Below are 50,809 nucleotides of genomic sequence, written 5' to 3' on the forward strand. Positions count from 1 at the left end.
AAATAAAAGTATATACAGAAAAACCAAATTTAGTTCTTGCAGTAGATAATTCGAGCTCTACCAAATATTTAAAGCAAGACGATAAGGTAATGGAGTTGCTGGAAGTAATTAAAAACAACAGTGCATTAAATGCTAAATTTAATGTTAATATGTTTTCTTTTGGGGAAACGTTAAAAGCCACAGAAGCTTTAACGTTTAATGAAAAGCAAACGAATATGGATAAAGCATTTAGCGCATTATCTCAAGTATATAAAAATACAATAGCTCCAACAATACTCATTACAGATGGAAACCAAACCTATGGTAATGATTATGAGTTTTCTGCTAAAAAATATAAGCAAGAAATATATCCTGTAATCCTAGGGGATACCATACAGTACACAGATATAAAGCTTCAGCAACTTAATGTTAATAAATATGCTTATTTAAAAAATAAATTTCCAATTGAAGCTATATTGGTATCGAATGGAAATAAAACAATAAATACACGATTTATTGTTACTTCTGGGAAGTCTACTTTATATTCAAAACCGGTTACTTTTACAAAAAATAATAACTCCAAAATCATTAACTTCACTTTACCAGCAAATCATGTTGGAGTAAACACATATAAAGCAACAGTAGTTTCAATTGAGTCTGAAAAAAATAAAATAAATAACACTAAAAACTTTGCAGTAGAGGTAATCGATCAGAAGATGAAAGTCGCTATTGTTAGTTCTTTTTTGCATCCTGATTTAGGCGCTATTAAAAAAAGTATCACGCATAACGAACAGCGTGAAGTTACATTGCTTACACCTAAAGAATTTGAGGTAGAAAAAGATGATTTTCAACTAGTTATATTGTATCAACCGAATAATAGCTTTAAAAAAGTGTTTGAGGTTTTAAAAACAGAAAATAAAAATAAATTTATTATTTCTGGATCAAAAACAGATTGGAGGTTCTTAAATTCGCAAACGTCAAATTATAATAAAAGTATTACCTCTCAAAAGGAAGCATACCAAGGGTACTTAAATCTTAATTATAAGTCATTTATAATAGAAGGTTTAAGTTTTGAATCCTTTCCACCGTTAGTATCTTCATTTGGAGAAACAGATTTTAGAGTCCCGATTGAAACACTCTTATATAAAAAACTAGGTAATATAGATACAGAATCCCCATTATTAGCAACTTTTGAAGCTAATGGAAGGCGAGAAGCCATTCTTTTTGGCGAAAACATATGGAAATGGAGAGCGCAAAGTTTTTTAAATACAGAGACATTTAATGGTTTTGATAATTTTATTGGAAAGCTGGTACAATATTTAGCATCAAATAAACGAAAGAATAGATTAAACCTAGACTATGAGTCCTTCTATCAAGGGAATACAAATGTTGTTGTTAAAGCGCAGTTTTTTAATAAAAACTATGAGTTTGATGCCACAGAACACTTGAATATTAATATAACAGACGCAAAAACAAAAAAAACAAACACCTTTCCGTTTATTTTAAAAAGCAATAACTATCAAGTAGATTTAAGTAGTTTGCCTGCATCTGAATATACTTTTACTGTATCAGCATCCCGAGAGTCTATTTCAAAAGCAGGGCAATTTAAAGTGTTGAATTATAGTGTGGAACAACAATTTTTAAATGCAAACGTAACAAAGTTACAACAGTTAGCGACTAATAGTAAAGGCGCTAGTTATTTTATTGCAGATTATCAGGAATTATTTACTAAGTTATTAAATGATAAACGGTATTTACCTGTACAAAAAAGCAATAAAAATAGTGTCCCTTTAATAGATTGGAAATACCTGTTGCTTTTAATAGTTTTAGCCTTAGCAACAGAGTGGTTTATACGAAAATACAACGGATTAATATAAATTTATAATAATGGAAAAATTACCAAAAATAGCTTTACCTGTAATAATTGCGGGGATCGCATTGTTAATATTAGTATCAAAATCTGCCGTAACTATTGGACCGGGTGAAGGAGGTGTTATATTCGAGCGTTTCGGAGATGGAATTAATACAGAAAAGACCTATGGAGAAGGGTTTCATATTGTTGCGCCATGGAACACAATGATTATTCGTAAAGTGAGACAACAGTCAATTTCCGATGAAATGAATGTGTTATCTGTTAATGGATTAGAAGTTAAAGTTAATGGAACCATTTGGTATGAACCTGAATTTTCAAACCTTGGAAAATTAATAAAAACAAAAGGACAAAATTATGAAGTCGAATTATTAGATCCGGCCATTAATGCAGCTGCACGAAGTGTTGTTGGACGTTATACTCCAGAGCAATTGTATTCTAGTAAGCGGGATGTTATAGAACAAGAAATTCTAGAAGAAGTAACAACACTTTTAAAAGATCAATACCTGAGTGTTAAAAAAGTACTAGTTGAAGATGTGAAATTACCACCAACAATTAAAGAAGCTATAGAACGTAAATTAAAACAGGAACAAGAATCTTTAGAGTACGAATTTAGACTCGTAACTGCAGATAAAGAAGCTCAAAAACAACGTATAGAAGCGCAAGGTAAAGCCGATGCAAATAAAATTTTAAGCGCATCTTTAACAGATAAAATTCTTCAAGATAAAGGAATCGAAGCAACCATTAAATTATCTGAATCACCAAACAGTAAAGTTATCGTTATTGGCTCTGGAGACAGTGGAATGCCAATAATATTGGGCAATCAGTAATATAAGAGTTCAATTTTTATGTAAAATGCGTCATTTAAAAATGGCGCATTTTTTTATGTTTTAATATTGCGTTTTTATAAGCGTAAAAATATTTTTAAACTTAAAAGTTTGGAACTTTAATATAATTTTTAAATATTTGCCAAGAATAAAAAAGCAAAAATGAATTTTACTCAATTACATCATCATCATTTTCATCCTAGCAATCAGGCGAGCTGAAAATGTATTGAGTAAAACCAAAATATTAAAAAACCCGTTTGAGCTAATCATACGGGTTTTTTGTTTCTACTCGAAATGGATTGGTTCATACCTATAAAAATTAGAATAATGAACAAATTAAGAATTGCAGTTCAAAAATCAGGGCGGTTAAATATAGATTCAATGAAAATTCTAACCGACTCAGGGATTTCTATAGACAATGGAAAAGACCAACTAAAAGCATTGTCGCAAAACTTCCCGCTAGAAGTATTTTACCTTAGAAATGGAGATATTCCACAATATTTACGCGACGGAGTTATAGACATCGCCATAATAGGAGAAAACATACTTATAGAAAAAGGACGTGATTTAGTAATAGCCGAGCGTTTAGGATTTTCAAAATGTAAAGTATCTATAGCGGTACCTAAGAATTCATCAGCAAATACGTTAAAAGATTTGAAAGGAAAGCGTATTGCAACGTCTTATCCTAATACAGTTAATGAATTTTTAACAAAAAATAACATTAAAGCTAATTTGCATATCATTAATGGTTCTGTTGAAATAGCACCAAATATAGGCTTAGCAGATGGTATTTGTGATATTGTATCTAGTGGAAGTACACTATTTAAAAATGGATTGAAAGAAGTGGAGGTTTTGTTGCACTCTGAAGCAGTATTAGCTGTTTCTCCAAGAATTTCAGAAAAAAATAAAATTCTTATGGAGAAATTAAGATTTAGAATACAGTCCGTTTTAAAAGGACGTCACTCAAAATATGTACTAATGAATGTTCCAAATGATAAGCTTGAAGAGATTGTGAAAATATTACCAGGAATGAAGAGTCCTACTGTGTTGCCCTTGGCTAAAAAAGGATGGAGTTCTGTTCATTCTGTAATACATAAAAATGTCTTTTGGGAAGTTATAGACAAACTTAAACAAAAAGGAGCACAAGGCATTTTAATTTGTCCCATTGAAAAAATGGTGGTCTAATTCGGTGCTTTTATTTGCCAAGAAAAAGATGTAATTAATAATAAAACACTTTAAAAACGAATAAGTGTTAAATCAATAAAATGATATGAAAATAGTTTTTAATCCCAAACAAAGTGAATGGAAAAGCCTTTTAAAACGTCCTGTTTTTGCCTTGGAGGATATTGAAATTAAAGTAAATCAGATTTTTGATGATGTAAAAATAGATGGAGACGAAGCTATTGCGAGATATACGCGATTGTTTGATGATGTAGTTTTAAAATCTAATATCGTTTCTAGTGCAGAGATTGATAAAGCAGTCGCCTCAATACCTTTAAAGCTAAAGGAGGCCATTAAAAAAGCAAAAGCAAATATAGAAGCTTTTCATAATGCACAAAAAACAGAAAAAGTTTATTTAGAAACGGAAAAAGGGGTTATCTGCTGGCAAGAAAAAAAGCCTATAGAAAAAATAGGCTTATATATTCCCGGAGGCACAGCTCCTTTATTTTCAACCGTTTTAATGCTAGCTATACCTGCAAAAATAGCTGGATGTAAAGAGCTAATTTTATGTTCTCCCCCATATTGTAAAAAAGGAAAGATTGCTAATGAGATCTTATATGCAGCACAATTGTGCGGTGTTACAAGAATAGTAAAAGTAGGTGGGATTCAAGCTATTGCAGGATTAACTTTTGGAACACAAACCATTCCCGCAGTTTATAAAATTTTTGGACCAGGAAACCAATTCGTAACGGCTGCAAAACAGCTAGCTACCAAATTTGGAGTTGCTATAGATATGCCCGCTGGGCCTAGTGAATTACTTGTTGTTGCAGATCATACAGCCAATGCTGCTTATATCGCTTCAGATTTACTAAGTCAAGCAGAGCATGGTACAGATAGTCAGGTCGTTTTAATTTCAACATCTAAAAAAATATTAGAAGCAGTCATTACTGAGATAGAAAAACAAATCCCCATTTTGCCACGTAAATCTATTGTAAATCAATCGATTAAAAACGCTAAAATCATTTGTGTTGAAAATGACGATATTGCGATAAAGTTAATTAATGAATATGCTCCAGAGCATTTAATAATTTGTTCAGAAAAAGAAGATTTATATATTGATAATATTCTAAATGCAGGTTCCGTTTTTATTGGTAATTATACTCCTGAAAGTGCAGGAGATTATGCTTCGGGAACAAATCATACACTACCAACAAATGGAGCTTCTAAGGCTTATTCGGGAGTTAACTTAGACAGTTTTATGAAGAGTATTACATTTCAAAAAATTACAAAAGAAGGCTTGTTAAACCTTGGGCCTACAATAGAGCTAATGGCTGAAGCCGAAGGTTTGCGAGCACATAAAAATGCAGTAACCATTCGATTAAAAGATATACAAACCCCTTTAAAATGAAACAACATACAAAACTAAAAAAAGCGCCTTAAACTAATAAATTATATATTATGAACATTCAAGATTTAGTAAGAGAAAACATTAAACTGTTAAAGCCCTATTCTTCAGCAAGAGATGAATTTCAAGACGTAAAGTATAATATGATTTTTCTTGATGCAAATGAAAACCCTTTTAACAATGGAATTAACCGTTACCCCGATCCGCAACAAAAAATTGTTAGAGAATTATTATCTGAAATAAAAGGCGTACCAACACATAATATCCTCCTAGGAAATGGAAGTGATGAAATTTTAGATATGATTATTAGAATCTTTTGTAACCCAAAAGTAGACCAGGTCATTACATTGCCTCCTAGTTATGGAATGTATGAAGTGTTGGCAGGTATAAATGGTATAGAAGCGATCAATATCTCACTAGACTCAGATTTTCAACCTAAAGTAGATGATATTCTGCGAGCTGTAAAAACAAATACTAAATTATTGTTTTTATGCTCTCCAAATAACCCGACAGGTAATAGTTTTGATAAAGCTAAAATAGAAAGGTTATTATTAGAGTTTAATGGTATTGTGGTTATAGATGAAGCTTATATTGATTTTTCAGAGGAAGAAAGTTGGTTGAGTAAATTAGCAACATATCCTAACTTGATTATTATTCAAACACTTTCAAAAGCTTATGGAATGGCAGGAATAAGATTAGGCGTTTGTTATGCCTCAGACTATATAATAGCTATGTTAAATAAAGTAAAACCGCCCTATAATATAAATGAGTTAACCCAGCAAAGGGCTTCTAAAATATTATTATATAAAGAAGGTTTAAAAAAAGAAATAAAAGTCATATTGGAAGGACGCGCTAGACTAATATCTCAATTAGCAGACCTATCTTTTGTAGAGAAAGTCTATCCAACAGATTCAAACTTTTTACTTGTAAAAGTTGATGATGCGCATAAGCGATATCGTGAATTAATTAAGCATGGAATTGTAGTTAGGGATAAATCAGATCAACCATTATGCGATAACTGTTTAAGAATAACTATAGGAACTTCTAATGAAAATAGAAAGCTTATTTATACTATGAAAAAGCTTTAGGATAAAAAAGAATAAACCCTAGGAGAAAATTATGAAAAAATGAAAAAAGTATTATTTATAGATAGGGATGGCACACTTATAAAAGAGACTTTAGATGCGCAAATAGATGCTTTTGAAAAATTAGTTTTTTATCCCAAAGTCTTTCAGTTTTTAGGCAAAATAGCAAAAGAATTGGAATACGAAATAGTAATGATTACTAATCAAGATGGATTAGGGACAGTGAGTTTTCCAGAGGAGACTTTTTGGCCTGTTCATCAATTCATTATTCAAACATTTGAATCTGAAGGAGTTGTTTTTAGTGAGCAATTTATAGATACTACATTTGCAAAAGACAATGCCGCAACACGTAAGCCTAACACAGGATTGTTAACACAGTATTTTTCTAAAACTTACGATTTGGCTAATTCATTTGTAATAGGAGATCGTTTAACAGATGTAGAATTAGCAAAAAACTTAGGAGCTAAAGCTATTTATATTAATAACAAGACTCCTTTAGGAATAAATGAGATTACTATAAAAAGCAGTGAGTTAAAAGCTTATATAGCACTGGAAACAAATGACTGGGAAGCCATATATACCTTTTTAAAACGAAAAGGACGAAGCGCGAACATCGTTAGGCATACGAATGAAACATCTGTTAATATTGAGCTAAATCTAGACGGAACAGGGCAAAGTTTAATACACACAGGCATTGCTTTTTTTGATCACATGTTAGACCAAATAGCGAAACACGGACAATTAGATTTAAAACTAGAAGTAGAGGGTGATTTAGAGATAGATGAGCATCATACAATAGAGGATACAGCAATAGCTTTAGGAGCGGTATTTGCCGATGCATTAGGCCCTAAAATAGGAATAGAACGTTATGGATTCAGTTTACCTATGGATGATTGTCTTTCGCAGGTAGTTATAGATTTTGGTGGGCGCAGTTGGCTTGTTTGGAAAGCGGAATTTAATCGCGAAATGATAGGGAAAATGCCAACAGAAATGTTTATTCATTTCTTTAAATCATTTAGCGATGGGGCTAAATGTAATTTAAATATAAAAGCAGAAGGCGTTAATGAGCACCATAAGATAGAAGCTATTTTTAAAGCTTTTGGAAAAGCCATAAAAATGGCAGTGAAACAAGATCTAGAAAAAATGATTTTACCATCAACTAAAGGGGTGATTTAGTTTTTTCTATACATAAAGTTCTATCAAATAATTAAAATTAAAAAAATTGAAGTTAGTCATCATCGATTATGGAGCAGGAAACATAAAAAGTATTCAATTCGCTTTTAAACGTTTGGGGGTTACGTCTGTATTGTCTAAAGATATTGAAACGATTAAAACGGCGGATAAAATAATTTTTCCAGGTGTAGGAGAAGCTCATGCAGCAATGAAAAAACTTAAGGAAAGTGGATTAGATGAAATCATTACCGAACTTAAACAACCTGTTTTAGGTATTTGTCTAGGAATGCAATTACTATGTAATCATACTGAAGAAAGTAATACCCGAGGATTAGGTGTTTTTAATGCGAATGTAAAAGAATTCTCTAAAAATGTAAAAGTTCCGCAAATGGGATGGAATACAATAAATAATCTAAAATCAGAATTATTTAAAGGTGTAAATGAAGGCGCATTTATGTATTTAGTACATAGCTATTATGTTGCGCATTGTAGTGAATCTATAGCAACAACATATTACGATACGCATTATGCAGCGGCATTGCAAAAAAATAATTTTTATGGAGTCCAATTTCATCCAGAAAAGAGTAGTGCTATTGGTCAGCAAATATTAAGCAACTTTTTAAGTTTATAAATGTGATTTTAAAAACAATGTTATGAGAATAATCCCTGCAATAGATATTATAGACGGTAAATGCGTACGTTTAACCAAAGGCGATTATAAAACAAAAAAAATATATAATGAATCACCTTTAGAAGTCGCAAAACAATTTGAAAGTAACGGAATAGAATACTTACATCTTGTAGACTTAGATGGTGCTAAGGCACACCATGTGATTAATTATAAAATAATAGATCAAATAGCTTCAAGAACAAGGCTAAAAATAGATTTTGGTGGAGGAGTAAAATCAGATGAAGATATTAAAATAGCGTTTAACTCAGGAGCAAATCAAGTAACAGGTGGAAGTATTGCTGTCAGTAATTCAAGTATTTTCACACAATGGATTACTAAATATGGACAAAGTAAGATTATTTTAGGAGCCGATTTTTATCCCAATACAACAGGTGCTAAAATTGCTACCAATGGTTGGCAAGAAGAAAGTAAAGAAGATTTAATTCCATTTATAAACGGGTATTTAAAAAAGGGAATTCAATATGTCGTTTGTACAGATATTTCAAAAGACGGCATGTTAAAAGGGCCGTCTTATAAAAGCTATAAATCGATTTTACAGGCAATACCACATTATAAGGAAACCCGTACACAACACATAAAACTAATAGCTTCAGGGGGAGTTTCCAATATAGATGAACTGCCAAGATTGGCGAAAATAGGCTGTGAAGGTGTTATTATAGGAAAAGCAATCTATGAAAATAAAATTAGTTTAAAACAATTGGAACAATTTATACTAACCAAACACTAATAATCATGCTAACCAAACGCATAATACCGTGCTTAGATATTAAAAACGGAAGAGCAGTAAAAGGGGTTCATTTTAAAAACCTACGCGATGCAGGTGATCCAGTAATACTGGCAAAACAATATGCTAACCAAGGTGCAGATGAATTAGTTTTTTTGGATATTTCAGCAACATTAGAAGCACGAAATACAACCTTAGAAATGGTTTTAAGAGTGGCAGAACAAATAGATATTCCCTTTACCGTTGGTGGTGGAATATCATCAATAAGTGATGTAGATAGGCTTTTAAAATCGGGAGCAGATAAGATTTCTATTAATTCCTCTGCAATTAAACGACCAGAATTAATAACTGAATTAGCGCGTAATTTTGGAAGTCAATGTATCACCGTTGCTATCGATGCAAAACTCGTAAACAATGACTGGGTAGTGTATTTGGCTGGTGGAACTATAGCAACAGACCTTAATTTATTTACTTGGGCAAAAGCCGTTGAAAATAGAGGTGCTGGAGAAATTTTATTTACCGCAATGAATAATGATGGCAAAAAAAAAGGGTTTGCAAATAAAGCACTAGCACGTTTAACGCAAATTGTAAATATCCCAATAATAGCGTCTGGTGGAGCAGGAACTATTTCACATTTTATCGATGCTTTTAAAATCGGGAAAGCCGATGGTGTTTTGGCAGCAAGCGTGTTTCATTTTGGAGAAATTCCAATTAGAAAATTAAAAAAAACTTTAAAAGAAAAGGACTTGCCTGTACGTATTTAATAACTTTAAGAATGCCTTTTTTTGCACTTGTTGTGAGTAATAGCAAGGAAGGGAAGAAAATAATAAATGTAAAACAAAATAATGATTACAGATTTTACTAAAAATAATGATGGATTGATTCCTGCTATTATACAAGATGTTAATACAAAAAATGTGTTAATGCTAGGTTATATGAATGAAGCAGCCTTAGAGAAAACAAAACAAACTCAAAAGGTAACTTTTTATAGTAGAAGTAAACAACGTCTATGGACTAAAGGTGAGGAGAGCGGGCATTTTTTAAATTTAGTAAACATAAAAAACGATTGTGATAATGATGCGCTATTAATACAAGTTATTCCTTCTGGACCTACTTGCCATAAGGGAACGAGTACATGTTGGAATACGGAAAACTCAGAAACTTACGGGTTTATTTCAGAGTTAGAGAAGATTATAAAAAACAGAAGATTAAGTGGAGTGGAAACAGAATCATACATTGCTTCTCTCTTCGAAAAAGGAATCAATAAAATCGCTCAAAAAGTTGGAGAAGAAGCTATTGAAGTTATTATCGAGGCAAAAGACGATAATGAAACCTTATTCTTAAATGAAAGTGCTGATTTGTTATTTCATTTTTTAATACTACTACAAGCAAAAGGGGTTCAATTAGAAAACGTCATTTCGGTATTGAAAGCAAGAGAAAAAAGGTAATCTTATATTTCTCTTCTTAAAATCGATAATCTGTAATAAAAATAGCAGAAAAGTCAAATTTTATAGGTTGTCCTTTTCTGCTATTTTAATATGTCTGTATATAGACATCGGTATTAACTTTAGAAAGTAAATACGCCGCCTACATTAAAGCTACTTCCTGCGTTTAATTGGGAAACATCATCAGAATCCAAAATATTTGAGACTCCAAACAATCCTTGTCCATCTATTAAGATACTGAAACGATCTGAAACTTCAATTTTATAACCTATTCCATATGAAATGGCTAATTGAAATGATTTATAAGCATCTTTTACATCTTGTCCATCAACATCGGCGTTAAGCAAAAAACCAGGAGTAACCCCAAAATTTAGGTTCCAGCTTCTTGTACCTCCAAAATGCCAATTTGCATTTAAAGGGATATTCAAATAATTAAGTTGTAATTCAGAATTAGATACTGATGTTCCCATAGTCTCGTATGAAAGCCCAGACCTAACACTCCATCTATCACTAAGGTAATAGTCTCCAGTGACTCCGTAGTGTACTGAATTTCTAGAGTCTAAATTATCAACATTATCTCCATTTAAAAATGAATTAGCATAACCTATGTATGGTGTTAATTCTATAGTTCCAGAATCTCTTTCTTGCGCGGTTAATGAGATTGAAGCTAAAATTAATCCAGTTAAAAGTAAAAATTGTTTTTTCATTTGTTTTAAGGTATTTGTAAATATTAATTAGGGTTTTAATTATTACTAACTTATAAAGTTAAAATGCTTTCAATATGTTTTGTATTTAATTGTATTCCTCATGTTTATATAAAAAATATGCGCAAACTTAATAAAAGTTTGCTTCATAAAAAATACGTAAGACTACGTATTTTTTAAATTTGCTTTATGTCATAAAGCTCTTTATGAATCAGGTGCGAATGTTGTAGCTTACATCAAAATTAATATTGTGAATTTTTTATAATATCCGTTAAGAATTAAGGCTTCACTAAATCAGTTTTTCTTTTGTGAGCTGTTATTGTTTATGGTTTTTTATTAATGAAATCCCAAGATAGCAGATTAAAAAGCTCTATCTAGTTTAAATTTCTTTTAAAATAGGGGTTACTTAATAGAGCTGTTTTATAGAATTTACCTTTAGTTAACCTTTTTAGCTTTTAGATTATAATCTAGTAAAACTGTATTAATACTAATATAACATTTGGGTTGTTAATTTGAGGTATTCAAAAACAACTCAAAACAAATGAAAAACTATTTACGATTAAGTCTTATTATTTTAGCATTGGTGATTTTTAATGGTTGTAACGACGACGACGACGATAGTGCTGTTTCAGAATCATTTAACCCTGTGGATTTAAAAGCACACTCTGTTTCTCCGATTTTTTTAAAAACAACTTCAGAATTTTCAAATATAAATGTATATCCTTTAATATCTTCTGAAGATACACTATTAGAATCACCTGCATTTGTATATGGATCAATGGCAGATGGAGCAGGATTAATAAAAAATGCAGATGAGAGTTATACATTAATAAATAATATTGAAGCGGATTACGCTATTGCTAGAATAACCTTAGATAAAACATTTAAGCCCATAAAGGGAGAGTATATTTTAAATGCAACGGCAACAGCGAACACAGCACAATGCTCAGGATCCTTAATTACACCAGAAGAACATGGGTTTGGACCTGCTTATCTTTCAGGAGGTGAGTGGGGTGGTGCATCAAAAGGGGTCTTTATTACAGATCCATTTCGAGAAGCTAACGCCGCTTCATTTGCTCAAATGTTACCTGCTTTTGGACAATGGTCTACAGAAAATGCTGTCGCCATAGGGCAAAAGGCATACCCAGAAAAAACAGTAGTATTTATTGGGGATGATCATTCCGATAATGAAGTCCCTTCAGGACAATTAGGAATGTATGTTGGTCCAAAAGGAGATCTGTTTGGAGGGCAATTGTTTGCTTTAAGAGTAACAGATAGCAGCATAGACTATGAAGTTGATATGCAGGAAGGTCAAGTTTATCCTATTGATTTTGTAGCCTTAGAAGAAACTCAAATAGACCTGTTAGATACTGAAGCAAAAACAAAAGGAGCAATGGGTTTCTCTAGGTTAGAAGATATTGACTGGAGACGCGGGTCGGCTGCTAATAATAGAGAAATTTATTTTAATGTTACTGGGCGAAAAAAACCAGGACTGCAAGGTAAAGGAACTGTTTATGGGAGGGTATATAAGGTGACTTTAAATGAAAACGATCCTTCAGCATCAGGAACTATTACCTGCATTTTAGATGGAGATAAGGCTAATGGTATCGCAAAATCTTTTCATAGTCCAGACAATATCGTAGTTACCGAAAATTTCGCCTATATTCAAGAGGATCCAAATGGATATTTTGATACCCCAGATAAAATGCATTATGCAAGAATGTATCAATATAATTTAAATACAGGAGCCTTAAAAACGGTACTAGAGTGCGATCAAGAAACTGCCGAAACCAAAGGTTATGGAACAATAAATACAGCTTGGGAAATCACAGGGATGATTGATGTTTCTGATATCATTGGAGTAGATGAAACCTTTTTAGTGATTACACAAAACCACGGATGGGAGGGTGGATTTACAGATCCTCAAGCCAATGGAACGCCTGCTACAGGCGAGGGGAGCACTATGTATATTATAAATGGTTTAGAACGTTAAATGAGAGCCTATAGAATGATTATAAAGGGAAGTAGGGCTTTTTTTTTGTATCTGTTATATCTGCTTTGTTTTAGTTGTAATGAAGCTCACAGAGCTTACGAAAATAAACATCCTAATAAGGTTATACAATCTAAATTTAAATCAACGATAGTTGAAACACTAAAAACCTTAGATTCATTAAAAGTATCGACCACACATAACGAGAGGTTAAAATATTACAAATTGGCCAGAAAAGGGTTTAAAACAATAGAACCAATACTTGCTTTTATTGACCGTGATAACTATACATTTTTAAACCAACCCAATATTTTAAAAGTAGAAGAAGAAGATGCTACAGATATTAAAATAAAAGCTCCTTCAGGATTTCAAGTATTGGAAGAGCAGTTATTCGATGGAGCTACAGGACGTGCTATTGAGAAAAATATTGAATTAATTCAAAACCGATTAAATTTAATTCTATTAAATACAACATTAAATTTAAAAGCTCATCATATTATATGGCTCATAAGAAATGAGATTGCGCGTGTGGCCTTAACTGGAATTACAGGGTTTGATTCTCCTGTTTTAGAACAGTCGCTTAGGGAGGCTCAAATTGTGTATTTTGCATTGGAAGAGATTCTAAAAAGCTATGCTTCAAATTTTAAAAATAAAAAAATACTTGAAGAATGGGGTAATGAGTTTGCTAGCGCACAAAATGATTTGAATTCAGATTTTGAAAATTTTGATCGTTATAATTTTATAAAGAAACATTCCCATAAGCAATTAACATTATTAGTTAAAACGCAAAAGGATTGGGATGTTATTTTTCCTTTTGAAATGGCTTTTAAAAACGAGATGACCTCTCTGTTTTCTCCTGAAACCTTTGCGCTTAATTTTTTTTCAGATCATACAGGAGAAATAGAAGCTTTTACACAAAAAGCGCTTTTAGGAAAGCGTCTTTTCGAAGACGAAAATTTAGCCGCTTCAAAAGCAATTAGTTGTGCAACCTGTCATATCGCTACAAAAGGCTTTACTGATGGCCTAAAACATTTTAAAGGCCAAACACGCAATACTCCTACAGTGAGTTATGCTGCGTTACAAAAAAGTTTTTTCTATGACGCTAGGGCGGGAAGTTTAGAAGGGCAAATTATAAATGTTATTGAAAACAAAAATGAGTTTCATTCTAATTTAAAAACAATAACAGAAGCTGTCGCATTGGATAGTAGTTATGTACATGATTTTAAAATGCTTTATGGTAAATTAAACGATAGAACAATTAGAAATGCTATAGCGAATTACATTAGATCTTTATCTCCTTTCGATACTAAGTTTGATAGAAATATTAATAATTTGGAGCAAACTTTAACACCGAGTGAGATCAATGGATTTAACTTATTTAATGGCAAAGCGAAATGCGCAACCTGTCATTTTGCACCTATATTCAACGGGACCGTACCTCCAAACTACAAAGAGTCGGAATTAGAAGCAATAGGAGTACCAATGGATACCACAATACAGACTAGAGTAAGTAATGACTTAGGACGATACAATGTATATCATACAGAAGCTCGAAAATTTTTTTTCAAAACACCAACCATTAGAAACGCTTCTAAAACAGCGCCATACATGCATAATGGTGTTTATACAACTTTAGAAGCGGTTTTAAAGTTTTATAATAATGGAGGAGGTGCAGGGTTAGGTATTATGTTAGCGCATCAAACCCTACCAAAAGATTCATTACAACTCAATTCACGAGAAATAAAAGATATCGTGAGTTTTATTAGAACTTTAGAGGATTAAAATTAATAATGTAATCTTTTTCATATTAAAAAAACTATCATGTAAATAATTAATAATCAGAAATATAATTTAAAATTTAGTATCTTTAAGAAAAAACAATGGAGTTATTTTTATTAAGTTTTGGGGCATTGTTCTCTATTATGAATCCTTTAGGAACAGTACCTGTATTTGTTGGTTTATCTCAACATAACACAAAAAAAGAGCGTGCAGTGATTGCCTTTTGGACTGCCTTAGATGTGTTAGCAATATTATTATTATCCTTTTTTGTAGGGAAGCATATATTATCCTTTTTTGGAATTAGTTTAGATGCTTTAAAGGTTGCAGGTGGCCTTATTATTACGTCGTCGGGCTTTGCTTTATTAACAGGGAAGTTTAATGAACATAAGGGCATGAAACACAAGGGAGTAAAAAACGATATTGCTACGCGTGACTCTATTTCGTTAACGCCATTAGCAATTCCAATGCTTGCTGGGCCTGGCGCTATCTCTTTGTTAATTACATACAATCGTGAGTATGTTTTAATAAGTGAGATTTTTATTATTATGGGAGCTATATTATTTACCGCATTGTCTATTTATTTAATTCTTAAAAGTTCTCACTATATTGTTCGCGTTTTAGGGGCATCTGGCATTAATGCGTTATCAAGAATAATTGGTTTTATAGTTATAGCTATTGGTGTTGAATATATTATAACCGCGGTAAAGTCTATTTTTAATCTTTAGTTTTTTTAAATTGAGAGCTGTCTTGATGTCTTTTTATTGCTTTTTGAGACAGCAAAACACCTATTAAAAGAGAAAGCATAGCCCCTATCCAAATGCCTGGAATAAAATGAATGAACAAAAAGAAATCATAAGTACCATGAAACGCTATGCTAAGAAATAACCCCGTAAGATTTAATCGTGTTTTGTGTTTAGAAAATTTAGCTTTCCCCATAAAATACCCCATTAATATCCCAAAAGTAGCATGAGCAGGAACAGCTGTAAATGCACGAAGTAAAGCTGTGGTTGCGCCACTATTTAAAACATACATAATATTTTCGGTAGCAGCAAAGCCCATAGAGACCATTACAGCATAAACAATTCCATCAAAAGGTTCATTAAATTCTTTTCGCTTTTGCGCGAATAGTAATACAATTAAAAACTTACTTAATTCTTCCGAAAAGCCAACAACAAAAAAAGCTTGTATAAATTGCTGTACTATACTCAATTCATTAGTTAAAGGGAGGGTATGATTGAAAATAGAATACAGTAAAAGAGTCATTATAATGCTAACAATAGCACCTAAAAGAAACGAAATAATTAATAAATGCTTAGGTTCTTTTTCATATTTGTCTTTAAAATAGATATATAAAACAATAATAAATATTGGTGCTAAAGCATAAATAATTAAATCCATTATACCAAGGTATTAAAATTAGAGCATATTTTTAATATGTTCTAAAACAAACTTGTAGTAGGCTTCATTTGAAGCTATGAAATGATTATTTATACTGCTGTGCTTTAATAAATTTAGAAAAGTTGTGGGGGAGACTAACTTTAAGCGTTCTACTTCTTCTTTTTGAGGAGTTAACTTAGAGCTATTAACCTTAAGTTTTGCTATAAATATATGATGAAACTCATTATCAATAATTCCTAAATCTGTATAATTCTGAAAAGATTCAAAAACACCTATTTTATGTAAATCGCTTTCAGTAATTAATAAGCCTATTTCTTCTTCAATTTCACGAATAGCTCCAAAAATCAAGCTCTCACCAGCATTAATATGTCCAGCAACGGAAACATCCCATAGTAATGGACATATCTTTTTTGATGCAGCACGTTGTTGAAGTAAAATATTACCCGCATTAGTATAAAACCATATGTGAACAGTATTGTGATAGTAGCCTTGTTTATGGATTTCTGATTTTAAAACATATTGCCCTGTAGGCTGTCCCGTTTTAGTAAGCACATCTATATATTCATCTTGCATATTTTATTATTAAAAAGAAAGGTTTTAAATGCATAAAACTATTACAAAAATACGAAAGGAAATACGGTCTTTTTGAATAGTCTAAAAAAGACAGTACTTTAATAAAAAAAAGGCCTTGATATCATTTTTATCAAGGCCTTTCTTAATGTGTATTAAAACTGTAGATTATTCAAAATAACTAAAAGTTTCACCATTTTTAATATTCAATAATGTTTCATATATTAATTTAATAACATTTTCAACATCCTCTCTATGAACCGTTTCTACGGTTGTATGCATATAGCGTAATGGTAAGGAAATAAGAGCAGAAGCCACTCCGCCATTACTATAAGCAAAGGCATCTGTATCTGTTCCTGTAGCCCGTGATAATGCTGCACGTTGAAACGGGATCTCTTTATCTTCCGCGGTATCGGTAATTAAATCACGTAATTTTTGTTGTACAGCAGGTGCGTAAGCTATAACTGGGCCTTTCCCTAGTTCTGCTTGACCTTGTACTTTCATGTCAATCATTGGTGTTGTGGTGTCATGAGTAACATCGGTTACAATAGCTACATCTGGTTTAATGGTATGTGTAATCATCTCGGCGCCACGTAATCCGATTTCTTCTTGAACAGAATTAGTTATGTATAATCCAAAGGGAAGTTCTTTTTTGTTTTCTTTTAATAAACGAGCGACTTCAGCAATCATAAATCCACCCATTCTGTTATCTAAAGCACGGCAAACAAAATTAGTTTCATTTAAAATATGAAACTCATCTGGATAGGTGATAACACAACCAACATGAACGCCTAATTTTTCAACTTCTTCTTTCGTTTTACACCCACAGTCTATAAAAATATTGTTTGGTTTTGGAGCTTCTTCTTTGGCACGATTACGTGTGTGAATTGCTGGCCATCCAAAAACCCCTTTTACAATACCATTTTTTGTATGGATATTTACAATTTTACTAGGCGCAATTTGATGATCACTACCTCCATTTCTAATGACATAAATTAACCCTTTGTCTGAAATATAATTAACATACCATGAAATCTCATCAGCATGTCCTTCTATAACTACTTTATATTTAGCGTCTGGGTTTATAACGCCTACAGCTGTACCGTAGGTATCGGTTATAAACTCATCTACATATGGTTTTAGATAGTCCATCCATATTTTTTGACCATTCCATTCATAACCAGTAGGAGCTGCATTGTTTAAGTATTTTTCCAAAAAGTCCATTGACTTTTTATTAAGTATGCTTTTTTTTGCCATTTATTCTAAATTTTTGACTAAAATAACAATATTCAATTATATTGTCGTTAGGATAAAGTTAATTAGTAATTTTATGACTTTAAAATTAGCATGGCGAAATGCTCTTTTTGGAACGATTTTCGCATTAATTAAGATTATGATTACCCAAATGAAATATTTAAGCTTCCTCTTTATTGTTTTTCCTTTGCTCCTTTTTTCTCAAGAAGAGAATAACGCTATTTTAGACACAACTACTATTCAATATATTGTTGTTGAAGGCGACTCTATACCTACAACAGGGATAGATTTAGACGAAATCATGATATTGCATAAGTTAAAATTCGATGATAAGAAAAGCTGGCGACGTTATATGATTTTAAAGCGTAAAACCCTAAAAGTTTATCCTTATGCTAAATTAGCCGCTGAACGATTAGAATCTTTAAATGCGCACCTGGCGTCGTTAAAAAGAAAAAGAGATAGAAAGCGATATTCTAAAAAAGTTCAAAAGTATATACAAGAAGAGTTTTCTGCGGAATTAAAAAAATTAACACGAACAGAAGGCCAGATCCTCATAAAATTAATTCATAGACAAACTGGAAAAACGGCTTTTGAACTCATAAAAGAGTTACGGAATGGCTGGCGGGCTTTTTGGTTTAATACTACAGCAAATGTATTTGATATTTCTTTAAAGCGAGAATTTAATCCCGAAGAAGAAAAAGAAGATTATTTAATTGAAGATATTTTAGAACGCAATTTTCAAAATGGAAGGCTAGAACGTCAAAAACCAGCTGTTGAATTTGATTTTTATGTGCTGACTAATAAATGGATAAAAAATAAGTAACTAAAAAATGAGAGTTCAAAGTGTTTTAGAAGAAAAATTAAATGCCATTACCCATGGTTTTGGAGCTATTCTAGGCATTATAGGTTTAATCTTATTAATACTTAAAGACTCTAATAAAACATCTTGGAGTTTGTATAGCGTAATTATATATGGTAGTACTCTAATTATACTCTTTACAGCCTCTACACTATACCATTCTGTTTCAAATAAAAAACAAAAGCATTATTTCCGAATTATCGATCATATCGGGATTTATTTGCTTATCGCAGGCACTTATTCTCCTGTACTTTTAATAACTTTAGAAAAAGGGTTAGGTTGGCCTTTGTTTTATACCGTTTGGGGGATTGCCCTTTTTGGGGTCTTTTTAAAGCTTTTTTTTACAGGTAAGTTTAATATATTTTCAACAGTATTATATTTAATAATGGGATGGTTAATTGTTTTTGATTTCTCTAAACTTTCTGCGCTTATGGATATTAATGGGATAATCTTGTTAATGGCTGGAGGCCTGTTTTATACTGTTGGTATTATATTCTATGCTTTAGATAAAAAACGTTACTACCATGTTATTTGGCACTTATTTGTATTGGCAGGAGCCATTTGCCACTACCTAATGATACTATTATATGTTATTTAATATGAAATTAACTAGCTAAACTAGTTGGTCTTGTAAACAACATAATATTGTCTTGAATGCGTTGTTTAACAATGGCCATCATACGTTTATTTAAGGCAGACGATGTTTCTATATAAAGCGCATATTCTTCAATAGTAAATTGACCAATAATCATCCCTTTTAGAGCATTTCTAAATTTAATGTCCTTTTGTATTGCATTTTCAATGTAATTTAAACCTTGATCAATCTCTAATTCATAGAAAGCATTCTTGTGTTTTCTAATGTAATTTCTAAATGCTTCTATCAATAAGTCGCTTTGTAGCTTAATTATTGGACGTAATGTAATATTTTGAAAACGTTCATCATTACTCATATTGTCTGTTATTTTAATAGAAGAAATAATGGGTCTGCTGGCTAATAATTGTTGATCTCGTAAAGTCATAATTAGAAGTGTTTTATATAAAAATATTAATAAAGACGCTTAAAAAAAATGAATTAGAATTTACTTGTTAACTGGCTTATGAACAATTACCTTTAACATCTCAATTACTATTTCACTTTATTAGTTATTATAAAACACCTTAAAACAGGGGGTAAACAGTTTTTTTGAATGCGTACAAATAAGATTACAAAAGTAACCTGTAGTGAATTGTTACGACTAAAAGCGGTAGAAATGAATGAGATAACTAAAAGCGTTTAAAATGAAATTTGGAAGTGTACATCGTCCAGAGCTTATAGATTTTACATTGCCTGAAGACCATAAGGGTATTGAACGCGTCTTAAATATAGAGAAAGTAACCGATAGCCCAGAAATATATGTGGGTTGTGCAAAATGGAATAAAGCTGATCTTAAAGGATTTTATCCACGTGGCACAAAAGATGAATTAAAATATTATGCTTCACAATTTAACGCCATAGAAATGAATGCAACATTTTACCGTATCTTTTCTGCAAATCAATTTGTGAAATGGTATGATAAAACGCCAAGCGACTTTAAGTTTTTTCCAAAAATAAATCAAGAAATTTCACATTGGAAACGGTTAGATGAAATCGATGCCCTTTTAGAACATTACTTATATAATATATCACACTTAAAAGAAAAATTAGGCACCCTTTTTTTGCAAATGCATAATAATTTTGCTCCAAATAATTTTGATAGCGTAATACGGTTTATTGAAAAATGGCCAAAAAACATTCCGTTATCTGTAGAATTTAGACATACCGATTGGTTTAACGATGCAAAGGTAGCGAATGATTTATGTTTATTGTTAGAAGAAAACAACATCTCCAATAGCATAGTAGATACCGCAGGCAGACGTGATTTACTGCACATGAGATTAACAAATCCTACTGCTTTTATACGCTTTGTTGGTACAAATCATAAAAGCGATTATTCGCGGTTAGATACTTGGGTTGAACGTTTAAAAGTATGGCAGCAATTAGGGCTAAAAGAGATTGCTTTTTTTATTCATCAAAATGTAGAGATTGAATCGCCATTACTTTCAGCCTATTTTATAAAAAAATTAAATGAAGCATTGGGATGCAATTTAAAAATACCCCAAACTATAAATAAACAACAAAATTTATTTGAAATATGAGATTTCACACACGTAAATGGGTAAAACCAGAAGATTTAAACCCTAACGCTTCTCTTTTTGGAGGCCGTTTGTTAGAGTGGATTGATGAAGAAGCAGCATTGTATGCTGTAGTACAATTAGAAAGCCCACATGTGGTTACTAAATTTATTACAGAAATTGATTTTAAGAGCTCTGCAAAACAAGGTGATATTATAGAAATAGGGCTTGAAGTACTCAAATTTGGTAAAACTTCACTTACATTACGTTGTGAAGTTAGAAATATGATGACTAGAGAAACCATCATTACTATAGATAAAATTGTAATGGTTAATCTAGATAAAGAGGGTAATGTTTCGCCTCATGGTAAAACAAAAGTTGAATATGTTAAAAACCGATTACGTTAGGTAGAAACAAATGCTTGTTTTGTGATTCTACAATAGCGTTGTTTGATAAAAAAAATGTGCTTTGTTATATAACAAAGCACATTATAATGTAGTATTCTTTTTATTGCAGCGGTTTCAAATATTTCTTGTCAACATAAAATGTTCCAAATGGAATTAATGATGCTGCTAAAACAATCAAAAATGTTTGCGCATTCCATTTATAAGTGGCACGAAGAAGAATTGCTAACGCAACATATGCTACAAATAATAGGCCGTGAGGCATTCCAAGCATTTTTACATATTGAGGATCATTATTTAAATATTTTATAGGAGTTGCAATAAATAATAAAAGAATATAAGAAACACCTTCTAGAAAGGCAATGATTCGAAAAATATTAAGCATTCTTGATTTTAATTTTTAATTATTTTTTTTACAGCAAATTCTTCGCCAGTTAAAGAGGACAATTTAGCAAAATAAACACCAGGAGCCAAAGCGTTAACTGTTAATTTGTGTTTAGAATTTACGTTACGCTCCAATACTAAAGTCCCAGTCATACTATATAATTTTATATTTAGAGGTTTATTACTATTATAATTTACAGTTAATTCATCACTAAATGGAATAGGATATAATGCAATACTATTTTTTATAGCGATTGACTCGGTAGACAATGAGGTATCTTCATTAAAGTATAGTTTAGCCAATTCAAATGATTCAACACCAATTTGGGCTCCAATTTGTCTTCCTTTAATATCATCAATCGGAGGATGAATTCCGCCCCAAATGCGAGATAAACTAGTCTGATCTGATGCATCTCTATAGGTTGCCCATTGTAAAGTAAAACTTTCTGAGGGACCGTCTTCAAACACTAGGAATTCGTTTGCTGCTACATCAAAAGTTCCCATTCCACCAGGAAAAAACGCGTCACCAGTTAATAATGTTAATGTTTCGGCAGCAGCTCTAGAGAAAGTAGAGTGCCCAGACAAGTATCCTGCAAAAGGAGGTGTTACAAATGTCCCACGTTGGTATGACCACCAATGTGTACCTAATATCCAATCTACACCAGCAACGTCTGTTTCTGGGTTAGAAATAAAATCAGGCCCTTTCCATGCAAATATTTTTATTTTACCTACATTTTCATTGCTAGCTCCAGCTAAAGGATCTCCAGAAGCTATAAGCTCTATTTTACCGGGTATAAGCGGTAAGCCATGGGGATCAAAACTAGGTAAAGTATTATCTGTACTCTGACCTTTTCCTGCCATATAACGAATTGCAGAAATTGGTCTAATGTAATTATAATACCCTTTTATACCCCAAGTTGCTACCGCAGAGTCATGCATTGCCGCCCCTAAGGCTAAGTAGGCTTTTGCATCCCATTCTAAATCACTAAGAAGCGGTCCAACACCTTCTATTTTTTTAACTGTTAAAGGGTGGTCACTAACATAGTTTAATAGGGTAAACCAATGTCCTGGAGGTGTTTCTGAATCTGGACCATCAGCCCAAAATTCGGCAAGTACTCTTGCATAGTCTGCACGTTTTACCATTTGCGGCGTGTATGGCGTGTTTGTAATAGGGTTTAAAGCGCGGCCTGTACTTGCATCGCCGCCATTATGAAAATTATAAAATGCTTGGTATTCTGAGAACGTTTCTGGGTAATTTTCAATATCAAAATTTCCTATAGAAGCTGGAGAGATATCGATTTCTGTTGGATCATTAGGGTCCATATGAGAAGACCATGAGGCGACCAGTGCAAAATGCCATTTATAAGGATCGTTAATACCGTTTGTAGTAGAATTTTGAATATAAACAGGAGCTCCAGGGTTTTTGTAAACATAGCAATCAAACCCATTGTTTAATATTTCTAAGTCATTAGCATTTAAACAAAAAGGGGTTACTTCACCCCATTCTGGACTTAAAAATGGAGGTGTGCCAAGTGGTAATGGATTACCACTTTGATCAATAAAAACATCAAAAGCTAAAGGTTGCCACGCATTAGGGTCATTTAAAGGGTTTTCATCAGAATAGATATCCAATATCATAGGTTCGTTGGATGTTGTATAAAACTGATTAGCATAATCATTAATCTCATTAGCGTTATCTTGCAATCCAAAAGCAATCATTTGTTCTGCTAAATAATTTCCTAAAGCAGCATAAGAATTTGTAGTGTAATCGGTACTGACGATAGATACATCATAACCATAATTTGTAAAAAGGTTATTAAAGGCCTCTAAACTAGCAACATTTCCAGGGGAATTAGCAAAGCGATGATTTAATAATCGAAACATGGCATAACTAATAATTTCATGTCTTGCAGCATCAATATCTGTTGGGGTTGCTATTCCTGTGAAATTACAGGAATAACCGCCAAAATTCTTTCCCAAAAAAACGGTTTCTGCATTATCATTAAAAATAGCCCAAGCATCATACATAATGACACTAGAATGAAATAAATTTCGAGCATGCACAGTAGGTCTGGCATAATCGGTTCGTATGGCTTCTAATAATTGTTCATTCCACGCTCTTGCAACAGATTGTTGTGCTCTAGTGGTATAAAAAATTGAACAAAATAAAATAAAAAATAAAAGTGTCGTTTTTTTCATGGATATGATATTCAAGTTAGATTGTAAACTTAATAAAAAAGGAAATATAATGCAGTAAGTATATTTTTTAGTTTTTTGGAAATCACTTAATTATAATAACTATTAATAACAGAATAGTCCTTTTGTTTGTATTCGTATAGATCTTGAATAAACCAACTGTTTTTTTCTTAGGAAGCTATTTGTATATAATAGCCTATAATGTTTTTCTTAAAATACAATCTAACTCTATAAACGAAATAGTATTTTTGTATTATGTCAAAATCCAACCAATTACAACAGCAAATATTAAATAAATTAGGAATACAGGAGCTTAACCCTATGCAAGAAGAAGCTTATTTAGCTATTTCTTCTGTAAGCAATGTTGTATTATTATCGCCAACAGGAACAGGTAAAACAGTGGCTTTTTTATTGCCTGTATTAAAAGAATTAGATTCAAATTTAAAATCAATTCAGGTATTAATATTGGTCCCTTCTCGGGAATTAGCGATTCAAATAGAGCAAGTTATTAGAACAATGGGATCGGGTTTAAAAACGAATGCTGTTTATGGCGGACGTCCTTTTTCTAAAGATAAGATTGAATTGAGTCATCCTCCTGCTATTTTAATAGGAACTCCAGGTCGTGTAGCCGACCATTTGCGCCGTGAAACTATTAGTTCAACCAATATAAAAACATTAGTTTTAGATGAATTTGATAAATCATTAGAGGTTGGATTTGAATCGGAAATGAGTGAGATCATCGCTTTTTTACCGCAAATAAAAAAACGCATACTTACATCGGCTACTCAAGATATGGAAATCCCGCATTTTGTGGGATTAAAAGACGAATTGGTTATTGATTATTTAGGGACTGTAACCTCTCAGTTACAAGTAAAAAAAGTGATATCTCCAGTAAAGAATAAACTTCAAACTTTAGTTGATTTATTGTCTCATATTGGAAATGAACCGGGGATTATTTTCTGTAATTTTAAAGATACCATAGCTTATATTAGTGATTTTTTATTGGAAAATAATATCGCACATGGGTGCTTTCATGGTGGGTTAGAACAAATAGAGCGGGAGCGTGCTTTAATAAAGTTTCGAAATGGTACACATCAAATTATTGTTGCAACAGATTTAGCGGCTAGGGGACTGGACATTCCTGAATTGAAATATATTATACATTATCAATTACCATTAAAGGCACAAGAATTCACCCATAGAAATGGTAGAACTGCAAGAATGAATAGTGAAGGTACGGCTTATGTATTACAGTGGGAAAATGAGTATTTACCGGAGTTTATAGCATCTGATGTGATCGTAAAGCTAGAAGAGAAATCTAGCCCTGAGCCTACAAATTGGGAAACATTGTTTATTTCTGGGGGACGAAAAGATAAAATCTCAAAAGGCGATATTGCGGGGCTTTTTTTTAAACAAGGAGAATTAAATAAACAGGAATTAGGCCTTATAGAGCTTAAACACGATTGTGCTTTTGTTGCTGTGCCCAAATATAAGGTAGCGGCTATTATTTTAAAAACTAATAATAGCAGGCTCAAGAAGAAAAAAGTACGTGTTACTGTTGTTTAAATAAAACTGAGAAGCCCTGTTGTTATCACTAATTTTAGGGGAGAACCTAGTAGATATAATTAAACCGAGGGGATTATAAATAATTCACCTCGGTTTTGTATGTTATATTACATTTTAAAAGTTAATACCGGTAAATTAGAATGATTTACCACGTCTTCGGAAATGCTTCCACCAAAGAAATGGCTTAAGCCTTTTCTACCATGAGTAGTCATTGCAATGACGTTAGCACCTATTTTATTAGAATGATTTAAGATGCCGTCTTCAATGGAGTAATCTGCTACAAAACTAATTTTATCTGTGCATTCTGGGGTTTCTGCTTTAGTTAAAAAATGCTGTACTTTTTCCTCAATTTCTTGGGTACTTCTAAATTTATTTACACTTGGGGTGTTTACATGCAATAGTGATGTATTACTTTTTAGTTCATTTAATAGATTAACAGCTTTTTTATAGGCAGGAATACTTTCTTCAGAAAAATCTGTAGCTAATACTGCATTAGTAAACTCAATATTTGTATTCTGTCCTTTAATAACAAGTACAGGAGTTTCACTATAACGCACTACTTTTTCGGTATTGGAACCTGTAAAAATACCATCGTGATTACTATGACCACGCGATCCCATTACAATTAAATCGGCACCTTCATTTTTTGCAATTTCATCAACTTCTTTTAATACTTTATGGTGTTTAATCATAGGAACAACATCTAAATCTTTTAAATAATCTTTATCTAAAAACGTTTCAAACTTCTTATTTGCAGAGGCTAACATGAATAACATTTCATTTTGCCTGTCAGAATCTGAGGTAGAAATAAAGGATTCTGATAATTCAAGCATATTCATTACTATAAGTTGAGAATTATGTTTTTTAGCTAAATTAGCTGCTGTTTCTAGGGCATATTCAGAATGTTTAGAAAAGTCTACAGGTATTATTATTTTTTTCATGTGAATTGTTGATTTGTTTTAGTGCTTCCAATTTACAAATAAAATAAGTAACTATTTATTTTTTCATTTAGAACGGGTTTAAACTATTTGTAATGACGCTACTCTTTTTTATTATAAAATAAAAACGAAAGGGTGTAAATACAGGTTACTTGTCGTAAAATGAGTGCATTACAATTTATGTTGTTCTTGTATTTGTATTATATAATGAGTATCTTTAATAGTAAACTGTGCCTTTTTAGGCTTTATTGAATAATTTAAGCTTGTAATTATGATTAACAAAGACGTTTTAATGCTGATTATATTATTTGTTGTGATGGGATGTGCTCCAACATTATCATCTAGTTTTATAAGAGATAATTACGTTGATAATACCTATAAAAAGATTGCTGTTGTTGGTATTAGTAATAATCTAAATTCTAGATTGACTTTTGAGAAAGAAGCTGTTAATTTATTTAAGGACAAAGGTATTAATGCTATTGAAGGGATTAATATATTTCCTCAGAATATGCCTAAAGAAGTACGAAAGCCAGAGAATTTAATTGATATTATTAACGCAAATCAATTAGATGGGATTATTACAATAAGTCTAGTTGATATAAAAGATGGATATAGATATGAACCTGGAAACGCTTATATTGTGCATTCTGGTTATTATAGGGTAGGGCGGCATATTTCTAGTCGCTACGTAACTGTTAACGACCCGGGTTATTATGAGCCCACTCGATCTTATGTTATTGAAGCCATTTTATATAATTTAAAAGGCGACTTAAAAGCGGGGCAAGATACTTGGGTTTGGACTGGAGAATCTGCGCTAACAGATCCGTTTTCTTTGCAAGCATCGGCTAAAACTTTTTGTAAACGAATGGTTAATAAAATTGTAAAGGATAGTATTATAATACAGAGGTAATTAGTTTTTAAAAAGTAAATTGAATGCCTATACCATAAATACTTTGGTTGTTGCTTTCTCCAATATTATTTTCACTAAAATCTTGTTTTGTACTGGCAAAAATATAACTTGATTTTTTAAAGGAGTATCCTACTTCTATAACCCCGAATTTTGTATCAAATTCTCCTAAATCTTGGTCTGAATTAGGTTCTACATAGCTAAAACCGCTTGCAAGATGCCATCTTTGATTTTTTGAAAACTTATAGCTTGAGAAAAACTCGACACCTATACAATCGTAAAATAGGTCTTCGGTTTTAAAATGATTATTAAATATGCCATAAGATGCGGCAACTCGTAATCTGTTTTTAGCATATGATAGTGCGGTAATAAAGGCTTCATCATTTTTTTGGGTTTGTTTTGATGTGGGTTCTATAACACCATCATTTACTTTATTATAGCCTACGCCAATTGCAAATCCTTTAATTTTATAATTTATACCATAGCCATAGGAATCTATATTTTCACTGTTTTCAGAAATATTACGTACTTGTATTTGTGTGCCGATGCTAAGGCCCTTTTTTTTGTAGTTTAATTGCAATACTTGATTTGCTCTACCTGTTCCAGAAACACCGCCATCTGAAACGGGCCAAACCCCCAGAGCGACCCCTCCAAAAGCTAAAAAATAATCGACTTCGCTAGCTGCAAGATTATAATAGACAGAATTGTTTTTTCCAAAGATAAGATTGAACTCCTTATAAGAAACCCCTGCATAACCTATTCGTGTAAAGATAGCATCTCCAACTTGTACAACACCTTCTTTAGCATCAATAGCAAATGACACGGTATCGTCTCTAGAAACAAGATTCAATCCAAATTCTGCACATCCAATGACATTGAAATTATCGGTTTTATTTTCAGAGAGGGCATGTTTAATTTTTACTCCTACACGTGGGGCATTATTAGAAACGCCTATTTCTCCTTTTTCTACAAAACCAACAGCAAGCCTTATACTTCCGTAAGGTGTAACTCGTGATGCAATTTCATCTATCCAATTTGTTTGTGAGACTTGCGCATTTGCATTTAGAGTAAAACAAAAAACGACTAACACCAGTTCCTTTTTAAAAAAATGCGTAATTAATTTATGATACATTGGCTTTAAAATTAATAAGTAAGATATAAGAACTATTCTGTAATAAATGGCGGTAAATTATTACGTTACAGATAATCTTGTAAAACTACAACACAATAATTATTGTAAATCAATACATAAACATTAAGTATAGGGAGAGAGACAAAATGCTTAAATAGCAATTGCTAATACTAATATAGTTTTTTTGTGGTTTAAAATTTATATTTGGCTTATATTTTTTTTTAAATCACTTTGTAACAGCATTATATTAGTATTAAAATATTTTCTGTGCGGTTATAAAAAAGGGAGGCGTGCTTGTGTTTATTAATAAAAATAGAGTATAAAAAAGGCCATAATTATAAATTATGACCGTTATCTATTTAAATTTAGAACGTTACAGTATTATTTTAAACTTTCTAATAATTTTTCGGCTACTAATTGCGACGAGGCTGGATTTTGTCCTGTAATTAAGTTTCCATCTTGAATGGCGTAAGCTTGCCAATCTTCTTTTTTAGAGTAAATTCCTCCATTTTCATTTAACATGTCCTCAACTAAAAAGGGAACAACGTTTGTAAGTCCAACGGCAGCTTCTTCTGTATTTGAAAATCCTGTTACTTTTTTCCCGCTTACTAAAGGCGTCTGATCTGGCATTTTTACATTTTTTAAAGCAGCAGGCGCATGACATACAAAGGCAACTGGTTTTTCTTGAGCGTTAAACGTTTCTATAAGAGTAATCGACGTTTTGTCGGTTGCTAAATCCCATAAAGGGCCATGTCCTCCAGGGTAAAATACTGCATCAAAATCTTCTGGATTTATCGTTGCTAATACTTCGGTATTAGCAATTTTTGCTTTTGCTACGGCATCATTATTAAAACGTTCTGTATCTTTTGTTGCTGCATCTGGAGCATCGCTATTAGGGTCTATTGGTGCCGCACCACCTTTTGGTGTTGCAATGGTAATGGTTGCGCCTTTATCTAACAAAGTGTAATATGGGTTTGCAAATTCTTCTACCCAAAACCCAGTTTTTTTCCCTGTATCTCCTAGTTTGTCATGTGAGGTTATTACAAATAATATTTTCATGTCTTTTTTTATTTTTGATTTTGTTTCTTCTTTTAAAATAGGTTTCGTAGGGGATTCCTTTTTTTTCTCTTTACAGCTTGAGACTGCAATGAATACCAGTATTAATATTATGGATTGTATTCCTTTCATTATTAGTAGGCCATTTTTACAATTGCTTCAACTTTTTCAGGGGATAATGTTTGGTGTTCTCCTAATGCTAACCAGCCACGATCTTTAAAGCGTTTTGATATTTCCTCGGCAGTTCCATCATAATCCTTAGTGTAATCAGATAATTTAGTATGGATCTCTAAGGTATTAAAAAAGTGTTCTGTTTTTTCGATGGCCGCATTGGCTTTTTCATCGATACTCCCTTCTGTAATATTCCAAACGCGTTCGCCATATTGTGCTAGTTTTTCTTTTTTAGCTTCAAAATTAAATTTATAATGACTTGGTGCTATAATTGCTAAAGTACGCGCATGATCGATACCAAATAAGGCTGTTAGTTCGTGTCCGATTGCATGTACAGCCCAATCTGTAGGAACGCCTTTTTGAATTAATCCATTTAAAGCCATTGTACAACTCCACATAAAATTTGATGCTGCTTTATAATCTGTAGCGTCTTTTAATATTTTAGGAGCTATCTCTACAAGTGTTTGTAAAATACTCTCAGCAAATCGGTCTTGTAGTAAGGCGCCTATGGGGTAGGTCATGTATTGCTCTAAAACATGAGTAAAAGCATCTGTTAATCCATTTGCTAACTGTCGTTTCGGAATAGAGGTAATAACTTGTGGGTCTAATATAGAAAACTCTGGAAATAAACCTGGCCCTCCCATTGCTAACTTTTCTTTAGTCTCTTTTCTGGTAATAACAGCACCAGAATTCATTTCCGAGCCTGTTGCTGGTAAAGTTAAAACAGTACCAAAAGGCATGCCTTTTTCGGTTCTAATATTATGGGTTAGAATATCCCAGGGCGTCTTTCCATTAAATAATGCTGCTGCAGATAAAAACTTAGTCCCATCAATTACAGAACCACCACCAACGGCTAATAGATAAGTTATTTTTTCTTCTTTAATAACTTTTAGGGCTTCCATTAAAATAGAATATTCTGGATTGGCAGGGATGCCTCCAAATTCTACAATATCTACTTTAGAGAGTGCTGTTTTTACTTGATTGTAAATTCCATTTTTTTTAATACTTCCACCGCCATAGAGTAATAATATTTTGGCGTTATTAGGGATCTCATTTTCTAATTTTTCTATGGTTCCCTTTCCAAAAATTATTTTTGTAGGGTTTTTAAATTCAAAATTGTTCATCTTCTTTCGCTTTTTTAAGGTTGTTTTTACTTACTAAATGGTAGGTTATTCAATTACTGTTACTAACTCTTCCATAGGTTTTCTTACTTTTACTAAGTTTACTAACCAGTCTTTATCTTCTTGTCTGTATCCTATTGGCAGTAATACAGCACTTCGTAAGCCTTTTTCGCGTAAGCCTAAGATTTTATCTACTGCATCGGGTTCGAAACCTTCGATAGGTGTTGTATCTACGCCTTCAAAAGCAGCTGCGTTTATAGCATTTGTAAATGCAATATATGCTTGCTTTGAAGCGTGATTAAAATTCTCTTCGGCATCTTTTTGTGGGTATATATTTAATAACATCTGGCGGTAATTTTCCCAACCTTCATTTTTAAACCCACGTATTTCATTTGTTAAATCGAACATATAGTTAATCCTTTCTGCTGTATAGGTATCCCAAGCTGCAAAAACAAGTAGGTGAGAGCAATCTGTAATTACAGATTGATTCCAGGCAACTGGTTTTATTTGTTCCTTAATGTTTTGGTTTTTAATTACAAAAATTTCAAAAGGTTGTAATCCGCTTGATGTAGGCGCTAAACGTGCAGCTTCTAATATGCGTTCAATTTTTTCTTCGGCTACTTTTTCACCATTCATGGCTTTTGCAGCATATCTCCAGTTTAATTTATCTAATAATTCCATTTAATTTAATTTATTTTATTTTTTGAAATTTCTTTAATTTTGTTTGAAGTTATAATAACTTCTTTTGTATTGGTGCTATTTGCTAGATTGAGCATTGCTTGCGCGATAGTTTTAGCTTTAATTAGTTTGTATTTTTTTAATCGTCCAATAAGGAGTGGCTCAATGAGTTGAAATAGTACTAAGCCTATAGTTTCTATTTTTCTAAAATTCTTACGTTTTCCTTTAATAATGGAGGGTCTTAGTATAATGGTACGCTTTATATGCTGTTGTAAAACGCTGCATTCCATTTCGCCTTTTGTACGGTTATAAAAAATACGGCTTTTTTTATTAGCTCCTATTGCAGAGATTACTATAAATACCTTAATATTATTTTCTTTTGAAAGTTTTGCTGCTGCTAAGGGAATCCCGTGATCTATTTGTTTATAAAGTGTTTTATTAGGGGTTTTCTTTTTTGTGGTGCCTATACAACAAAAAACGTGGTCTGCTTTAAAATCGGTTTTAAATTGCTCTAATTCTAGCAGATTGCCTGTAAACTGTTCTACTTTTTGCGGCAGCCCTTTTATTTTAGTGCGGGAAAATAATTTGATGGCATCATAATTATTATTCTTAATTAGTTTTTCAAGTAATATATGACCTGTTAATCCTGTGGCTCCTAATATAATCGCTGTTTTTTTCATAGTATTTAGGATACTTTAATACTATTCCAAGCGGCTTGATAGGCTTGTTCTATATGAGTTTTATCTAATTCAAAAGCACCTCTTTTATTGGAGGTTATTAGGAAAGACAATGGGTGTATGGTATAGGCATATAGTAAAAAATCTGAAATGGGTGTAATAACGCCTTCTTTTTTACCTCTATCCCAAAGATCTAATAGTGGCTGAAAGTGTTTTATACCTTCTTGTATGCTCGGTTCGTCTATCATTGGGGTATTGTCGCATTGTGCTAAAAACATTGCTTTTTCGCATTCGTTAAGTTTAAAATCGGCTATGCGTTTCCAAATGATCTCAAATCCTTTTTCGACAGACATGCTTTCGTTATAATTTGAAAAGACATGTTTAGTATAGGCTGTTTTTAATTCAAGGTATGTTTTATTTGCCAAGTCTTGTTTGTTATTAAAATACAAATAAATAGTAGCGGGGGAGACGTTTGCCATTTTAGCAATTTTACTCATAGGTGCTGCATGGAAGCCATTATTATTAACTAATTCTATGGTTGCATTTATTAGTGCGTTACGTTTGTCTATGCTTTTTTGAAGCTTTGCCATTTTAGTTTTAATTATAATACAAAGATATATTAAAAATGAATGTTCATTCTTTTTTTAACAGAACTTTAATTTGAAAATAAAATTTAATAAATCTATAGTTGTTAGGTGTTTATATGAAAGTAATAGTGGGGTTTTATACTAAAAGTGTTTTCCTCTTTTATTTACAAGCTTTTTAAAGCGGATTGAATGGTCTAGGATTTATTCTGGGATAGCAAGTAAAAATAGGTGTGAATTGCAGTCTTTAAACTGATGTTTTTAGAGTGAAATAATATGAAGGGGTATGGGGCTAGTTTCTATTTTTTATTCTAAAGGTTAACTAACCGCAACTATATAGGGCTTTAATAGGGAGTATCTATGAAGTAAAGGGGGCTAGTTATGCTCTTTTTTTATATAAAATTTAACTTTTAACCTGTAATTTATGGCATGTAGTTTGATTATCATTTATCACACACACATCTTTCCTACAAGTACCTTAACGTTTTTCAAAAAGGCCATTTTGATTATTAGAGCTTTCTTAATTGAAAACTCTTAATTAACAGGTTCTCGGATCGTTCGAGATCTTAATATTGTTTAATCCGAGCTTAATTATTATTTAAGTTCACAAATTTTAGAAATTATGGCAAAACAAAAAGGATTTATTAAATTAAAGGGTAGCTTGGGAGGACTTACTTTTTATAATAAGAATGGGGATGATTTAATTAGAACGACTGGTGGCGTAGATAAAAACAGGATTGAAAAAGACCCTGCTTTTAAGCGTACTCGCGAAAACATGAATGAGTTTGGGGCTTCTGCAACTGTAGGGAAGGCTTTTAGGCAAGGGTATGCAAACATTATTAAAACAATGAGTGACAGTACTATTACAGGACGACTTACGGCAGTTATGAAACGTATCAATTCTGTAGGTACTGGGGATCGTGGGCAACGTGCGTTTGAAATACTTGCTAATAAGGCTCTATTGGAGGGTTTTGATTTTAACAAAACAACTCCTTTTGATGCTGTTTTTTATGCTCCTTATGCTGCTCCTGCTTTAGATGTTAATAGAAGTATTGCGACTTGGACAATTCCCGATTTTGATGCTTCTAATTATATAACTGTTCCAGATGGGGCTACTCATTTTAAATTAATACTGGCTTCTACTGTTTTAAGTGATTATATATTTAATCCCGTTTTAAAAAAGTATGTGGCTGCCCATAGTGAGGAGAATGAGACTAATGGTATTGCTTTTAGTGCAGAAATTCCCATTGCTGGTATGGTTGGTACAGAAACTGTTTTAACTGTAGATTTAGGTTTTACAGAGGCGTTACCTGATACTGTTGCGGTTATTAATGCTATTGGTATTGTTTTTTATCAAGAGACAAATACGTTGTTTTATGAGTTGGCTAGCGCTAATGCTATGACAATAGCTAGTATTGGCTAGGGTTATGTGAACTTCATTTTTTACTTCACGCAAAATAGGGTGCGGTAAAAAAATAACAATAAAAGGCTTGTAGGAAGTGCCTTTGTGTGGCAAAAGCAATCTTAAATTTATTTAGGGTTGCTTTTGAGGTTGTGTATATATTAAAATAAATATTAACTTTTAAGAACTAGGCTAGTGTTTTTTATAGGAGACGGTGTTGGCTGTAGTTTTTTATTCTTTAGATTCATTTTCTTTTTGTAAGGTAATAGTTATTTTCTTTTTTTTATGGCTTACAATAACAAATTGCTCACAATTAAATCCTATTTCTTTAAGCCATTTTCCACTTAATTTTATTTCTGGAAAGGTAACATACCTATTATAGCCTCTTCGGAACGCTTTAGAGGTCACTTTTAATCGTCTTTTTCCTTTTTTTGTAATTTTCTTATTTTGCGTCATGACTATTATTTATTGCTATAAAAATACAATAAATTGTATTTAAAACAAAATTAATATGCATGTGAATATAATAAATTGTGATTTTAGCACAATTTTAGAACTCTTATATTTACACCAGAAGTCAATAAATTAACATTGTGGCGAAACAAAACTTAAATAGAATTAAATCTGTTCTTGCTGAAAAGAATACTAATAATAAGGCGTTAGCAAATCATTTGGGAAAAACAGAATCTACTGTTTCAAGATGGTGTACTAATGAAGTTCAACCTTCAGTTGAAACTTTATTTGAAATTTCAAAATTTTTAAAAGTTGATATTCGGGAGTTATTGATTTCGACAATGAATTAATTTTACCAAAAATGCCACCACTTTTTTTTATTTAAGTAATTATTTATGTAGTCTTGTTCTCCTTTTAATTCTATCCAATACTTTTTGAATGATGCTTTCAACACTGGGTCGTCTTCAATATTAAGATTGGTTTTTGGATACTTTTTACCTGATGAAACTATTGATGCGCGAAATCCTCCAGTAGTTATCATTTCAATAATCCAATGAAAATCGTCATCTGTTGCTGAGAATGTTTTCTTTAGTTCAGAAATGATTTTTTCGTCGTTATGGATTCCATTAGTTTTTAGCTCAAGAACAGTATCGACTAATTTTTCTGCAATATCATCTGTCATATTCCAATTAACGCTGACGTTTAAGTATATGTGTTGTTTGGTTATAATCGTTTACGTAGCGAAAAGCGAAGATAAACTATTTCTAAATGATACATATACGTTGTGCCTGTTGCACAACTTTTACAGCAAGTGACTGGGTTATTATAACTTATAATGATACAGGTGCTGGTGACAGTCTAGCATCGATCACAAATAGGATGTGGAGCAAGTTATATAGTGTTGCACTATTGATAATTCTATAGGGATTATCAACAATTCAACACTCCAAAATCACCATTATGAGGTTATTAAAAAATAAATATTAACGTTAAAGAATTAGGCTAGTGTTTTTTATAGGATACGTTGGTGGCTACCGTTTTATTTGTAAATATTAATTTCAAAGTCAGAGTTAATTTTTTGCTTTTGTTTTTCAGTTAAGTTGTCAAATTCGTTATTATATAATTCCTTGCTTTTTAATTTGTAAAAGTTTCTTTTTGCTCTAACTAATTCGTTCTGCACAGCTATGTAATTCATATAGCTTGTTTGCGGGCTCGTTTTAATAAAAATTATATTTTCATTATCGTAATTTGAGAAGTAATCACTTGCTTTTTTTGCTAATTCATTTATTTCTAAAACTTTATTGTTCCAAGAAATATTGCTATTTGAATCAATAATTAATTCAACGCTTTTAGGATAATTTTCTTTCTTGTAAAGTACTTTTCCTTTTTGGTTTTTTGTTTTATCGTAAACCTTAATTATGTTGAAAAGTTTGTGTTTAATATAATCAAATTTGAAGGTGTTTTCATTAAAAATTGAGTCAATAGGTTGCGATTCAAAATAGCCTTCGTAATCCCCTTCATTTTTAGTCATATATTTTTTTAGCTTTCCAAAAATGGAAGTATCAAAATCTTTGTGTTTTCTTATCGCCAGAGGACAGTCTAAAACTCCATCGTATTCCAATCCATTTATGCTATCTAAAAAAGAATATTTAGATTTCATATCAATATAATCATAGTCAGTAAGTTCATGAAAAAAGTCCTCATAACTGTTTCCAGTCGAATCTTTAAGCAATTTATTTTCAATTAGACTATTTTCAAAACCTTTAATGTAATGTCTTATTGATTTTTTATTAACTGTTACATTTTCAGCATAACAATCATTGTAGATTTCATAAATACTCTTATTTCGATTTTCAGAATGATTACAGCTCATTATTACTAAACTGATGATTATATAAAAGGTGTCTCTCATAATATTGCCTAACGTTTTGGCTAAGCGGTGTTTTAATGCGCTATATATACGTTGTACCTGTTGCACAAGTTTGTTGATAAAGATAGTAAAGGGGGGGGGTAAAGCAGCCTAGTTATTGCAAAAAGACTAGTAAGAAAAATTATTTTCTCATTTTCAACGGGATGAACACATTCCGAAGCACAACTTTTACCGGCAAGTGGACGGTCTAGCATCGATCACAAATAGGATGTGGAGCAAGTTATATAGTGTTGCACTATTGATAATTCTATCGGGATTATCAATACTCCAAAATAATCATTACGAGATTATTAAAAAATAAATATTAACGTTAAAGAATTAGACTAGTGTTTTTCATAGGATGCGTTGGTGTACAACGGTTTTATCCACCATATTTTCGTTTTCTTTCTCTATTCTGTTTTCTAATTTTCTTTTTAAGTTTTCTTGAGTTTTTGGTTGAGAAATTAGTCCACGAATTTCCAATTCCTATATATACTTCTAATTCTATTGCTTGTCCATTCATTACTGACACATTCTTTTTTAAACCTTCAGTTCCTAACGCATCAAATTTTAATTCATAGGTTCCTTGGTCAATTTGAAATTCAAAAAATCCATTTTCATCAGCAGAATAGTATCCATTTTTTTTAAGGAAATCATCGCTATAAATTATCGCATCCGTGTTCGGTAAGCTATCTAATCGGTTTTTTATATAACCTCTAATAATTCCAATTTTGTTGTTTGATATTTTAACAGTTTGGATATTCGATATTTTTGAAGGAATACCTCTTTCATATAAACATATATCAGTTGTTCCGTTTTTAGATACCGAACATCCGATAAATATTATTGATAAAAAACAAATTTTAATGATTTTCACAAAGTTTTTTTTAACTGTTACACAACATTCCGACTATGGTTAGTACGGGAATTAAAAATAATAAGCTTAAGGTACTTAGCTTATTACTTTTAATTTTGTTTTATTTTTTTGTTCTAAAGCCAAATCAAAAGATTTGGCGGACTTGGTTAAAAGTTCTAAACTTTGAATTAGCACCAAGCCTCGTTTAATTATAGCCCTTTTTGGGGTGTCCATTATTTATTGAACGACAAATAATATGGGATTTTATATAATCCATTGTTAAAATATACTACTGCTTTGTCTCCAATTTCTTTACTATTATAAATATCTTTTGCAACAGAGATTTCATCAATTTTGCTTTAAGGCCCCCATTTATCAAGTTCTAAATAATAAGTTGTAGATCTTCCTGAACTTATTCGTTTATTCAAAATTTCCGTGACATATGTAATTGGTTCGGATTCATCAAATACGGCATTAGTTATGGTACAATAAGTTATTAAAACAAGCTTTTTCTATCGGTAAAAATGGGGGTTTATAACGATGAATATAGCAATGTTTTGAGGTGTCATTAATTGAGTTTTATTAGGTTTTTACTTCAGTGCTTTGTTGGTAATAGTATTTTTAATCATTATGTCGTTCAATTTTTGAGTGTCAGAATCTGAAAATTTATTTAAGTCCAGCGTAATTTTTCGTCCATCAGCTTTTATTAAAGTTAATGTTTTTTCATTCAATTCGGTTGCTTTGATTTCGTCAAATCTCAATGATTTTCCAAGAAATGATTTAATTCGTATGACAATTCCTTTATCATTCCATTGCACAGTATTCTTGTACCAAAATAATTTACTAAAATATAAAGACTGTAATAGATATCCGGTTACACTCAAATATTTATAAATTTTTGGGTTTTCAAATTCAAATGGTTCAAAAAAACCAATCAAAATAAAAATCAATGATAAAAAAAATAATATTATCCAATAATTCTTCTTTCCAAGATTGTCAAAGTGTATTTTTTTCGTTTCCATCTGCGTTCAGTTTATATTATTGACAACGTTTAAGTATATGTGTTGTTTGGTTATAGTCGTTTACGTAGCGAAAAGCGAAGATAAACTATTTCTAAATGACACTACCTATATAGCTTCAATAGGTACGCTTAACAAAGTAAAAGCCCATGGTAAAAGGCGTTTTGGATATTTTTAGACTTGTACAACGCTTATGTTGTTGGCAATAGTTATTTTTTATTCCAGTTCTGTTCAAATTGGTCGATATACTGTAAGTATCTTTTGTTTTTAGTCGAATATTTTCTAGTTAATTCAGCCCATTCATCAAATTTATTTTTATTCCTCAGTTTAAAATAGGCTTGAGCCATATTAACTGACATTTCACTTTTTTCAATGTTGTTGTCTGACATTTTAATTCCTTTCCGATATGTTCTTTCGGCATCTTCTACTTTATTTAAGCCTAAATAGGAAAAGCCTAATTCTCTAAAAAAGTAATAATTTTCAGGGTTATTCGCAATTGCTTTTTCCAAAATTGGAATTGCTTTTTCAAATTGTCTCAAATGATTGTAAGCAAATGCTAATTCAAATTCAAGTCCATCAAAATGAGGGTCAATTTCATAAGCCATTAATAACGGTTTTAGAGCTAATTCACAAGCGCCAACGTGGTTATAGTGATAGCCTTCTTGTTTTAAATAATCCACTTGGTCGGAACTTTCTTTATAAATAGATAACCAATCGGGTTCTTTAAGTAAATTCAGCGCAGAAATTTGATTTTCGGTCAAAACAGAAACCAAACTCGTATTTTGTCCAAGTCGATATTTCATAAATCCTACAGTCGAACCTGGTTTGATGTTGATTAATTCTTGCTCTTTTATTTGAAATTCGCTTTTGTAATTAAAGGTAAAACCTGCTTGATTGTCCAAATAAATAAATCCATAAGCATAAGTGGAATCAGTATCTTTTTTTGGAAAGGCAACCCATTTATCAACTGCGTTAAAATACTTTGTATCAAATTTAAATTCAATCAGATTATTTTGTGAAAACCCAATATTTGAAATTAATATCAGAGCTAAAATGGTTATTTTCATTGTTTGTTTCATAATATTCGTTAAGGGACATAGTTTACACCAGTTAAAGATTCGGGTTTACACTACATTAGTTTCTAAGCTTGTTGATAGATTTATAGTTCATTAGATATTTCTCGCAATGGAACATCTTTATTCGTTTTCTCTTCTTTTTTCTTTTTCTTTAATCGTTTGAGATACTCTTTTCTTGTCAAATATTCTAAAACCACATTTAAATGAAAGGATTTTTCATGGTACTTAAGTTTTGAATTTCTTATAAAGTTATTGGAGTTGTTCAATATTATATTAATATCTAGATCATTGTATCCCTTTTTATCCTCTAAGGAATACTTTGTTTTAAACTTAGCGCTCCAATTGTGATGGATAAGAATAATTTTATCATCCTGTTCTATAACTATGGTTGCTATCTCTTTAGGTATTTTGTTGTCATGTTTGTAGATGCTCTTTCTTTCGTTAGGCATTAAATGACTATTTCTATCTATTAAATATTCTGGAACTTTAATATATCTAGATTGCGAAGTATTGAATTTGTCTTGTTTCAGTTTAATTTTATCTATTGGATTATACTTGGTATTATTTACCGCCCATTTGCTATGTTTAATTGTTCTATCACCTTGATACATTTTTAAATCAACATTATATTTTTCCATAAGGCTTTTATAAATACAATAAACCTTTTTATTCTTGTAAATAGTAGTCATACCATAAGCTATGTTGCTTATTCTGATTGATTTTAATAGATCGTTTTTAAAAACAGGACGTATTTCATATGCATCATGAACATCACCTTTCCATCCAGCAGGCATAGTTCTACAATATGGAAACAAATAGTATAACTTATCTTCGCTTCCTATTCCCGTTTCGTTAACAACATTTTTAACTTTATGAACTATACCTTTAACAATTAATTTTTCTGTTATTTCGTTAAACTTTGATTTTGAAATATCAGAATTATAATCTAAAAAGAGTTTTGTCTTAATTAAACTATCTTTTTTGATTAAAGGAGGTGCTGTTATCAAATTCCTAGATGGTGGCTGAGTGTCATTTTTGTTATTCTTTTCTTTTGTAGAAAAATTACATGAAAAAAGTAAGAATAAAGGTATTATGTATTTAAATGATTTCATTTTTATAATGTCTCGCCCTAAAATATGGCTACAGATTAAGATTGATTTTAAGCTGATAATTTATATACCATATTCGGTGTTTTAGAGACTAAAGATAAATGTAATCTTAGTGCGTTGTATAAATTAATTGTGTTTTTTGTAGCTCTTTTCGCTTGTGTTACAGTAGCAAAGGTTTTGTCGAGATAAAATTTATCTTTTAAGATGCCGTTTACCCGTTCTGCCATGGCGTTTTCATAGTAGTGTGTTTAGTGCTTTTACATTATCGGTTTCCTCATTGTTGTTTTTCCGTTAGATGCTTTTCCTGTTTTGTGACAATATTTTTCAGGGAAATTCTCATTTCCATATTCGTTCCATATTTTCCACGATTCTTTAGCCATTGGCTGTTTTGGATTGAACTTTATTTTTTTACCTGACCGAATACAAAATCCGTGTTCAGTTTCTCGTTCAGTTTCTCGTTCAGGTCTGATGTCAGCTTTTGAGCCTAACTCCAATTCTTCTGGAAAATCATTAAGTCTTTTGTTTTCAAGCTTCTTGTTTCTTGAAAACCCGTAAAACTTGTCGGTCGAGTCAAATAGAATATCAGATTTTATATAGTTTTTCCCTAAATTGATAATCCATTTTTTAGTCTCAAAAACAGGTCTTTTAATAAACACGACTTCGTTGTTTTCTGCAATCTCCATACATTCATTCCAAGCATCATTATCAGTAGATTGTTTAAACTTATCCAAAATACTTTGCTGTGAATAGACTCCAAACTCAATATTATTTTTAAATGAATAATCGTAAAGATTTATTGATGTTATAACTCCTTGTTTTTCATTTCCATAATATTTTGCGTGTAAATTCGGAACGTAAATTATGCTAACATTCAAAAACTTTTTGAAATAGTCAAAATCAGCTTTACTCATACTTTTTCGGACAGCTTTTTCATTCTTTCCGAATACTAAAGTCAAATGTATTTTTGGATTGTTTTGGTGTTTGTCAAAAAGCGCTTTAAAATAATCATCGAGCTTTATAAAAGGAGAAACAATAAGTAATCTACTTTCAGTTTCCCAAATCGTATTGTAAATGGCATCTTCCAATTCTTTGCCAGTAATAAATTTACTCATTTATTATAACGTTTGTTTTTAGGGACATGGTTTACACCAGTTAAAGATTAGAGGTTACACTACATTAGTTTCTAATCTTGTTGGTTGTTGTTTATTTTTAAGCTCGTTTTCATGCAAAGCCGCCCAAAAATACGGTTCTATAAAAGACTTTCCAAATGTCTTTTTTCTATAGTGGGTTTTGGTTTTTTTTAAATGTTTTTATACATAATCGTGTGAAATATGTAGCCTTTTTTAGGGCGTGTCACACTTATTATATGAGCTAACGAAAGATAGGGGAGAATGGTCCCTTTGCAATATTTTTAAATTCTAGTAAAAATTTCAATTGTTATTACTACCAAAATAATAACCGATTATTACTCCAATAATACCTGTAAACAATGAAGCCGTTTTATCTATAATACTCATCCACTTTTCGGAATTACCAGGGTAACCTGTCAATTGTGCTATTAATGGATAAATTATGACGATACCAATAATTAGTAAAAAGCCAATAACTAAAATGGTTGCTAACCGATGTCTCATTTTATTTTTATCCATCACAATCTTGTATTAAAGTTCTTAGTTTATTTAGTCCATTTCCGATCTCATTAGTTTCTTGGAGCATCCCTATTTTTTTTTCTAACGAATCGAAGTATTTTACTGTACATTTTATTTGAGATGGATTAGAATAATTAATTGAGAATATTTCTAATAAATAAGCATCTCCACCAAAAACATTGCTTCTAATTCGTCTTAAATAATTGTAAAACCATATTTCATTGTTATTTTCATTTTTTCTAAATAACTGATATTCTGAAAAATTATCACGGATTAATTGCTCATAGTCACATATAACATTATTTTTAGGAATATTGCTCTCATCTGAAGGGTCTGTTTCTGAAATTTGTTGAACTGGAATTTTATATGCTCTATTTAATAATTCTTTTTCTTCTATAGCCAAATTAAGTTTTATTGTAGTGGTGTTTAATAAAGCTCTAGTTTCTTTTTGCTTAGCATCTAAAGCAACCCACTTTTTTTGTGATATACACCCATTAAGAAATATAAAGCTTAGAAATAACAGTAATAATTTATATATTCTAGATGTCATAAAATCTATTATTTACGCGATTAAAAGTATTTATTAAATTAACAAAAATTAAATTTATTACGAAAGGAATACTCGTATAACATTTTAAAACACTAAAATGATTAGTTAAAAAAATGGTTTATCTTTTATGTGGTTAAGCGAGAAGCTAAAATGTTTAATTATTCAAATATGATGCAAAATACCGCTTAAAAGCGTGATTCCGCTAATTGGGCTTGAATGTTCTGTATTATGTCACTTAAGTTTTGCTTAAATCGATTATATAATTTTTAAGGATTTTGCGAATTTCTTCCCGTTGAATTGGTTTAATCGTTAGAAAGGTCTAGTAGTCCTTTTTAGTGAACGAATACGCCCAGTGGTGCTTTTTTACACCATGGTTTCTTAACCTGTTTTTTTTACAAGGTTAATGAATCCCATATTTACAAAATTTAGCTAAAAATGTCTACTAGACATTTTATTAACGCCAAATAGTCTAAAATATAGCGAATGAACCGTAAATTGTTTCCAAAAATTTATGCTGCCTTGAATTTTTGTTTAGCTCCCGCGTTTATATTTTTATGGAGTTCGTGAATCTCCTTAGGTCGATTTCTTTTTTTATCAAGACAAAAGATAATGAAACACGAAAAAGAAGATTGATTGAAGTTCTATATATAACAAGTGCATAGAATTTTATTTTTACTCACATCTTTAATTATTTGCAGAAACTTCAAATGTGTTCGTGAATCTCGTAAAAAGTCGATTTCTTAAAATTTATGCTCTTGTGGCAAACTTACGAGAATCGTCTAAAATTTTTTATTACGTATTTTATCGAATACGAGATTTTTAATACAACGCAAAAAGGTTAGCTTTTATTTTGGCGTTCGCAAGCGCTAGATAATTATTCGCATCATTTCTATTTTAAAATATGGTGCTCATGAATACTTCGTATTTGTGTTATAAAACAATCGAGTGTTTTTATAAGCAGTAATTTTATATCATAATGTTCTGTGTTATGTCACTTGAGCTTTGCTCAAATCTATTATATCATTTTTTTAAGGATTCCGCGAATTTCCTATCGTCGATTTGGTAAAAAGCGAAAAGGTCTTTACCCCAATTTTCTTGGTTCTTTTCTTTTCAAAAGTTTCTTTAACAATGTAATGGAATACGCTTTCCCTGAAGCGACGATAGGAGTGACGTGGGAATGTGTATGGAATGGATTGATATTTTCTTACACAAATATTTAAAAATCAAACTGTTAAAATATTTTTATTGAAATACATTTTTAAGACCGTTTATATTTCAATTTTTATTTTATATTTGTAACCAATGTATAAGGTTGTGTTATATGGTTACAAAAGAATATTATTCGTTAAATGAGGTTTCTCAAATTTTAGGAAAAAGTAAAGAAACTTTAAGACGTTGGGATAGAGAAGGTAAGTTTCCTGCTGTACGAGAACCTATTAGTCAATATAGGATTTACAAAAAAGAACAAATTAACACACTTCTAGAACAACTATCTATAGAATACGAAGATACAATAGATAATTCTGTAGCACCAATTAAAGAGTTTAAAGTTTTAGAATTATTTGCAGGTGCTGGAGGTTTAGCTGTTGGTTTAGAAAAAGCAGGTATTAAATGTGTTGCTTTAAATGAAATAGATAAATGGGCTTGTCAAACTTTAAGAGAAAACAGACCAAAATGGAATGTTTTAGAAGGAGATATCAAGTCTTTTGATTTTACAGAATATAATAATAAAGTTGATATTGTTACAGGAGGTTTTCCTTGTCAAGCATTTAGTTATGCAGGAAAAAAATTAGGTTTACAGGATGCAAGAGGAACTCTTTTTTATGAATTTGCACGAGTAGTAAAAGAAGTGAATCCACTTATTTGTATTGGAGAAAATGTAAAAGGGTTATTATCTCACGAAAAAGGAAAAACTATTGAAGGTATGATTTCTATTTTGGATGAAATCGGATACAACGTAGTGCCTGTACAAGTTCTAAAAGCAATTAATTATAGAGTTCCTCAAAAGCGAGAGCGTGTAATATTGGTTGGAATTCGAAAAGATATTGAATTGAAATATGAATACCCTACACCTCATAATAAGATTTATAATCTAGTTGATGCACTTAAAAAAGGAGAATTATATGATTGTAATGTGCCAAAATCTGAAGGTTCCAAATATCCTGAACACAAAACAAAGGTATTAGATTTAGTTCCTCAAAAAGGATATTGGAGAAATTTACCTTTAGATATTCAAAAAGAGTATATGGGAAAAAGTTTTTATTTAGGAGGTGGGAAAACTGGAATTGCTCGTAGAATCGGTTGGGATGAACCTAGTTTAACCTTAACTTGTAGTCCTGCCCAAAAACAAACAGAAAGATGTCATCCGGAAGAAACTCGACCATTTACCATACGAGAATACGCTAGAATACAAACTTTTCCCGATAACTGGAAGTTTATGGGATCCGTTTCACAACAATACAAACAAATTGGGAATGCAGTTCCTTGTAATTTAGGGCAAGAAATAGGATATTCGATAGTTAAGTTTTTAAATGAATATTATTCAAAATTACGTAAATAAGGATCTTTAATTCAAAGTGTTTGATAAATATTAAGAAATGATTAGATTAGTGCAAATTTTAATCTATGCCCTATTTAAATTGGATATCTGATGCAGATCTCATAAACCACACTCAAGATTTATTATTATATGCACAAAAAGCCCGTGCTAAAAAGAAAAAAGAGTTTCATAAAAATGTAATTGACCCCATTCAAGCTATTTTTGAAATGTCAGGATTTGCATTAAACAGAGAAGATTGGAAAAAAGCGGAATTTGAAAGGCAGGTTGGTAAAGCTGTGCAAAACAAAATTGGATTGTATCATCAGAATATATTAGGAAGTGTAACTAATTGGGATAATCTTCGCACAGGTAATATTGTCGATTTAAAGTCAGACCCTAATCGGATAATTGCTGAAGTTAAAAATAAACATAATACAGTAACAGGTTCAAAAAAAGTTGATGTTTATGATCAACTAGCAAATTTGGTAATGCCAAATACAAGTGTATATAATGGTTACACAGTTTATTTCGTTAATATTATACCAAAGAATAGCACACGATACAATAAACCATTTACTCCTTCGGATAATACAACTAAAACAAGTAGACCTTCAAATAATTTAATCAGAGAAATTGACGGAGCTAGTTTTTATCATTTAGTTAGTGGAGAACAATCAGCATTGAGGGATTTATATCTTGTTTTACCTGATGTAATTCATAATATTTTAGGTACGAACCAGTTATCAAATGTAGATAAATTTGCTTTATACAGACTTTTTTCAAAAGCGTATAGTTAGAAATAAACATTTAACTATAGTATCAAATTTATAGTTCTAAAGTTTCTTGAGAATCGCGTATTTAAAAAATGTTGAAGGATTATACAGAATATTAAAATTATACGAAAAACAAAAACGATGAAGTTTAATGCCCCAAGTACTGCAGTTTATTGTGTGTACAAGATTTCCTGGGATATTTTACATAATACTACATTATAGCTACACATCTAAATTATTCTAACGAAGCCACAAATTGGCTTTTACATAATGGCTGTCGATATAAAACACTAGCGTGTTATTATATCTGCAATTATGTAAAATGCAAGCATCCGCCAATTTGCTATATAAATGTACTATAATGTTCTGCGTTATGTACACTTTGCTTTGGTAAAAAGCATTTTATATACACAAACAGTTATTTCATTTTTTTCTTTCTAAAAGCTTCTTAAAAATGTAATGGAATACGCTTTACCCGAAACGACGATAGGAGTGAAGTGGTAATGTGTATGGAATGGGATTAAATATATTATGATTAAGTTTTAACTAAAATTTATGGTATATTTATTTTTTTAATTTTCTAATGGAAACTACACCAAAACAAGATAAGAATAACACTTTATGGATAATTATAATACCAAGTATTATAGCTTTAATTCTTGCTATGATACTTTTTTTATGGAAACGTAAGTTCTTAGATTTTGATACAACTGTAGACTCAGGAATGCTTGGTACGTTGGGTGATTTTGTAGGTGGTGTAATTGGTTCTATTTGGGCTTTAGTTGGAGTTATTTTATTCTATTTGGCTTTAAAAGAGCAGAGAAGAGATATTGCTACAAATCAGAGAGCTCTAGCTAAACAAATTGAAGCATTAGAAATACAAACTAATGAATTTAAGTTGCAAAAAGATGAATTAATTGAATCACGAAAAGTATTTATCGAGCAGTCAAAAACATTAAAAAAACAACAATTTGAATCTACATTTTTCTCAATGCTTAAAATGTATAGTGATAATATCAGAATTCTAAATTCAAGATATTCTGATGGGAAAGATTATTTTATTGAATTCATAAAAAAATTATCGTCCAAAGTTAAAGTAACTAATAAACCTTTAGTAAATCATAAAAAAACTGTAGAAGCTTATAATGAACTCTTTTTTGATTGTAGAGATGATATCTCTCATTATTTTAGAATAGTCTATAGACTTGTGAAATTCGTAGATAACAGTTCTATGAATGATGAAGATAAAAAATTGTATTCTAAAATATTACGTTCTCAATTTTCTGAAAAGGAACTTCTTATACTTTATTATAATTCATATACTGTTTTTGGAACCAAATTTTATCCTTTAATTTTAAAATATAACCTATTAAAACACTTACCTAATGATTCTAAAATTGAATTTAAAAAATTGGTTTGTAGTAAAGTTAAAATGGATTTTAATAGACTTTTATTCGTAGAAAAAGTATCTAATTATTTAAAATTATACTTCGATGAGTTTAAACAATTAATGAAACAAGAATTTATCAATGAAGAAGATTTTCCGCTTGAAAGGTCTATAAAGGAAGAAGATTCATCAATGATAATTCACATTATAGCAGATGAATTAACAGAAATAAAGATTTCTTTTTTGAATATAGATAATGATATTATAAAAGATAAATATGATTTAGATTTAAAAGGCTTTATGCGCTATGTTTTACATCATTTATATCATAAATTTATTTTTGATACTTACAATGATTCTGAAGAATTAGATTTTAATATCTCAAAAGAATTAAATTCAAACAATATCAAATATTTAATTACTAGTAATAAAGGAGTTTCATTATAAATAATTATGGAAAATAAATCGGTAACATCACAATTGTCTCAAAAAGAGTTTGAAAGCATTTTTAAAAATAATATGAAAATATCTTCATATTCAATGTCTATTAAAACACTATTTAGCGATAGAATGCAAAAAAAGATTGACTATAATCCATATTATCAGAGGAATTATGTATGGGATAGAGCAAAAGCTACTTTTTTTATCGAAAGTATATTATTAGGTACTGATATTCCTCCTTTAATTTTCTTTAATTCAGGAGGAAAGATAGAGGTTATTGATGGTAGACAACGTTTTGAAACTATGAAAAAATTTAAAGAAGGTGATTTATCTTTAAATATAAAAGGACTTTTAGAATTACCTCAATTAAAGAATAATACATTCAATAAACTTGATGATGATATACAGGGAATATTTCAAGATGTTAAAATAAGAATTTTTGAATTTGAAGTAATTAATGAACCTAAATTGACTGAATACCTTGAAGATAAAATTAAAAAGGAAATATTTAGAAGATATAACTCTGGAATTACAGCTTTAAACACTTCTGAAATAGACAATGCTGTTTATGATGATGATAAAATTACAATTGAATTCAAAAAAGTACTTAAAAAAGATAAAGAATTAACTATCAAAATTACTGAAACTTTTCTTGGTAAAAAATTTAACGATAAGGATATTGATTTCTCTAAAATCTTACAATTATTAAGAAAACATTTTGTTTTAACAAGTTTTCCTATTTCTCATTATGCAAGAACAAATAATAGACAGAATACACTTAAGCTTTTGTATGACGTTGTTCAAGAAAATAAAATTACTGATTCTTTTTTAGTCACTGATTTTTTTGATAACATTAAATTAGTATTAACGTTAAAAGACTATTTTCAGAAAAATGGATTAGAAGGCAACAAAACCTTATATGAATGTATATTATGGGCAATTTGTATTCTGAAAATTGAAGTTTCTCCTGAATTGAAAAAATTCACAGAAGAACAAAAAAAGAAACTTCTAAATCATTATATAAGCAATAAAAAAACTTATAGTACTGATTTTTATCATTATTATAGTGAAATAATTAATCGGTTCAATGATACTGCATTAATTTTTAAAGATATTTTCTCTTTTGATTATAAGGATTATATAAGAGATGAAAACTTTAATGAAAAAGTAAAGTCTTTAAAGCAAAGTGAAAATCAAGCTAAACTAAAGTTAGATGAGCTTTCCACTTTAAGGGTAAATAAACCTGACCCGTCATTTATTCCAGTTGAAGAATTAATTAATGATTTAGAAACTAAAAGATACTTAATAAGACCTACTTACCAAAGGCAAGAACGAATTAATGAATATAAAGCTTCAGCAATAATTGAAAGTATAATTTTGGGAATCTATTTACCTCCAATTTTCATTTATAAGAATAAGAATGGTGTTAAAGAAGTAATCGATGGACAGCAAAGAATGTTATCTATTTTAGGATTTCTTGGAAAACAATATTTGAATGAAAATAATAAACTAGTTTTCTCTAAAAACAATAATTATAAACTTCGTGGATTAAAAATTATTAAAGAGATTAATGGTTCAAGATATAGAGATTTAGATGAAAATGATTACCAAGAAAAGATTTTAGATTTTAAGTTACAATTAATTGAAATTGATAGTGCAATTAATGAAAATTTTCAACCTGTTGATTTATTTATAAGATTAAACAATAAGCCTTATCCTATTAAAGAAAATTCATTTGAAATGTGGAATTCTTTTGCTGATAAAGAAACTATAAAATTAATTAGAGAAATAACTCAAAAGTACGTTTCTTGGTTTTATATAAAAAGTACTGATAAAAAGTATTTTATAGATAGAATGGAAAATGCTGAATTAATAACAATACTATCTTATATCAATTACAATAATAAATATAGAAAAGATTATAATAGTGTTGGGTATTATAATAGAAAAGATAAAATCACAGGTAGAATTGGTGACAAAAAAGATGTATCAAGTATCATCGAAAGGTTATCTGTAAATGTTCTGATGAAAGAGAACTTTATTAAATCTGTAAAAGAAATTGAAATATTTATAATGTTATTGTCAAAAATTTTAGGAGAAGGAGAAGGAGAACAGGACTTAAAAGAAAAGTTAAATGATTTATTTGATATAGGAAAAGCTAAAAGGTCTAAAATTGACTTTTATCTCCTTTATGATTTATTAGAAAACATACCTATTGATAAATATAAACTCATAAAAATGAAAGAGTTAGATAATGATATTTCTCTTTTATCATCTATACTAAAGAATACGAATGGGGAAGAAATTAATGATAATTACAAGCAGAATTTTTTATCTATAAAAGATAAATTAGTTTCAAAATACCAGAAATTAATTGATTAGAATATTTTTCAGAAACTGCTAATACGCTATACATTATGTTAAATAGAAGCTAAAATTAAAAAAAAACGGCCTCAGAAAATTTTGGTAAAAACAATAGGAGAAATGAGCGTGTATATTTTAGGCTAGACGAATACAATTATCCAGTGAATGATTTGATTTGGATACAACACTTAACTTAAATTTCGCTGGTAATCGTATTTAGCTAAAAATGTCTACTAGACATTTTATTAACGCCAAATAGTCTAAAATATAGCGAATGAGCCGTTAAGTGTTTCCAAAAGTTTATATTTTTATGGAGTTCGTGAATCTCCTTAGGTCGATTTCTTTTTTTATCAAGACAAAAGATAATGAAACACGAAAAAGAAGATTGATTGAAGTTCTATAT

51 protein-coding genes (1 of these 51 running past the window's edge) are annotated in these 50,809 nt (G+C 30.8%); 26 read left to right on the forward strand and 25 right to left on the reverse strand.

Going from position 1 to position 50,809, the window contains the following annotated elements; all coding sequences use genetic code 11:
• From AC2D8I_RS01220 to hisIE, 10 genes are all read left to right on the forward strand, one after another.
• Positions 1-1,856, forward strand: partial view of a vWA domain-containing protein gene (locus tag AC2D8I_RS01220; RefSeq protein ID WP_484704162.1) — the 3' portion only. 178 nt of this gene lie to the left of the window's left edge; the window shows 1,856 of its 2,034 coding nt (coding positions 179-2,034); its start codon lies beyond the left edge, outside the window; it ends in the stop codon at positions 1,854-1,856.
• A gap of 10 nt (positions 1,857-1,866) precedes the next feature.
• A complete protein-coding gene (locus tag AC2D8I_RS01225; protein WP_484704163.1) occupies positions 1,867-2,679 on the forward strand; it encodes a prohibitin family protein in 813 nt (270 codons plus the stop codon).
• Between the two features lie 324 nt (positions 2,680-3,003).
• Positions 3,004-3,861, forward strand: coding sequence for an ATP phosphoribosyltransferase (gene hisG, locus AC2D8I_RS01230; protein WP_484704164.1), 858 nt, complete (start codon positions 3,004-3,006; stop codon positions 3,859-3,861).
• Positions 3,862-3,946: 85 nt separating this feature from the next.
• On the forward strand, positions 3,947-5,245 hold the full coding sequence (hisD, locus tag AC2D8I_RS01235) for a histidinol dehydrogenase (RefSeq protein ID WP_484704165.1): 1,299 nt from the start codon (positions 3,947-3,949) through the stop codon (positions 5,243-5,245).
• A gap of 50 nt (positions 5,246-5,295) precedes the next feature.
• Positions 5,296-6,330 (forward strand): histidinol-phosphate transaminase, encoded by a 1,035-nt coding sequence (gene hisC, locus AC2D8I_RS01240; RefSeq protein ID WP_484704166.1) that lies wholly within the window; start codon positions 5,296-5,298, stop codon positions 6,328-6,330.
• Positions 6,331-6,369: 39 nt separating this feature from the next.
• Positions 6,370-7,503, forward strand: coding sequence for a bifunctional histidinol-phosphatase/imidazoleglycerol-phosphate dehydratase HisB (gene hisB / locus AC2D8I_RS01245; protein ID WP_484704167.1), 1,134 nt, complete (start codon positions 6,370-6,372; stop codon positions 7,501-7,503).
• A gap of 46 nt (positions 7,504-7,549) precedes the next feature.
• On the forward strand, positions 7,550-8,131 hold the full coding sequence (gene hisH / locus AC2D8I_RS01250) for an imidazole glycerol phosphate synthase subunit HisH (protein ID WP_484704168.1): 582 nt from the start codon (positions 7,550-7,552) through the stop codon (positions 8,129-8,131).
• Between the two features lie 22 nt (positions 8,132-8,153).
• Positions 8,154-8,918, forward strand: coding sequence for a 1-(5-phosphoribosyl)-5-[(5-phosphoribosylamino)methylideneamino]imidazole-4-carboxamide isomerase (gene hisA / locus AC2D8I_RS01255; RefSeq protein ID WP_484704169.1), 765 nt, complete (start codon positions 8,154-8,156; stop codon positions 8,916-8,918).
• A 5-nt stretch (positions 8,919-8,923) separates the two neighbouring features.
• Positions 8,924-9,679 carry an imidazole glycerol phosphate synthase subunit HisF gene (hisF, locus tag AC2D8I_RS01260; protein WP_484704170.1) on the forward strand — a complete coding sequence of 252 codons (756 nt, stop codon included), beginning with the start codon at positions 8,924-8,926 and terminating at the stop codon, positions 9,677-9,679.
• 81 nt (positions 9,680-9,760) lie between these two features.
• Positions 9,761-10,363, forward strand: coding sequence for a bifunctional phosphoribosyl-AMP cyclohydrolase/phosphoribosyl-ATP diphosphatase HisIE (hisIE, locus tag AC2D8I_RS01265; RefSeq protein WP_484704171.1), 603 nt, complete (start codon positions 9,761-9,763; stop codon positions 10,361-10,363).
• Between the two features lie 119 nt (positions 10,364-10,482).
• On the opposite strand, the gene AC2D8I_RS01270 is transcribed toward hisIE, so the two are convergent.
• The gene (locus tag AC2D8I_RS01270; protein WP_484704172.1) at positions 10,483-11,067 is read right to left on the reverse strand and encodes a porin family protein; all 585 of its coding nucleotides are present in this window, start codon (positions 11,065-11,067) and stop codon (positions 10,483-10,485) included.
• Positions 11,068-11,605: 538 nt separating this feature from the next.
• Here AC2D8I_RS01270 and AC2D8I_RS01275 point away from each other — a divergent pair.
• The 3 genes from AC2D8I_RS01275 to AC2D8I_RS01285 all read left to right on the forward strand — a co-directional run bounded on the left by AC2D8I_RS01275 (position 11,606) and on the right by AC2D8I_RS01285 (position 15,558).
• Entirely contained in the window at positions 11,606-13,057 is a 1,452-nt protein-coding gene (locus AC2D8I_RS01275) for a PhoX family protein (RefSeq protein ID WP_484704173.1), read from the forward strand.
• 15 nt (positions 13,058-13,072) lie between these two features.
• Complete coding sequence (locus AC2D8I_RS01280; RefSeq protein ID WP_484704174.1) at positions 13,073-14,836, forward strand: cytochrome-c peroxidase; 1,764 nt, start codon at positions 13,073-13,075, stop codon at positions 14,834-14,836.
• A 98-nt stretch (positions 14,837-14,934) separates the two neighbouring features.
• Entirely contained in the window at positions 14,935-15,558 is a 624-nt protein-coding gene (locus AC2D8I_RS01285) for a MarC family protein (protein ID WP_484704175.1), read from the forward strand.
• Here AC2D8I_RS01285 and AC2D8I_RS01290 read toward each other — a convergent pair.
• From AC2D8I_RS01290 to AC2D8I_RS01300, 3 genes are all read right to left on the reverse strand, one after another.
• Positions 15,548-16,231 (reverse strand): PrsW family intramembrane metalloprotease, encoded by a 684-nt coding sequence (locus tag AC2D8I_RS01290; RefSeq protein ID WP_484704176.1) that lies wholly within the window; start codon positions 16,229-16,231, stop codon positions 15,548-15,550. The two genes, AC2D8I_RS01285 and AC2D8I_RS01290, sit on opposite strands and share 11 nt — an antisense overlap.
• Before the next feature lie 18 nt (positions 16,232-16,249).
• A complete protein-coding gene (locus AC2D8I_RS01295; protein ID WP_484704177.1) occupies positions 16,250-16,804 on the reverse strand; it encodes an NUDIX hydrolase in 555 nt (184 codons plus the stop codon).
• A gap of 165 nt (positions 16,805-16,969) precedes the next feature.
• On the reverse strand, positions 16,970-18,058 hold the full coding sequence (locus AC2D8I_RS01300; RefSeq protein WP_484704178.1) for a M42 family metallopeptidase: 1,089 nt from the start codon (positions 18,056-18,058) through the stop codon (positions 16,970-16,972).
• Between the two features lie 148 nt (positions 18,059-18,206).
• On the opposite strand from AC2D8I_RS01300, the gene AC2D8I_RS01305 reads away from it, so the two are divergent.
• Positions 18,207-18,878 (forward strand): DUF4294 domain-containing protein, encoded by a 672-nt coding sequence (locus AC2D8I_RS01305; protein ID WP_484704214.1) that lies wholly within the window; start codon positions 18,207-18,209, stop codon positions 18,876-18,878.
• Between the two features lie 7 nt (positions 18,879-18,885).
• The gene (trhA, locus tag AC2D8I_RS01310) at positions 18,886-19,512 is read left to right on the forward strand and encodes a PAQR family membrane homeostasis protein TrhA (protein WP_484704179.1); all 627 of its coding nucleotides are present in this window, start codon (positions 18,886-18,888) and stop codon (positions 19,510-19,512) included.
• Between the two features lie 7 nt (positions 19,513-19,519).
• Here trhA and AC2D8I_RS01315 read toward each other — a convergent pair whose 3' ends face one another.
• Positions 19,520-19,933: a glyoxalase gene (locus AC2D8I_RS01315; RefSeq protein WP_484704180.1), complete on the reverse strand. Its 414-nt coding sequence runs from the start codon at positions 19,931-19,933 to the stop codon at positions 19,520-19,522.
• A 259-nt stretch (positions 19,934-20,192) separates the two neighbouring features.
• Between AC2D8I_RS01315 and AC2D8I_RS01320 the strand changes: the two genes are divergently transcribed.
• Together AC2D8I_RS01320 and AC2D8I_RS01325 are read left to right on the forward strand one after the other, a co-directional pair.
• Entirely contained in the window at positions 20,193-21,089 is an 897-nt protein-coding gene (locus tag AC2D8I_RS01320) for a DUF72 domain-containing protein (protein WP_484704181.1), read from the forward strand.
• Entirely contained in the window at positions 21,086-21,472 is a 387-nt protein-coding gene (locus AC2D8I_RS01325; protein ID WP_484704182.1) for an acyl-CoA thioesterase, read from the forward strand. Before AC2D8I_RS01320 ends, AC2D8I_RS01325 begins: the two co-directional genes overlap by 4 nt.
• Positions 21,473-21,572: 100 nt before the next feature.
• Here the strand turns inward: AC2D8I_RS01325 and AC2D8I_RS01330 are convergent, their stop codons facing one another.
• Positions 21,573-21,854 carry a DUF3817 domain-containing protein gene (locus tag AC2D8I_RS01330; RefSeq protein WP_484704183.1) on the reverse strand — a complete coding sequence of 94 codons (282 nt, stop codon included), beginning with the start codon at positions 21,852-21,854 and terminating at the stop codon, positions 21,573-21,575.
• 8 nt (positions 21,855-21,862) lie between these two features.
• Positions 21,863-24,052 carry a T9SS type A sorting domain-containing protein gene (locus tag AC2D8I_RS01335; RefSeq protein WP_484704184.1) on the reverse strand — a complete coding sequence of 730 codons (2,190 nt, stop codon included), beginning with the start codon at positions 24,050-24,052 and terminating at the stop codon, positions 21,863-21,865.
• A 252-nt stretch (positions 24,053-24,304) separates the two neighbouring features.
• Here AC2D8I_RS01335 and AC2D8I_RS01340 point away from each other — a divergent pair, with 252 nt between their 5' ends.
• A complete protein-coding gene (locus tag AC2D8I_RS01340; RefSeq protein WP_484704185.1) occupies positions 24,305-25,615 on the forward strand; it encodes a DEAD/DEAH box helicase in 1,311 nt (436 codons plus the stop codon).
• Between the two features lie 107 nt (positions 25,616-25,722).
• Here AC2D8I_RS01340 and AC2D8I_RS01345 read toward each other — a convergent pair whose 3' ends face one another.
• Positions 25,723-26,556: a universal stress protein gene (locus AC2D8I_RS01345; RefSeq protein ID WP_484704186.1), complete on the reverse strand. Its 834-nt coding sequence runs from the start codon at positions 26,554-26,556 to the stop codon at positions 25,723-25,725.
• A gap of 268 nt (positions 26,557-26,824) precedes the next feature.
• Here AC2D8I_RS01345 and AC2D8I_RS01350 point away from each other — a divergent pair, with 268 nt between their 5' ends.
• Positions 26,825-27,463: a hypothetical protein gene (locus AC2D8I_RS01350; RefSeq protein WP_484704187.1), complete on the forward strand. Its 639-nt coding sequence runs from the start codon at positions 26,825-26,827 to the stop codon at positions 27,461-27,463.
• Positions 27,464-27,470: 7 nt separating this feature from the next.
• On the opposite strand, the gene AC2D8I_RS01355 is transcribed toward AC2D8I_RS01350, so the two are convergent.
• From AC2D8I_RS01355 to AC2D8I_RS01380, 6 genes are all read right to left on the reverse strand, one after another.
• Positions 27,471-28,592: a porin gene (locus AC2D8I_RS01355; protein WP_484704188.1), complete on the reverse strand. Its 1,122-nt coding sequence runs from the start codon at positions 28,590-28,592 to the stop codon at positions 27,471-27,473.
• Between the two features lie 381 nt (positions 28,593-28,973).
• Positions 28,974-29,780 carry a type 1 glutamine amidotransferase domain-containing protein gene (locus AC2D8I_RS01360; RefSeq protein WP_484704189.1) on the reverse strand — a complete coding sequence of 269 codons (807 nt, stop codon included), beginning with the start codon at positions 29,778-29,780 and terminating at the stop codon, positions 28,974-28,976.
• Between the two features lie 2 nt (positions 29,781-29,782).
• Entirely contained in the window at positions 29,783-30,943 is a 1,161-nt protein-coding gene (locus AC2D8I_RS01365) for an iron-containing alcohol dehydrogenase (protein ID WP_484704190.1), read from the reverse strand.
• Positions 30,944-30,988: 45 nt separating this feature from the next.
• On the reverse strand, positions 30,989-31,621 hold the full coding sequence (locus tag AC2D8I_RS01370; protein WP_484704191.1) for an NAD(P)H-dependent oxidoreductase: 633 nt from the start codon (positions 31,619-31,621) through the stop codon (positions 30,989-30,991).
• Between the two features lie 5 nt (positions 31,622-31,626).
• Complete coding sequence (locus AC2D8I_RS01375) at positions 31,627-32,298, reverse strand: NAD(P)H-binding protein (protein ID WP_484704192.1); 672 nt, start codon at positions 32,296-32,298, stop codon at positions 31,627-31,629.
• 5 nt (positions 32,299-32,303) lie between these two features.
• On the reverse strand, positions 32,304-32,885 hold the full coding sequence (locus AC2D8I_RS01380) for a TetR/AcrR family transcriptional regulator (RefSeq protein WP_484704193.1): 582 nt from the start codon (positions 32,883-32,885) through the stop codon (positions 32,304-32,306).
• 616 nt (positions 32,886-33,501) lie between these two features.
• On the opposite strand from AC2D8I_RS01380, the gene AC2D8I_RS01385 reads away from it, so the two are divergent.
• Positions 33,502-34,302 (forward strand): hypothetical protein, encoded by an 801-nt coding sequence (locus AC2D8I_RS01385; RefSeq protein ID WP_484704194.1) that lies wholly within the window; start codon positions 33,502-33,504, stop codon positions 34,300-34,302.
• Between the two features lie 210 nt (positions 34,303-34,512).
• On the opposite strand, the gene AC2D8I_RS01390 is transcribed toward AC2D8I_RS01385, so the two are convergent.
• Positions 34,513-34,737, reverse strand: a complete 225-nt coding sequence (locus tag AC2D8I_RS01390; protein ID WP_484704195.1) for a SymE family type I addiction module toxin — start codon at positions 34,735-34,737, stop codon at positions 34,513-34,515.
• Positions 34,738-34,874: 137 nt separating this feature from the next.
• Here AC2D8I_RS01390 and AC2D8I_RS01395 point away from each other — a divergent pair, with 137 nt between their 5' ends.
• A complete protein-coding gene (locus tag AC2D8I_RS01395) occupies positions 34,875-35,084 on the forward strand; it encodes a helix-turn-helix transcriptional regulator (protein ID WP_484704196.1) in 210 nt (69 codons plus the stop codon).
• Positions 35,085-35,086: 2 nt separating this feature from the next.
• Here the strand turns inward: AC2D8I_RS01395 and AC2D8I_RS01400 are convergent, their stop codons facing one another.
• Positions 35,087-35,416 carry a hypothetical protein gene (locus AC2D8I_RS01400; protein ID WP_484704197.1) on the reverse strand — a complete coding sequence of 110 codons (330 nt, stop codon included), beginning with the start codon at positions 35,414-35,416 and terminating at the stop codon, positions 35,087-35,089.
• Between the two features lie 86 nt (positions 35,417-35,502).
• Here AC2D8I_RS01400 and AC2D8I_RS01405 point away from each other — a divergent pair, with 86 nt between their 5' ends.
• Positions 35,503-35,658: a hypothetical protein gene (locus AC2D8I_RS01405; RefSeq protein ID WP_484704198.1), complete on the forward strand. Its 156-nt coding sequence runs from the start codon at positions 35,503-35,505 to the stop codon at positions 35,656-35,658.
• A 115-nt stretch (positions 35,659-35,773) separates the two neighbouring features.
• Here the strand turns inward: AC2D8I_RS01405 and AC2D8I_RS01410 are convergent, their stop codons facing one another.
• From AC2D8I_RS01410 to AC2D8I_RS01450, 9 genes are all read right to left on the reverse strand, one after another.
• Positions 35,774-36,712, reverse strand: a complete 939-nt coding sequence (locus AC2D8I_RS01410; protein ID WP_484704199.1) for an ExbD/TolR family protein — start codon at positions 36,710-36,712, stop codon at positions 35,774-35,776.
• Between the two features lie 313 nt (positions 36,713-37,025).
• Positions 37,026-37,520, reverse strand: coding sequence for a hypothetical protein (locus tag AC2D8I_RS01415; RefSeq protein ID WP_484704200.1), 495 nt, complete (start codon positions 37,518-37,520; stop codon positions 37,026-37,028).
• Positions 37,521-38,089: 569 nt separating this feature from the next.
• On the reverse strand, positions 38,090-38,521 hold the full coding sequence (locus tag AC2D8I_RS01420) for a hypothetical protein (RefSeq protein WP_484704201.1): 432 nt from the start codon (positions 38,519-38,521) through the stop codon (positions 38,090-38,092).
• A gap of 206 nt (positions 38,522-38,727) precedes the next feature.
• A complete protein-coding gene (locus AC2D8I_RS01425; protein ID WP_484704202.1) occupies positions 38,728-39,597 on the reverse strand; it encodes a tetratricopeptide repeat protein in 870 nt (289 codons plus the stop codon).
• A gap of 80 nt (positions 39,598-39,677) precedes the next feature.
• Positions 39,678-40,706 (reverse strand): hypothetical protein, encoded by a 1,029-nt coding sequence (locus tag AC2D8I_RS01430; protein WP_484704203.1) that lies wholly within the window; start codon positions 40,704-40,706, stop codon positions 39,678-39,680.
• A 47-nt stretch (positions 40,707-40,753) separates the two neighbouring features.
• The gene (locus tag AC2D8I_RS01435) at positions 40,754-40,930 is read right to left on the reverse strand and encodes an integrase core domain-containing protein (protein WP_484704204.1); all 177 of its coding nucleotides are present in this window, start codon (positions 40,928-40,930) and stop codon (positions 40,754-40,756) included.
• 30 nt (positions 40,931-40,960) lie between these two features.
• Positions 40,961-41,815 carry a phospholipase D family protein gene (locus tag AC2D8I_RS01440; protein WP_484704205.1) on the reverse strand — a complete coding sequence of 285 codons (855 nt, stop codon included), beginning with the start codon at positions 41,813-41,815 and terminating at the stop codon, positions 40,961-40,963.
• Positions 41,816-42,133: 318 nt separating this feature from the next.
• The gene (locus AC2D8I_RS01445) at positions 42,134-42,337 is read right to left on the reverse strand and encodes a hypothetical protein (protein WP_299222585.1); all 204 of its coding nucleotides are present in this window, start codon (positions 42,335-42,337) and stop codon (positions 42,134-42,136) included.
• A 7-nt stretch (positions 42,338-42,344) separates the two neighbouring features.
• Complete coding sequence (locus AC2D8I_RS01450) at positions 42,345-42,902, reverse strand: hypothetical protein (protein ID WP_484704206.1); 558 nt, start codon at positions 42,900-42,902, stop codon at positions 42,345-42,347.
• 1,321 nt (positions 42,903-44,223) lie between these two features.
• Between AC2D8I_RS01450 and dcm the strand changes: the two genes are divergently transcribed.
• The 4 genes from dcm to AC2D8I_RS01470 all read left to right on the forward strand — a co-directional run bounded on the left by dcm (position 44,224) and on the right by AC2D8I_RS01470 (position 50,424).
• Positions 44,224-45,462, forward strand: a complete 1,239-nt coding sequence (gene dcm / locus AC2D8I_RS01455) for a DNA (cytosine-5-)-methyltransferase (protein WP_484704207.1) — start codon at positions 44,224-44,226, stop codon at positions 45,460-45,462.
• Positions 45,463-45,527: 65 nt separating this feature from the next.
• Positions 45,528-46,238 (forward strand): Eco47II family restriction endonuclease, encoded by a 711-nt coding sequence (locus tag AC2D8I_RS01460; protein ID WP_484704208.1) that lies wholly within the window; start codon positions 45,528-45,530, stop codon positions 46,236-46,238.
• Positions 46,239-46,797: 559 nt separating this feature from the next.
• Positions 46,798-48,048 carry a putative phage abortive infection protein gene (locus AC2D8I_RS01465; protein ID WP_484704209.1) on the forward strand — a complete coding sequence of 417 codons (1,251 nt, stop codon included), beginning with the start codon at positions 46,798-46,800 and terminating at the stop codon, positions 48,046-48,048.
• A 6-nt stretch (positions 48,049-48,054) separates the two neighbouring features.
• Positions 48,055-50,424, forward strand: a complete 2,370-nt coding sequence (locus AC2D8I_RS01470) for a GmrSD restriction endonuclease domain-containing protein (protein ID WP_484704210.1) — start codon at positions 48,055-48,057, stop codon at positions 50,422-50,424.
• Positions 50,425-50,809: the final 385 nt, after the last annotated feature.

Source organism: Lacinutrix sp. YIN62 (genome assembly GCF_057219185.1).

Coding starts and splice junctions, on each gene's coding strand:
- AC2D8I_RS01225 (WP_484704163.1), top strand. CDS start 1,867: ATGGAAAAATTACCAAAAATAGCTTTACCTGTAATAATTGCGGGGATC.
- hisG (WP_484704164.1), top strand. CDS start 3,004: ATGAACAAATTAAGAATTGCAGTTCAAAAATCAGGGCGGTTAAATATA.
- hisD (WP_484704165.1), top strand. CDS start 3,947: ATGAAAATAGTTTTTAATCCCAAACAAAGTGAATGGAAAAGCCTTTTA.
- hisC (WP_484704166.1), top strand. CDS start 5,296: ATGAACATTCAAGATTTAGTAAGAGAAAACATTAAACTGTTAAAGCCC.
- hisB (WP_484704167.1), top strand. CDS start 6,370: ATGAAAAAAGTATTATTTATAGATAGGGATGGCACACTTATAAAAGAG.
- hisA (WP_484704169.1), top strand. CDS start 8,154: ATGAGAATAATCCCTGCAATAGATATTATAGACGGTAAATGCGTACGT.
- hisF (WP_484704170.1), top strand. CDS start 8,924: ATGCTAACCAAACGCATAATACCGTGCTTAGATATTAAAAACGGAAGA.
- hisIE (WP_484704171.1), top strand. CDS start 9,761: ATGATTACAGATTTTACTAAAAATAATGATGGATTGATTCCTGCTATT.
- AC2D8I_RS01270 (WP_484704172.1), bottom strand. CDS start 11,067: ATGAAAAAACAATTTTTACTTTTAACTGGATTAATTTTAGCTTCAATC.
- AC2D8I_RS01275 (WP_484704173.1), top strand. CDS start 11,606: ATGAAAAACTATTTACGATTAAGTCTTATTATTTTAGCATTGGTGATT.
- AC2D8I_RS01280 (WP_484704174.1), top strand. CDS start 13,073: ATGATTATAAAGGGAAGTAGGGCTTTTTTTTTGTATCTGTTATATCTG.
- AC2D8I_RS01285 (WP_484704175.1), top strand. CDS start 14,935: ATGGAGTTATTTTTATTAAGTTTTGGGGCATTGTTCTCTATTATGAAT.
- AC2D8I_RS01290 (WP_484704176.1), bottom strand. CDS start 16,231: ATGGATTTAATTATTTATGCTTTAGCACCAATATTTATTATTGTTTTA.
- AC2D8I_RS01295 (WP_484704177.1), bottom strand. CDS start 16,804: ATGCAAGATGAATATATAGATGTGCTTACTAAAACGGGACAGCCTACA.
- AC2D8I_RS01300 (WP_484704178.1), bottom strand. CDS start 18,058: ATGGCAAAAAAAAGCATACTTAATAAAAAGTCAATGGACTTTTTGGAA.
- AC2D8I_RS01305 (WP_484704214.1), top strand. CDS start 18,207: ATGAAATATTTAAGCTTCCTCTTTATTGTTTTTCCTTTGCTCCTTTTT.
- trhA (WP_484704179.1), top strand. CDS start 18,886: ATGAGAGTTCAAAGTGTTTTAGAAGAAAAATTAAATGCCATTACCCAT.
- AC2D8I_RS01315 (WP_484704180.1), bottom strand. CDS start 19,933: ATGACTTTACGAGATCAACAATTATTAGCCAGCAGACCCATTATTTCT.
- AC2D8I_RS01320 (WP_484704181.1), top strand. CDS start 20,193: ATGAAATTTGGAAGTGTACATCGTCCAGAGCTTATAGATTTTACATTG.
- AC2D8I_RS01325 (WP_484704182.1), top strand. CDS start 21,086: ATGAGATTTCACACACGTAAATGGGTAAAACCAGAAGATTTAAACCCT.
- AC2D8I_RS01330 (WP_484704183.1), bottom strand. CDS start 21,854: ATGCTTAATATTTTTCGAATCATTGCCTTTCTAGAAGGTGTTTCTTAT.
- AC2D8I_RS01335 (WP_484704184.1), bottom strand. CDS start 24,052: ATGAAAAAAACGACACTTTTATTTTTTATTTTATTTTGTTCAATTTTT.
- AC2D8I_RS01340 (WP_484704185.1), top strand. CDS start 24,305: ATGTCAAAATCCAACCAATTACAACAGCAAATATTAAATAAATTAGGA.
- AC2D8I_RS01345 (WP_484704186.1), bottom strand. CDS start 26,556: ATGAAAAAAATAATAATACCTGTAGACTTTTCTAAACATTCTGAATAT.
- AC2D8I_RS01350 (WP_484704187.1), top strand. CDS start 26,825: ATGATTAACAAAGACGTTTTAATGCTGATTATATTATTTGTTGTGATG.
- AC2D8I_RS01355 (WP_484704188.1), bottom strand. CDS start 28,592: ATGTATCATAAATTAATTACGCATTTTTTTAAAAAGGAACTGGTGTTA.
- AC2D8I_RS01360 (WP_484704189.1), bottom strand. CDS start 29,780: ATGAAAGGAATACAATCCATAATATTAATACTGGTATTCATTGCAGTC.
- AC2D8I_RS01365 (WP_484704190.1), bottom strand. CDS start 30,943: ATGAACAATTTTGAATTTAAAAACCCTACAAAAATAATTTTTGGAAAG.
- AC2D8I_RS01370 (WP_484704191.1), bottom strand. CDS start 31,621: ATGGAATTATTAGATAAATTAAACTGGAGATATGCTGCAAAAGCCATG.
- AC2D8I_RS01375 (WP_484704192.1), bottom strand. CDS start 32,298: ATGAAAAAAACAGCGATTATATTAGGAGCCACAGGATTAACAGGTCAT.
- AC2D8I_RS01380 (WP_484704193.1), bottom strand. CDS start 32,885: ATGGCAAAGCTTCAAAAAAGCATAGACAAACGTAACGCACTAATAAAT.
- AC2D8I_RS01385 (WP_484704194.1), top strand. CDS start 33,502: ATGGCAAAACAAAAAGGATTTATTAAATTAAAGGGTAGCTTGGGAGGA.
- AC2D8I_RS01390 (WP_484704195.1), bottom strand. CDS start 34,737: ATGACGCAAAATAAGAAAATTACAAAAAAAGGAAAAAGACGATTAAAA.
- AC2D8I_RS01400 (WP_484704197.1), bottom strand. CDS start 35,416: ATGACAGATGATATTGCAGAAAAATTAGTCGATACTGTTCTTGAGCTA.
- AC2D8I_RS01405 (WP_484704198.1), top strand. CDS start 35,503: ATGATACATATACGTTGTGCCTGTTGCACAACTTTTACAGCAAGTGAC.
- AC2D8I_RS01420 (WP_484704201.1), bottom strand. CDS start 38,521: ATGGAAACGAAAAAAATACACTTTGACAATCTTGGAAAGAAGAATTAT.
- AC2D8I_RS01425 (WP_484704202.1), bottom strand. CDS start 39,597: ATGAAACAAACAATGAAAATAACCATTTTAGCTCTGATATTAATTTCA.
- AC2D8I_RS01430 (WP_484704203.1), bottom strand. CDS start 40,706: ATGAAATCATTTAAATACATAATACCTTTATTCTTACTTTTTTCATGT.
- AC2D8I_RS01435 (WP_484704204.1), bottom strand. CDS start 40,930: ATGGCAGAACGGGTAAACGGCATCTTAAAAGATAAATTTTATCTCGAC.
- AC2D8I_RS01440 (WP_484704205.1), bottom strand. CDS start 41,815: ATGAGTAAATTTATTACTGGCAAAGAATTGGAAGATGCCATTTACAAT.
- AC2D8I_RS01445 (WP_299222585.1), bottom strand. CDS start 42,337: ATGAGACATCGGTTAGCAACCATTTTAGTTATTGGCTTTTTACTAATT.
- AC2D8I_RS01450 (WP_484704206.1), bottom strand. CDS start 42,902: ATGACATCTAGAATATATAAATTATTACTGTTATTTCTAAGCTTTATA.
- dcm (WP_484704207.1), top strand. CDS start 44,224: ATGGTTACAAAAGAATATTATTCGTTAAATGAGGTTTCTCAAATTTTA.
- AC2D8I_RS01460 (WP_484704208.1), top strand. CDS start 45,528: ATGCCCTATTTAAATTGGATATCTGATGCAGATCTCATAAACCACACT.
- AC2D8I_RS01465 (WP_484704209.1), top strand. CDS start 46,798: ATGGAAACTACACCAAAACAAGATAAGAATAACACTTTATGGATAATT.
- AC2D8I_RS01470 (WP_484704210.1), top strand. CDS start 48,055: ATGGAAAATAAATCGGTAACATCACAATTGTCTCAAAAAGAGTTTGAA.